At 66.0% G+C, this 57,671-nt stretch carries 51 protein-coding genes (2 of these 51 only partly in view); 22 read left to right on the top strand and 29 right to left on the bottom strand.

Annotated elements, in window-relative coordinates:
• The 3 genes from HQ354_RS12075 to HQ354_RS12065 form a co-directional block, all read left to right on the top strand.
• Positions 1 to 387 carry the 3' portion of a flippase gene (locus HQ354_RS12075; protein WP_240930866.1) on the top strand. Its footprint begins 1,278 nt before the window's first position, so only the last 387 of its 1,665 coding nucleotides appear in the window; its start codon lies beyond the left edge, outside the window; its stop codon occupies positions 385 to 387.
• 98 nt (positions 388 to 485) lie between these two features.
• On the top strand, positions 486 to 2,339 hold the full coding sequence (locus HQ354_RS12070) for a glycosyltransferase (RefSeq protein WP_222634743.1): 1,854 nt from the start codon (positions 486 to 488) through the stop codon (positions 2,337 to 2,339).
• Positions 2,336 to 3,427, top strand: a complete 1,092-nt coding sequence (locus tag HQ354_RS12065) for a glycosyltransferase family 4 protein (protein ID WP_167675191.1) — start codon at positions 2,336 to 2,338, stop codon at positions 3,425 to 3,427. The genes HQ354_RS12070 and HQ354_RS12065 overlap by 4 nt, the downstream gene beginning before the upstream one ends.
• Here the strand turns inward: HQ354_RS12065 and HQ354_RS12060 are convergent.
• Positions 3,344 to 4,438, bottom strand: a complete 1,095-nt coding sequence (locus HQ354_RS12060; protein ID WP_308115188.1) for a glycosyltransferase family 4 protein — start codon at positions 4,436 to 4,438, stop codon at positions 3,344 to 3,346. The genes HQ354_RS12065 and HQ354_RS12060 overlap by 84 nt on opposite strands.
• Before the next feature lie 50 nt (positions 4,439 to 4,488).
• Between HQ354_RS12060 and HQ354_RS12055 the strand changes: the two genes are divergently transcribed.
• Positions 4,489 to 5,028 carry a hypothetical protein gene (locus HQ354_RS12055; protein WP_068425508.1) on the top strand — a complete coding sequence of 180 codons (540 nt, stop codon included), beginning with the start codon at positions 4,489 to 4,491 and terminating at the stop codon, positions 5,026 to 5,028.
• A gap of 8 nt (positions 5,029 to 5,036) precedes the next feature.
• Here HQ354_RS12055 and HQ354_RS12050 read toward each other — a convergent pair whose 3' ends face one another.
• The gene (locus tag HQ354_RS12050; protein WP_254303496.1) at positions 5,037 to 6,674 is read right to left on the bottom strand and encodes a DUF4832 domain-containing protein; all 1,638 of its coding nucleotides are present in this window, start codon (positions 6,672 to 6,674) and stop codon (positions 5,037 to 5,039) included.
• A 187-nt stretch (positions 6,675 to 6,861) separates the two neighbouring features.
• Between HQ354_RS12050 and HQ354_RS12045 the strand changes: the two genes are divergently transcribed.
• Positions 6,862 to 7,398 (top strand): YdcF family protein, encoded by a 537-nt coding sequence (locus HQ354_RS12045; RefSeq protein WP_068425516.1) that lies wholly within the window; start codon positions 6,862 to 6,864, stop codon positions 7,396 to 7,398.
• Between the two features lie 3 nt (positions 7,399 to 7,401).
• Here HQ354_RS12045 and HQ354_RS25900 read toward each other — a convergent pair whose 3' ends face one another.
• Together HQ354_RS25900 and HQ354_RS12035 are read right to left on the bottom strand one after the other, a co-directional pair.
• Positions 7,402 to 8,373: a glycosyltransferase gene (locus HQ354_RS25900; protein ID WP_222634723.1), complete on the bottom strand. Its 972-nt coding sequence runs from the start codon at positions 8,371 to 8,373 to the stop codon at positions 7,402 to 7,404.
• 70 nt (positions 8,374 to 8,443) lie between these two features.
• Positions 8,444 to 9,787: an Hsp70 family protein gene (locus HQ354_RS12035; RefSeq protein WP_068425529.1), complete on the bottom strand. Its 1,344-nt coding sequence runs from the start codon at positions 9,785 to 9,787 to the stop codon at positions 8,444 to 8,446.
• A 155-nt stretch (positions 9,788 to 9,942) separates the two neighbouring features.
• Here HQ354_RS12035 and HQ354_RS12030 point away from each other — a divergent pair, with 155 nt between their 5' ends.
• Together HQ354_RS12030 and HQ354_RS12025 are read left to right on the top strand one after the other, a co-directional pair.
• A complete protein-coding gene (locus HQ354_RS12030; protein ID WP_084423710.1) occupies positions 9,943 to 10,446 on the top strand; it encodes a low molecular weight phosphatase family protein in 504 nt (167 codons plus the stop codon).
• Positions 10,447 to 10,546: 100 nt separating this feature from the next.
• Positions 10,547 to 10,933: a hypothetical protein gene (locus tag HQ354_RS12025; protein WP_254303497.1), complete on the top strand. Its 387-nt coding sequence runs from the start codon at positions 10,547 to 10,549 to the stop codon at positions 10,931 to 10,933.
• A gap of 16 nt (positions 10,934 to 10,949) precedes the next feature.
• On the opposite strand, the gene HQ354_RS12020 is transcribed toward HQ354_RS12025, so the two are convergent.
• From HQ354_RS12020 to HQ354_RS12010, 3 genes are all read right to left on the bottom strand, one after another.
• Positions 10,950 to 11,942 carry a hypothetical protein gene (locus HQ354_RS12020; RefSeq protein ID WP_222634722.1) on the bottom strand — a complete coding sequence of 331 codons (993 nt, stop codon included), beginning with the start codon at positions 11,940 to 11,942 and terminating at the stop codon, positions 10,950 to 10,952.
• A 106-nt stretch (positions 11,943 to 12,048) separates the two neighbouring features.
• Positions 12,049 to 12,528, bottom strand: coding sequence for an ATP-binding protein (locus HQ354_RS12015; protein WP_240930868.1), 480 nt, complete (start codon positions 12,526 to 12,528; stop codon positions 12,049 to 12,051).
• A gap of 21 nt (positions 12,529 to 12,549) precedes the next feature.
• The gene (locus HQ354_RS12010; RefSeq protein WP_068425537.1) at positions 12,550 to 12,930 is read right to left on the bottom strand and encodes an STAS domain-containing protein; all 381 of its coding nucleotides are present in this window, start codon (positions 12,928 to 12,930) and stop codon (positions 12,550 to 12,552) included.
• A gap of 94 nt (positions 12,931 to 13,024) precedes the next feature.
• On the opposite strand from HQ354_RS12010, the gene HQ354_RS12005 reads away from it, so the two are divergent.
• Together HQ354_RS12005 and HQ354_RS12000 are read left to right on the top strand one after the other, a co-directional pair.
• Positions 13,025 to 13,402, top strand: a complete 378-nt coding sequence (locus HQ354_RS12005; RefSeq protein WP_254303498.1) for a CrcB family protein — start codon at positions 13,025 to 13,027, stop codon at positions 13,400 to 13,402.
• Positions 13,399 to 13,761 (top strand): CrcB family protein, encoded by a 363-nt coding sequence (locus HQ354_RS12000; RefSeq protein WP_068425545.1) that lies wholly within the window; start codon positions 13,399 to 13,401, stop codon positions 13,759 to 13,761. Before HQ354_RS12005 ends, HQ354_RS12000 begins: the two co-directional genes overlap by 4 nt.
• Here the strand turns inward: HQ354_RS12000 and HQ354_RS11995 are convergent.
• The 4 genes from HQ354_RS11995 to HQ354_RS11980 form a co-directional block, all read right to left on the bottom strand.
• Entirely contained in the window at positions 13,746 to 14,312 is a 567-nt protein-coding gene (locus HQ354_RS11995) for a YdcF family protein (protein WP_167675313.1), read from the bottom strand. The two genes, HQ354_RS12000 and HQ354_RS11995, sit on opposite strands and share 16 nt — an antisense overlap.
• A gap of 127 nt (positions 14,313 to 14,439) precedes the next feature.
• On the bottom strand, positions 14,440 to 14,640 hold the full coding sequence (locus HQ354_RS11990) for a hypothetical protein (protein WP_068425551.1): 201 nt from the start codon (positions 14,638 to 14,640) through the stop codon (positions 14,440 to 14,442).
• 122 nt (positions 14,641 to 14,762) lie between these two features.
• Positions 14,763 to 16,115 carry an LLM class flavin-dependent oxidoreductase gene (locus HQ354_RS11985; RefSeq protein WP_167675203.1) on the bottom strand — a complete coding sequence of 451 codons (1,353 nt, stop codon included), beginning with the start codon at positions 16,113 to 16,115 and terminating at the stop codon, positions 14,763 to 14,765.
• A gap of 26 nt (positions 16,116 to 16,141) precedes the next feature.
• Positions 16,142 to 17,374, bottom strand: coding sequence for an acyl-CoA dehydrogenase (locus HQ354_RS11980; protein ID WP_167675205.1), 1,233 nt, complete (start codon positions 17,372 to 17,374; stop codon positions 16,142 to 16,144).
• A 265-nt stretch (positions 17,375 to 17,639) separates the two neighbouring features.
• Here HQ354_RS11980 and HQ354_RS11975 point away from each other — a divergent pair, with 265 nt between their 5' ends.
• Positions 17,640 to 19,502 (top strand): DUF4012 domain-containing protein, encoded by a 1,863-nt coding sequence (locus tag HQ354_RS11975; protein ID WP_167675207.1) that lies wholly within the window; start codon positions 17,640 to 17,642, stop codon positions 19,500 to 19,502.
• Here the strand turns inward: HQ354_RS11975 and HQ354_RS11970 are convergent.
• Complete coding sequence (locus HQ354_RS11970; RefSeq protein ID WP_222634721.1) at positions 19,492 to 20,853, bottom strand: MFS transporter; 1,362 nt, start codon at positions 20,851 to 20,853, stop codon at positions 19,492 to 19,494. The two genes, HQ354_RS11975 and HQ354_RS11970, sit on opposite strands and share 11 nt — an antisense overlap.
• A 42-nt stretch (positions 20,854 to 20,895) precedes the next feature.
• On the opposite strand from HQ354_RS11970, the gene HQ354_RS11965 reads away from it, so the two are divergent.
• Positions 20,896 to 21,486: a hypothetical protein gene (locus HQ354_RS11965; protein ID WP_222634720.1), complete on the top strand. Its 591-nt coding sequence runs from the start codon at positions 20,896 to 20,898 to the stop codon at positions 21,484 to 21,486.
• On the opposite strand, the gene HQ354_RS11960 is transcribed toward HQ354_RS11965, so the two are convergent.
• The 3 genes from HQ354_RS11960 to HQ354_RS11950 all read right to left on the bottom strand — a co-directional run bounded on the left by HQ354_RS11960 (position 21,470) and on the right by HQ354_RS11950 (position 32,919).
• Complete coding sequence (locus tag HQ354_RS11960) at positions 21,470 to 21,766, bottom strand: hypothetical protein (protein WP_068425568.1); 297 nt, start codon at positions 21,764 to 21,766, stop codon at positions 21,470 to 21,472. The genes HQ354_RS11965 and HQ354_RS11960 overlap by 17 nt on opposite strands.
• A gap of 54 nt (positions 21,767 to 21,820) precedes the next feature.
• On the bottom strand, positions 21,821 to 23,302 hold the full coding sequence (locus HQ354_RS11955) for a polysaccharide biosynthesis tyrosine autokinase (RefSeq protein WP_084423711.1): 1,482 nt from the start codon (positions 23,300 to 23,302) through the stop codon (positions 21,821 to 21,823).
• Between the two features lie 65 nt (positions 23,303 to 23,367).
• Positions 23,368 to 32,919 carry a non-ribosomal peptide synthetase gene (locus HQ354_RS11950; RefSeq protein WP_222634719.1) on the bottom strand — a complete coding sequence of 3,184 codons (9,552 nt, stop codon included), beginning with the start codon at positions 32,917 to 32,919 and terminating at the stop codon, positions 23,368 to 23,370.
• A gap of 361 nt (positions 32,920 to 33,280) precedes the next feature.
• Between HQ354_RS11950 and HQ354_RS11945 the strand changes: the two genes are divergently transcribed.
• Positions 33,281 to 35,056, top strand: a complete 1,776-nt coding sequence (locus tag HQ354_RS11945) for a DUF4012 domain-containing protein (RefSeq protein WP_222634718.1) — start codon at positions 33,281 to 33,283, stop codon at positions 35,054 to 35,056.
• 121 nt (positions 35,057 to 35,177) lie between these two features.
• The gene (locus HQ354_RS11940) at positions 35,178 to 35,711 is read left to right on the top strand and encodes a hypothetical protein (protein ID WP_068425577.1); all 534 of its coding nucleotides are present in this window, start codon (positions 35,178 to 35,180) and stop codon (positions 35,709 to 35,711) included.
• A 19-nt stretch (positions 35,712 to 35,730) separates the two neighbouring features.
• Here the strand turns inward: HQ354_RS11940 and HQ354_RS11935 are convergent, their stop codons facing one another.
• From HQ354_RS11935 to HQ354_RS11895, 9 genes are all read right to left on the bottom strand, one after another.
• On the bottom strand, positions 35,731 to 36,633 hold the full coding sequence (locus tag HQ354_RS11935; protein WP_222634717.1) for a glycosyltransferase: 903 nt from the start codon (positions 36,631 to 36,633) through the stop codon (positions 35,731 to 35,733).
• Entirely contained in the window at positions 36,630 to 37,937 is a 1,308-nt protein-coding gene (locus HQ354_RS11930) for a hypothetical protein (RefSeq protein ID WP_222634716.1), read from the bottom strand. The genes HQ354_RS11935 and HQ354_RS11930 overlap by 4 nt, the downstream gene beginning before the upstream one ends.
• A complete protein-coding gene (locus HQ354_RS11925) occupies positions 37,934 to 38,539 on the bottom strand; it encodes a CatB-related O-acetyltransferase (protein ID WP_068425587.1) in 606 nt (201 codons plus the stop codon). The genes HQ354_RS11930 and HQ354_RS11925 overlap by 4 nt, the downstream gene beginning before the upstream one ends.
• Entirely contained in the window at positions 38,536 to 39,801 is a 1,266-nt protein-coding gene (locus HQ354_RS11920; protein ID WP_222634715.1) for a hypothetical protein, read from the bottom strand. The genes HQ354_RS11925 and HQ354_RS11920 overlap by 4 nt, the downstream gene beginning before the upstream one ends.
• Positions 39,798 to 40,790 carry a hypothetical protein gene (locus tag HQ354_RS11915; RefSeq protein ID WP_222634714.1) on the bottom strand — a complete coding sequence of 331 codons (993 nt, stop codon included), beginning with the start codon at positions 40,788 to 40,790 and terminating at the stop codon, positions 39,798 to 39,800. Before HQ354_RS11915 ends, HQ354_RS11920 begins: the two co-directional genes overlap by 4 nt.
• Entirely contained in the window at positions 40,787 to 41,848 is a 1,062-nt protein-coding gene (locus HQ354_RS11910; protein WP_222634713.1) for a polysaccharide pyruvyl transferase family protein, read from the bottom strand. The genes HQ354_RS11915 and HQ354_RS11910 overlap by 4 nt, the downstream gene beginning before the upstream one ends.
• Positions 41,845 to 42,858, bottom strand: a complete 1,014-nt coding sequence (locus HQ354_RS11905) for a glycosyltransferase family 1 protein (protein ID WP_222634712.1) — start codon at positions 42,856 to 42,858, stop codon at positions 41,845 to 41,847. The genes HQ354_RS11910 and HQ354_RS11905 overlap by 4 nt, the downstream gene beginning before the upstream one ends.
• A gap of 8 nt (positions 42,859 to 42,866) precedes the next feature.
• Positions 42,867 to 43,961 carry a glycosyltransferase gene (locus HQ354_RS11900; protein ID WP_206030506.1) on the bottom strand — a complete coding sequence of 365 codons (1,095 nt, stop codon included), beginning with the start codon at positions 43,959 to 43,961 and terminating at the stop codon, positions 42,867 to 42,869.
• Positions 43,962 to 44,308: 347 nt separating this feature from the next.
• On the bottom strand, positions 44,309 to 45,196 hold the full coding sequence (locus tag HQ354_RS11895; RefSeq protein ID WP_222634711.1) for a hypothetical protein: 888 nt from the start codon (positions 45,194 to 45,196) through the stop codon (positions 44,309 to 44,311).
• Positions 45,197 to 45,334: 138 nt separating this feature from the next.
• On the opposite strand from HQ354_RS11895, the gene HQ354_RS11890 reads away from it, so the two are divergent.
• Positions 45,335 to 45,982, top strand: coding sequence for a hypothetical protein (locus HQ354_RS11890; protein ID WP_222634710.1), 648 nt, complete (start codon positions 45,335 to 45,337; stop codon positions 45,980 to 45,982).
• A gap of 90 nt (positions 45,983 to 46,072) precedes the next feature.
• Here the strand turns inward: HQ354_RS11890 and HQ354_RS11885 are convergent, their stop codons facing one another.
• Genes HQ354_RS11885 through HQ354_RS11870 form a run of 4 tightly spaced genes read right to left on the bottom strand, consistent with a single transcriptional unit; the run spans position 46,073 to position 49,612 of the window.
• Positions 46,073 to 47,041, bottom strand: a complete 969-nt coding sequence (locus HQ354_RS11885; RefSeq protein ID WP_068425605.1) for a glycine betaine ABC transporter substrate-binding protein — start codon at positions 47,039 to 47,041, stop codon at positions 46,073 to 46,075.
• Positions 47,038 to 47,775 carry an ABC transporter permease gene (locus tag HQ354_RS11880; protein WP_174551410.1) on the bottom strand — a complete coding sequence of 246 codons (738 nt, stop codon included), beginning with the start codon at positions 47,773 to 47,775 and terminating at the stop codon, positions 47,038 to 47,040. The genes HQ354_RS11885 and HQ354_RS11880 overlap by 4 nt, the downstream gene beginning before the upstream one ends.
• A complete protein-coding gene (locus HQ354_RS11875; RefSeq protein ID WP_222634709.1) occupies positions 47,772 to 48,971 on the bottom strand; it encodes an ABC transporter ATP-binding protein in 1,200 nt (399 codons plus the stop codon). Before HQ354_RS11875 ends, HQ354_RS11880 begins: the two co-directional genes overlap by 4 nt.
• The gene (locus tag HQ354_RS11870) at positions 48,968 to 49,612 is read right to left on the bottom strand and encodes an ABC transporter permease (RefSeq protein WP_068425612.1); all 645 of its coding nucleotides are present in this window, start codon (positions 49,610 to 49,612) and stop codon (positions 48,968 to 48,970) included. Before HQ354_RS11870 ends, HQ354_RS11875 begins: the two co-directional genes overlap by 4 nt.
• A 367-nt stretch (positions 49,613 to 49,979) precedes the next feature.
• On the opposite strand from HQ354_RS11870, the gene HQ354_RS11865 reads away from it, so the two are divergent.
• The 7 genes from HQ354_RS11865 to HQ354_RS11835 all read left to right on the top strand — a co-directional run bounded on the left by HQ354_RS11865 (position 49,980) and on the right by HQ354_RS11835 (position 56,318).
• The gene (locus tag HQ354_RS11865; protein ID WP_068425618.1) at positions 49,980 to 50,411 is read left to right on the top strand and encodes a Fur family transcriptional regulator; all 432 of its coding nucleotides are present in this window, start codon (positions 49,980 to 49,982) and stop codon (positions 50,409 to 50,411) included.
• A gap of 39 nt (positions 50,412 to 50,450) precedes the next feature.
• Positions 50,451 to 52,676: a catalase/peroxidase HPI gene (gene katG, locus HQ354_RS11860; RefSeq protein ID WP_068425622.1), complete on the top strand. Its 2,226-nt coding sequence runs from the start codon at positions 50,451 to 50,453 to the stop codon at positions 52,674 to 52,676.
• Positions 52,677 to 52,759: 83 nt separating this feature from the next.
• Positions 52,760 to 53,044 carry a hypothetical protein gene (locus HQ354_RS11855; RefSeq protein WP_222634708.1) on the top strand — a complete coding sequence of 95 codons (285 nt, stop codon included), beginning with the start codon at positions 52,760 to 52,762 and terminating at the stop codon, positions 53,042 to 53,044.
• A 107-nt stretch (positions 53,045 to 53,151) separates the two neighbouring features.
• On the top strand, positions 53,152 to 53,520 hold the full coding sequence (locus HQ354_RS11850; RefSeq protein ID WP_222634707.1) for an STAS domain-containing protein: 369 nt from the start codon (positions 53,152 to 53,154) through the stop codon (positions 53,518 to 53,520).
• 157 nt (positions 53,521 to 53,677) lie between these two features.
• The gene (locus HQ354_RS11845) at positions 53,678 to 54,922 is read left to right on the top strand and encodes an EAL domain-containing protein (RefSeq protein WP_308115189.1); all 1,245 of its coding nucleotides are present in this window, start codon (positions 53,678 to 53,680) and stop codon (positions 54,920 to 54,922) included.
• 285 nt (positions 54,923 to 55,207) lie between these two features.
• A complete protein-coding gene (locus tag HQ354_RS11840) occupies positions 55,208 to 55,624 on the top strand; it encodes an STAS domain-containing protein (protein ID WP_222636256.1) in 417 nt (138 codons plus the stop codon).
• A 127-nt stretch (positions 55,625 to 55,751) separates the two neighbouring features.
• The gene (locus HQ354_RS11835) at positions 55,752 to 56,318 is read left to right on the top strand and encodes a DUF6328 family protein (RefSeq protein ID WP_222634705.1); all 567 of its coding nucleotides are present in this window, start codon (positions 55,752 to 55,754) and stop codon (positions 56,316 to 56,318) included.
• On the opposite strand, the gene HQ354_RS11830 is transcribed toward HQ354_RS11835, so the two are convergent.
• The gene (locus HQ354_RS11830) at positions 56,319 to 56,528 is read right to left on the bottom strand and encodes a hypothetical protein (protein ID WP_157105291.1); all 210 of its coding nucleotides are present in this window, start codon (positions 56,526 to 56,528) and stop codon (positions 56,319 to 56,321) included.
• Between the two features lie 600 nt (positions 56,529 to 57,128).
• Between HQ354_RS11830 and HQ354_RS11825 the strand changes: the two genes are divergently transcribed.
• Positions 57,129 to 57,671 carry the 5' portion of a HemK2/MTQ2 family protein methyltransferase gene (locus tag HQ354_RS11825; protein WP_068425640.1) on the top strand. Its footprint extends 135 nt past the window's final position, so 543 of the gene's 678 nt are visible here — the first part of the coding sequence; its start codon is at positions 57,129 to 57,131; its stop codon lies off the right edge, out of view.

Raw genomic sequence — 57,671 nt, 5'->3', positions numbered from 1 at the left:
CTGGTCGTCAACATCGGTCTGAACATCGCGCTCATTCCGACGTTCGGTGCCATCGGCGCCAGCGCCGCGCTGTTGTTCGCCGAACTCAGCGGCCTCGTCGTCGTGACCTGGCGACTGCATCGCAAGAGCCCGTACCGGACGCCGGTCAAGTACATGGCCAAGGTGCTTCTACCCCTGACCGTCACGGGCGTCGCCGTCTACTTCGTGCAGGACCTTCCGCTCGTGATCTCCGGAGTCGTGGCCGTGGTCGTCTACGCGGCGGCGAACTTGATCTTCGGGCCTGCCAAGATCGGGAATCTGAAGACCCTGCTGGACACCGAAGGTGATCCGGAGGACGAACCCATCGACGTTCCCACAGCGACCGACCGAGGAAGGACCACGCCGTGACCCGGCCCAGCAACGACGAGCGCTCGGTGAGCGTCCTGATCGTCGCCTACCGTAGCCCCGAGCAACTCCGGACGTGCCTCGACTCTCTCGACAAGCACATGCCGTCCGATTCCGTTCTGGTGTGGGACAACTCCGGCCCGGACTACCCGGGCATGGACGACGTCCGACGCAGCCACCCGACGTCGCGTTGGTTCGGCGACGGCACCAACAAGGGCTTCGCGGCAGCGGTCAACGCACTCGCCGCAGAAGCTCCGAACGACCATCTGCTGCTGCTGAATCCGGACGCCGAGGTTCTCGCACCGCTCGACCGCACCCTGGCCGCACTGCACCGCGACGGAGTGGCCGCGGCCGCGCCCATGGTCGTCCCCAACGGGGAGAGGTTCCACTCCGAACGCACCGGCCGTCATCGTAGTTGGGATGTCGCGCACCGCGATTCCGGTGTCGTACGGTCTCTCGTGTCCAAGGCCGGCTACGCCGAAAGGCTCCGGGGCACACCGCTGTCGGACCTGTACGCGTCGGCACCGGGCGACGTGGACGGCTACCTGACGGGTGCGTGCCTCGCCATCGATCGCGACGCGTGGGACTCCGTCGGCGGTTTCGACGAGGAATTCTTCCTGTACGGCGAGGAGTTCGACTGGCAGCAACGCGCTCGGGCCGCGGGGTGGACGATTCGGCTCGTCGACGAGACCGCGATCGCGCACTCGGGCGCAGGCACGGTCGCCGGCGACGAGCAGGGCACGTCACGATCGGCTGAGCTGTTGCGCGCCAACGTCGCTCTCGGCCTCGAGCACCGACGCGGGGTTCACAGCGCGGACATCTATCTCGCCGGCACCTCCCTGCTCGACCGCGTGCAGCGTTCGCGTCGAGCAGCCAGGAAACGTACCCGTGCGCTCACTCGGCCCTCCATCGTGTTCACGATCAATCGGCTCGTCTACGGCGGCGCCGAACGCCATCACGTACTGCTGGCGACCGAGCTGCACCGACGGGGATACGACGTCACGATCGCCGCGATGCAGCGGTTCGGACCCCTCGTGGCCGAGATTCCGCACACGGTGCGGGTGGTGCGCCAACCCTGGTGGGCACCGATGATCGACACGGCGAGCAGGGATGCGATCGTCGTCAGTGGTGACACCAACACCGAGGTCGGGTTCGCGAGCCTGTGGCGCGCGGCGGGCAGACATCGAAAGTGGTTGGCGGCGGCACACATTCCGCCGGAACTGGGTGGCCCCACGTACTCGACTCCGCTGGCACGTGCGATGACGCGCGCCGACGGCTTCGTCGCATTGTCGAGAGGGCACTGGGATCAGGCCACCGCACACCAGGATCTCGGCGACCGCGTGTTCGTCGCACCCAACGGCGTGGTCTCCGATCGGTCTCTTCCCGCCGAGGAACCGCGACGCCCGATCGCCGACGTCCCGCACCTCGTCTTGCTCTCGCGCATTCTCGAACACAAGAATCCTCACCTGCTCGTCGAGGCGCTCGACGGGTTGCGTCATCTGCCGTGGGAACTGTCGATCTACGGCGACGGACCGGATCGCGAGCGGCTCGAAGCACTCACCCCGGCGGATCTGGGCGATCGAATTCGGTGGCGCGGTTGGTCTCCCGGGCCACAGCATGCGCTCGCCGACGCCGATCTTCTGTGTGTCCCCAGTCGGTCGGAGGCGTTTCCGATGGTGATCCTGGAGGCGATGGCGCGTCGCATCCCGGTCGTCGCGTCGTCGGTGTGCGCGGTTCCCGACATGCTCGATCACGGCAAGGCAGGCCGCCTCGTCGAACCGATCACCGTCGACGCGTGGCGTCGGACTCTGGCGGACCTACTCGGCGACACGTCGACGTGGCCTGCACTCGGTCTCGCCGGGTACGACCGTATGAGATCGGAGTACACGATCGAATCGATGGCCGACGCCTACGAGGAAGCGTTCGACGCCGTGCTGTCGGAGGGTTCTCGATGAAGGTACTGTGGCTGTCCCCGTGGATGCGGCCGCTGGCCCGTATACACGTGGAAGCGTTGCGCGCCCAGGGCGACGACGTCATGCTGGTCACCACCGACCAACACCCGGAGTCCGACGCGGCCCGCCCGTACGAGATCGTGCTCGACGCGCGTGTCAAACAGCCGTCGAGTTGGGCGCCGTTCCTGCGTGCCCTGCAGGCCGCGCGCGCATTCGCACCCGACGTCGTCGTCACCGAGCTCGTGCGTGATCCGCGCTGGACGGCGTTCGGCGCTCTCGCCCCTCGCGTGCAGTTGATCCACGACGACCGACCGCACGATGCGTCCGAGAATCGACCGGCCTGGGAGCGTGCGATCTTCGACCGGTGGGGCGGACGCTCCGCTGCGACGATAGCGTTCAGCGACTACGTTGCCGACGCGGTACGCCACGGGCGGGTTCCGGGCGCAGGCACACCGGTCCATGTCATCCCGTTGACGAGCGACGTCGAAGACACACGCGTCTCGACGGTCGTTCCCGCGGATGCGCGTCGGGACGTCGTTCTGCTGGGACGCATCAACTCGTACAAGAACATCGAGGTCGTGCTCGAGGCGTGGCGACGCCATGTCGGTGGACCGGGCTGGCGTGGAGACGATCTCGTCGTCATCGGCAAAGGCGAGACCGGGGTCCCGCTGCCCCCGCACACGATTCACCGCAACGAACCGTTCCGGTACGACGACGAACTCGGCGCGATCTCGCGCGCGAAAGCATCTCTCGTGCACTACCGTCGGGCGTCGCAGAGCGGTGTTCAGGTGTTGTGCATGCAGCTCGGTGTCGCGACGATCGTCAGCGACCAGGGCGCGCTACCCGAGTTCCAGACTCCGGGCGAACCGGTGATAGGAATCGACGACGTGGACGCGCTCGTCGACGAACTCGATCGAGTTGCAGACTCCGACACTGCCTTTCGATCCGGATCCGCTGCGCGGAAGCACTACGACACGCAGTTCTCCTCCGCCGTCGCCGGTACGCGTCTACATGCGCTGCTCGCGGCGACGGCAGGTGTCGCGCCAGATCTCGTCCAGCCGCGCGTACCAGGCGTCGACGTCGAACTCTGACGCGGTGGCCCGCGCCCCGGCGGCGATGCGGCGTCGCGCATCACCGTCCTCGACGACGCGTCGGATCGACTTCGACAGTGCGGGAACGTCTCCTGGGGTCACGACGAGCGCGTCGACGTCGTCCGTGACCACTTCGCCGACGCTACCCGCCGGGGTGCACACCGGAGCCAGGCCGTGCGACATCGCCTCGAGCAGCGCCATCGGCAGGCCTTCGCTGTAGCTCGGCAACGCGAACACGTGCGATCGCGACAGGATGTCGGAGCACTGCTCGGGCGACATCCATCCCGCGACGGTCACCACGTCGCCGATTCCGTGACGACGCACGGCTTCTCGTACCTCGTCGACGTCACCGTCGCCGCACATCGTCACCGACGTGCGTCGTCGAACGTCCTCGGGTAGCGACGCCACCGCGTCGACCAGGTCGAACGATCCCTTGCGCTGCCCGAGCCTTCCCAGCGTCACGATGCGTACGGTGTCCGTATCGGTCTGCGAGGCAACCACTTCCGGTAGCCGAACCGGATTGTGCAGTACCGTCACCGCACGACGGTCCAGCTCGATGCGCTCCGCGTATTCGTCGGCGAGAGCGCTACCGAGTACCAGCCACCGGTCCGCGGTCAACGCGCGTCGAACGAAAGATCGCCCCGCCGAGGGCAATCCGTCGAACCACCCGGCGAAATCGTAGCTGTGTGCATGCACGACGACGGGAACGCCGACGCGTCGAGCCACCGCCATGGGCAAGCATTTACGAAGAACGCTGCCGCCGTGGGCGAGATGGACGTGCACCACGTCGGTACGACGACGCGCGATCGTCCACGACGCGCGCAGCATGCCGGTCACACCGACCCACAGTTTGCGAGCTCGGGTGGAATCGACGTAGGTGGCGATGCTGATCGTCCGGACGTCCGCGGACGGATTGGCCAGCATCAGCGACACGACGGTCGCCATCCCTCCACGGCTGGTCGGTGACGATGCAGCAGGCCCGATGACCAGCACACGAAGCGATTTCTGCACTGTTATAGTCTAACTGGTCTTTTCCTGTCCTCCAGCTCGAGAGTCGGTTCATGCCCCCATCCGCCAAGGGATCCCTCGAGCTCGGGTTCGGCTTGCTCCAGATCGGTGTTCGTCTCGCGAAAACCCGGATCAGGCAGGCCCGTCGCCCGTCCGTGCACTTCGGCGCCGTGGAGGCGGAAGCCGTCACGACGGCAGGCGTGCTCGAGCTGGTGCGGACACCGCCCGAGCGTCAGGCGGCCGGTCGTGGTCACATCGGCCCGCACTACCGATATTCCGTCGAGGTGGACACCGTTCCGGTCGGGTTCGTCATCGCTCTTCTCGATCACGGCACTGCGTCGGCCACCATCGTGTCGACCATCGACACAGACGATTACGACGTCGTGGCACCGGAAGCGGTTGGCTCGCTTGTCGACTCCATTCGGCACTCCGACCCATGGCTGCGACGGGCGTCGATCGCAGTCCACCCGGACGACATCGGCTTGTCGCGCGCACTTCGTCTACGGGGATTCGCCTGCGAGGGAAGCGTTCCCGGTTACGTGGACGACGCCATGGGCACTCGTCGACACCTGTGGACCGCGATGCTCGACTGAACACGCGGTCACGGAATTTCGAACGTCACCAGTCCGTAGCCTCCGTCCATTCCACGTCCGTTCTGGGCCAGGCTCATCGGTTCGTAGTTCACGGTCGACGTCGCACCTGCCTTGTGCTCGTTCCACACCACCGCTGCAGACACCGTGTAGAAACCCGACGACAGTCCCGAGACGTCGAATTCGACGTTCTCCTGCGCGGTGGTCGGAGCCGGAACACCACCGGTGTCGGACGACGATTGCGGTGAGGTCATGGTCCGCAGGTCGATCGCCGACGGAACGGTCTGCACCACAGCTCCGCTCGGGTCGAGCAGCCGGTACTCCACGGTCCAGTTCTCGTGGACTGCTGCGGTGCCCTTGTTGGTCCACCGGACCGTGCCCGACACCGTTCCGTCGCTGTCGGGAGCACCTGCGGTGGCGTCGGCGACGTAGCGGTACCCCGACACGACGTTCGCCCTCGACCACAGCGAATAGAGATCCCGGCTCATGGTGTCGCCGTTGAACTGGTCGGGGAATCCGCTGCTCGCCGTCATGGAGACGTGGTGGTCGATGACGTCGGAGAGCGCACGCTCGTAATACTCGGTCGACGTCATGTCGTCGGGCTTCTGACACCATTCCGTCAGCACGGGCGCCGTCGAATAGCGTTCGAGCAGAACGTCGACGATGGGATCCGAGCGTTCGACGTACTTCGAGTACTGGTTCCCGGCCCAGGTCGGTACCGGCGAGAAGACGCCGAGGCAGTCCGAGCGAAGGCCGACGGGTTTGACGGTGCCCGCGAGCTCCGCACTGTCCCTGAGCAACTGCTTGACGATCTCTGGATTGCCTGTGGCCGTGACCATCTGGGTATTCCTGAACGCGCGAAGATTGGCGTCGACCAACCGGACCACCGTGGCTTTGGTGATGTACTGATCTCGGTACTGACTGTAGTAACCGAGTTCCGCTTCGCTCGATTGCTCGTCGGGCGCGGGCATTCCGAGCTGATCACGCATGAACGCAACGTGATTCTCGCTGAAGTCGCCGTAGCCGGACATCTCGAAGATCGACAGGCGTTCGTCTCGGTCGTACTTACGCCCGAGGGCAGCCAGGAGCGCCTCGAAGTTCCCGACGTAGTTGTTGTCGTTCCAGTTCGGGATGACCTGCTGCACGCCGTCGTACTCGTAGGTGGCCGTCGCACCGGGCACGGTCGTGAGCCAGTCGGGTACGCCGATGTTGACGTTGCCCTCCGGGGACGTCTCGCAGCACGAGTCGTACGACGACACCCGCAGGCCGACGCGCATCCCCTGCGCCGCGTACGTCTCCAACGCCTCGTCTATCGCCGAGAAGTCGTACTTCGCCGATTCCGGCGCATCGGGGGGCAGCGTTCGAGGGTCGACGGGCTGGAGCGAACGCCAATCGACTCGGATGGCAGCATCTTTCGAACCCGGCCAGTCCGGATAGTGTTGCTGGCCGACGTTCGACTGCGGGAACAACCCGGTTCCGATGTTGTCGAATTGGCCGCGCAACGGATTGACGACGTCGGGGCCGTCCATCTCACGGAACACGGGATGGTCGGTCACGGGTTCGTGCGCGACCGTTCCGACCAGGGCAGTCGCCACCGCGAGTATCGGCGCGAGAATCAGCCATCGACCGCGCATTCTTCGGTCAGACAACGGCGGACGTCGCATTCTCGTACGCCCTCCGCAGGACAGCGGGGAGCCGTGCGTCGACGGTCATGAGGCCCTTCTACCGGTACAGAAACAGCGCACCTCGGGGGGAACGGCGCACTCTAAAAACCGATAGTACAAGAAATGCCGGTAAATTAGGGTGCGTGATCGAAACCGATGCTCCTCGGCCGCTGTGAAGGCCACGAGACGGGTCGTCGTCGTGTCCGCGGCCGTCGCCGTGGCCATCGCGTCGGCGGTCGGATATCCCGTCTACGTCGACCCGGTAGCCGATCGGCCTGCGCATGCCGACGCGATCGTCGTCCTCGGCGGATCGGAGGACAATCGCGACGAACTCGGCCTCGAGCTCGCGGAGGACGGGTACGCGCCCGAGCTCGTGTACTCGAATCCGTACGGTTCGGTGGACCGGCTGACCGAGATCTGTCGCGACGGTCGCAGCGATGTCACCGTCGAATGTTTCGTGCCCGAACCGGGGACGACGCGCGGCGAGGCTCGCGAGATCCGCGATCGCGCGGGGCGCGAGGGATGGAAGTCGGTCGTCGTCGTCACGTCGACCCCGCACCTCTCGCGGGCCAGGTACATCATCGGCAAGTGCTGGGACGGCGACGTCACCTACGTGCCCAGCACCACCGACCGTTACGTGTTCGAGTGGGCGTGGGAGTACGTCTATCAAACCGCGGGCTATGCGCGCGCCGTGCTCGAGGACTGCTGAGCGCTACGCGGGATCGAGCAGCTTGCCGATGTCGGCGAGATACATGCTGCGTGTGTTCGCGCTCGCGAGGTCCCGCACCCGGCTGCGCTCCCGCTCACGCGTCACCGGGTCGTTCGTCAAACGGTCGACGGCCGCGCGCAACGCCACGGCGTCGCCGGCAGGCACGACCGCAGCCGCGAGATGCTTGTAGCCCTCGAGTCCGCGAACATCGGTGACGACGACGGGCGTCTCCAGAGTCGCGGCGCTCATGATCCGAACGTGGCCCGCACTGACGGACCGGTCCTGTAGCGGAATGACGTAGACACTCGCCGCGGCGAGCAGGTCGGCGTGCTCCTCTTCCGACACTTCGCTGCGGACGACGATGTCGGTGCCTGCGGCGGACCGAACGACGTCGTCGTGATCGTCCGCCGAGCAGACGATGGTCAGATTCCACGGTCGGTCGCGGGCAGCATCGATCAGGAGATTCCAGTCGCACGAGCTGCGTCCGCTGGCGAAGACACCGACGCGGTCCGCGTCCGGCGTCGGGGTCCGCGACGTCGAATCGTCGTAGAAGTAGAAGGGAACCACCGTCACGGCCACCGGGTCGAGGTTGTACTCGTCGATGTACAGCGACCGTTCCCACTGCGTCATCACCTGAATGGATCGGGCGGCCCGATGGAGTAGTCGCCGGTACAGAAACCTGACGGTCCTACCCATGAGCCCCGACTTCAACCCGGGCAGAAATTCGACGATCACGAGAGAGCGGCGGCGGCGTAGCGCGCAGATCAGCGCGAGGACGACGATGCCTGCAGGCCGAGCCACGCCTTCGGACGTCACGACGATGCCGTTCCTGCCGGCCGCGGACAGCAGGGACAGCGCCGACACGACCGCGCTGACGTAGCCGCCCGACGGCTGGGCCAGGATGTCCGCACCCAACGATTCGCCGTACCAGACATTGCTCACCACACGTCGGTCCTGCCCGCTGCGCTGATCCACGTGAATCCTCCCGAATCGGAGTGCGCAGCACGTCGGACGCACGGCGCAGCTCTAGGACAGGAAGTATGACCTAGAACCTGGGCAGCTCGAACACGGGCGGAGGCGGCAGCTGGATCTGGGGAAGCTGAATCTGCGGCAACCCCGGAATCAGCGGTGCAGGAGCGGGTGCGGGCGCAGGCGCCGGAGCGGGTTCGTCGTACTGCGGAGCCTCGTACGTCTCGACGGGTGCAGCGGGAGCGGGCGCAGCTTCCGTCGTCGCGGGAGGCGGTGCCACGGTCGTGACGGGTGTCGTGGTGGACGCCGCCGAGCTCGACGTCGACGGCACTCCGGTGACGGTGTCGGCCGTTTCCGTCGGCGCGCTGGCCGGTTCTTCCGAACCGCCGTAGCCGAGCGTGAGTCCGAGGGCTGCGACGGCAGCGAGTCCACCCGCGACCAACGCCGCGCCGCGAATCTTCCGTTTGGACGTGGCCGTGCGGTCCACCGGCTCCGGGCTGAGCCAGTCGGGAGCACCGGTCAGGGCCTGTGCGGGAGCTGCCACGGTCGGCTCGGGGTTCTCGACCGGTGTCGCCAGAAGCGCAGCGCCCTTGGCCGCGACGGCTTCCGGATCCCGCGGCGTGACGACGGGCAATCCGGTCCACGACCGAAGAATGGCCTCGACCAACGGAATGCGTGCGCCGCCGCCGATCAGGAAGAGGGCGTCGACGTGCTGCGGCGAACGGCTGATGACGTCGCGCACCAAACGTGCCGAGTACTCGATCGGGACGGTCACCAGTGCCTCGAACGATTCACGCGAGATCAGGATGACGCCACTTTCACCGGGCAGGCACACGGCACCGCTGGTGGACAGCTGTTCCTTCGCGATGCGGCAGCGGCTCGTGAACTCCTGCACACCGAGCGTGTTCTGGGGATCCACACCCTGCTTGGCGAGTTGGTTGTCACAGATCAGCCGATCGAAATCGTCTCCGCTGATGTCGATGGTGCGCTCGGCGAGCAGAACGTTGCCCGACGCCCGATCGACGACACTGACGGTCAATCCGGAGCTGCCGAGGTCGTACAGGGCGATGGTCGAGAAGTCACCGATTTCACCGGAGGCGTCGAGATACGCGAGGGCGGCTCTGGCCTCGGGGACCAACCGATAGTTGTACAACCGCTGACGTGCCATCGCCTGCTGGATGTCGCCGAACTGCTGTTGATCGCGGTACGCGACGCCGGTGGCTTCCACCTGGCTGCCGTCGTTCTGGGAGAGCACGACGCCGATCGACTCCGCTGCCAGTTCTTCGGCGCGGTCCCAGTGCGCGTCGACGGTATCGCTCTGGAAATCCAACTCTCGGTGCCCGGACGTGTGCAGGCGCAGATCGGGCCGTGCCATTCGAACGGCACTGGACCCGACCGATACACCGAGAACCTCAGTCATGACCTGCCTCACTTGGTTAGCAGCGAACGGACTCGCCGACCGGTTTGGTAACGATCCCATCTCGAAGCCGTCGCTCGGGCATCACTGTAGCCTGACCGTTCTTCGAATGCGATTGCCGGATGCAGCGAGTGCAGAGGGGGCACTAGCCTGTCCCAGTGCATGTCCTCTTCGTTTGTACCGGGAACATCTGCCGCTCGCCGACCGCGGAACGCCTCGCGGTGGCCTACGCCGGCGAGGCGGGTGTCCAGCTGACGGCGTCGAGCGCCGGGACCCACGGTCTGACCGGCCACGCCATGGACGAGACCGCCGCGTTGGTGCTGCGTCAGCTCGGCGGTGAACCCGACGGATTCGTCGCACGCCGTATCTCACCGCGCATCGCCGACGACGCCGACCTCATTCTGGCGATGACAGCCCGGCATCGAGACGAGGTGCTCGCGATGGCACCGAGGAAACTGCGTCGGACGTTCACTCTTCTCGAGGCAGCGTCTCTCGCCGAGCAGTCGGGAGCGCAGTCGCTCGACGACCTAGCGGCCGCACGGGCGCGACACTCGGTCGACGAGACCGACATCGCCGATCCGTACACGAGACCTCACGACGTGTACGAGAGCGTGGGGCAGCAGATAGCCGATGCACTGCCCGGAATCGTTCGTCTCCTCTGACGAACTGTCCGGTTGTACGCCGTCGCGAGCTGAGCGCACCACCGACCGCTGAGGTAACGTTCCGATATCGGTGCCGCCGACAAGGGGACGGCAACTTCGCGTGAGGGCTGACAAGACGATGCGTGACAAGGTCATCGCGACATCTGCGGTGGCAATCGCAGGACTCGCAGTAGCCGTCGGACTCGGTATCGGCGCTCTCGGAGGCGCGTTCGACGATTCCGCCGAGCAGGTCGCGCCACCGGCGTTGCGGTCCGACCTCAGTACCGCCGTGACGGCGACGCCGTCGGCCATCACCGTTCCGCCGTCACCCACCTGGCAGGTGGCCGTGCCCACGCAGCCGCGCACGACGACCACGACGCCCCCGACCACCACCGAGGCCGCGCCGACCGGCACGGACGACACGTCGACGACGCGCAGTCCCCGCAGAACCACCGCCGATCGTTCGGAGGACGAGACGACCACCGAGACGACGACGCCCAGGCGCTGAGCCGCCGAGTCGCGCGCTACGTGACGGATCCGGACGCGCCGACCTCACCGATCGAGGATTCGAACCCGTTCTCGGCCGGGGCGAGTTCCGAAATCCATACCAGGACCGAGCGAGTCTCGGTCGCCTGATCGAGGGCGATGTGCGTCGTACCGGGTTTCAACACCCCCGAGCCGAGGACCTGGGTCGCGTCGAATCCCTCGTCCTTCTCCGGCGCGGTCCTGATCTCGACGGCCGTTCCGACGTCGTCGGATGCGATCCAGATCTCGTCGATGTCGACGGTTCGATCGAAGTCGAGGACGAGACCGATGCCCTGCTCGGTACCGCCGAACGCGCTGCGGTAGGTGTCGGTCGACCACCGTGTGGCCGGATTGGAATCGACGGCTCGGCCCGCGTCGTTCGCGTTGTCCGCGTAGCGCACGGCAGACCACGCCTGTGCGCTCGCGGGCCGCAACGGCACGTCGGCCGACGACGGCTCGGGCCCACGAGGAGCCGACAACGACGGGACCGCGACGCTCTGTACGCCGCGGCCGAACACGGTGGTGGAGATCAACCACCCTGCACCGCCGAACAGCAGCAGCACGACCACTGCACCGATCGCCGCCGCCAGTCGCGTTCGCGACGTCATTCGTGGTGCGTCCGGGGGTTCGACGGGAACGTTTTCGATCGGCACCGCAGGCTGATCGGCGATCAACAGAACATAGGGCGGGGTCACCATCACCCGCGGCGGGACGGCGGACGGGGTCGCGAATTTCTCCAGCGCGTCGGATCGCGGACGGTTCGGTCGCACCATGTCCATGTGGACGACCTTGACTCCGAGTTCGCGGCCCGTCGCGAGATCTCGTGCGCGCCAGGACGAGGCGAACGACGGTGACGGGCGTTTCTCGAGCAGCCGATATCGGTCGGCCAGAACACTTCCCGCAGTGACCGTCGCGCTCATCGTCGCCTCCCACCCCAGCGACTCACCTCGCCGTGACGACAGGCCGAGGAGAGTCACTACCGTGCGGGTCATCGCCGGCGCCGTCCCCCGTGGATTCATCCCCCACGCCCGGCACTGCTGACCCTGAGGCGATTGTGCTACTTCACAACTGCGACTGTCCGGGCTTTGCGGTAACTCCTCAAGCGGATTGCGGTGCGCCCCACACCATGCGCACGACGGTGCCGTCGTGATCGGACGTGACGGTCGTCGAGTCCGCCAGCGCGTGCATCAGAGGAACGCCGCGGCCGCGCGTCGCGTCCGGGGCATGCACGGACCAGACGCCGTGGTCGCAGATCGTCACTTCGATCTGACCGGTCTCCGGGGCGTACAACGCGTGCAGGTCCAGAGTCCCTGTCGCGCCGTCCTGTTGGTATGCGTGTTCCACGGCGTTCGCCAGAGCTTCGTACGTCGCCAGAACGACGTCGTACACACGCTCCGGTTCGACCTCGAGACCGGTGAGCCATTCGCCGAGTGCGACTCTGAGCGCGGACGCCCGGTCCGGGGCCGCGGCTTCGCCGTCGAAGTTCAGGTGCATGACGTCCCCTCGACCTGGGCTGAGTAACTGTCCGGTGGCAGCGTCGAGCGGCGTGTCGTCTCCACCGAGTGCTGTGACCTTCATGAGAGCGTCATACCCGAAACTTCAGGACTTACCCGCATCGAGTGCAGTAAGTGCTTCGTCGACGGTCGCGTAGATGCCGAACAGCTGGTCGAGGCCGACGAGAGCAAGCGGTCGACCGGTTGCGGGCCCATCGGCGACGACGGCGAAGCTCGCCTTCTCACCGAGCTGCTGGTGGGTCGAGGCGAGCAGCGACATTCCCGCCGACGCGAGGAACCCGACGTCGGTCAGATCGATGACGAGAGCTGCCGGCGATTTTCCGAGAACCAAGGAGATGGACTCCGACAACTGCGGTGCGGTCACCAAATCCAGCTCACCGGATACGGTCACGACGACGATGTCGTCGCGCCAATCTACTGCTACGTCGAAATGTTGAGGCCCAAGGCCCGACTCGTCCACGGTCACAGAAGAACAAGATACCCGAGGGCTCGCGACCCCTCACATGGTGCTGTTGCGCGCTCACCTGGCGTTGGGTCGGTTTCACACTAGAGTCGAGCGGGTGACGACCGATCGCCTTCCCTCGCTGTCGGCGACGGCCCTCGGTGGAGCTGTGGGCGCCGTGGCCAGATTCCAGATCTGGCAGATACGCGATTCGTCGCGGTGGTTGATGGTCAGCACGTTCGCGGTGAACGTGGTGGGGTGCCTGCTGCTCGGTGCCGCACTCGGATACTTGTCGGGCTCACGCGCTCCGATGCTGCGCGCCGGCGTGCTCGGGCTCGCCTGCGGCTTCACCACGTTCGGCTTCTACGCGCTGCACGGCGTCACGTACGACGCCGCATGGCACTCGGTCCTCTACATCGTCACGACGCCGGTGCTGTCGGTCGTCGCTCTCGCAGTGGGCGCCTTGATCACCCGACCGGTGGCTGCGCGTCGATGATCCCTCTTCTACTCGTCGCCCTCGGCGGCGGCGCCGCAGCTCTGACGCACGTCGCGTTGACCGAGGCCGCCACCGATCGCCGACGCGTTCTCCTTCTCACCGTCTCGACGTGCGGGATACTCGGCGTCGTCATCGCCGCAGCACCGCCGCAGTGGATCGTCGGCGTCGTGTGCTTCGGATTCCTGGGCGGCCTGGCACCGATGTCGTCGGTCGCGTTGTGCACGGTCACGCAGATACGCGACGGCAGAGTGCGCGACGCGGCGCTCTTCCTCGCGGCCAACGTCGTCGGTGGCGTCGCGTGCGTGATGTTCGGAATTCTGTTGTTGAAGTCCGGCGTGACGCTCTACTCCAAGTTCTGACAGTCGCCCTGGACAGCGGCCTTGACGAACCCAGCTACCTGGTACAGGTAGGTGTACTCCCAGAAGACGAGAGAGAAGTTGTAGGTGCGCGGCACGGCCTGCATCGTGACGTCGCCGTCGAAGCACTGATCGAAGATGTAGCGCGCTCGCGGCAGGTGGTAGCGCCAACTGACGACGACGACGTGGTCCCACCCTCGTTCTCGCGCGAGTTCTTGGGTGAAGATCGCTTCGCCACGCGTCGTACTCGGCTCGGGTGGAATGCAGAGCACCGTGTACTTCTCGGTGTCGGCGCCGCAGTATTTCTTCATGACGGGGTCTTTCGGCCCGTACGGGTCGGACAGCACGACGGTGTCGGCGACGCCCTGCTCGGCGAGCGAGACTCCGTATGCCTCACGGCCGTCGTGTTCGCCGCCCAGGACGATGATGGCGTCGGCGCGTGAGACCGGATCGATGCGCGCTTTGGTGAATGTCACATAGCCGCCGATTCCGACCACCGACATCACGATGACCGGGAGCACGATGGCCACCACGATCCATCGGCTTCTCCGCATCACCCGTCCAGCGTAGGCAGCGACGCGCGACGACGCCTCGGCCAGCGATGAAGCTCACGTACCCGAACAGGCATCGATGCGCCGCGGCAACCGGTAGACGGCTGCCACGGCGCATCGATGTCGTCTGCTACTGGCTCGGCTGCGGGAGGTTGCAGTCCGTCACCTTGGGGTTGACCCCTACGTAGTTGAGCGGACCGGCCACGACGGTGAGGGCGATGGTTCCGACGCCCGCGCAGTTCTCCGGCGCGCTGGAGGCGTATCCCCTCTGGAACACTGCGACGGCTCCGATGACGAGCCAGATCAGGACGATCAAACTGACGATTCGCATGACTTCACATCCCCTCCCGTGACCGCCGGTCGGCCACTGCGGACCGGGCGGATACCCGGTCCGAGGTGGGCGAAACCCAGGCGCTGCGCCGCTCGTGCGTGCTTGGTTGGCCCAGGGTCCGACTAAGCGCGCACGGGTGCGGAGCGCACTTCCAAACTCGCGTCGGCGAGGCCGAGGTGATCGCGCAGCGTCGTTCCGGTGTAGTCGGTACGGAACAACCCGCGGCGCTGGAGTTCCGGGACCACGAGGTCGACGAAGTCGTCGAACGTGCCGGGCGCCTGTGCTGCGGACAGGATGTAGCCGTCGGCCTCCCCGCCGTTGAACCCTTCCTCGATCTGGTCTGCGATCTGCGACGCCGTCCCGACGAACTGCGGCAGCAGAACACCCTGTGCGTACAGCTTTCCGATGTCGCGCAGCGTGAGCGAGTCCTTGTCGCTCAAGCGGTGTGCGACGTCGAACAGGCCTTGACTACCGGGGACGGTGACCTCCTCGATGGGTGCGTCGAGGTCGTACTGCGAGAAGTCGTGGTCGGTGTGCACCGACAGCGTGATCAGCCCCGAGATCGGGTCGGCGAGTTCGTTGTGGAACGCCTGCTTCTCCCGCGCGATGGACTCGGTCTCGCCGACGAACGGCACGAACGACGGGAAGATCTTGATGTCATCCGGGTTGCGGCCGAAGTTCGACGCGCGGGACTTGACGTCGTCGTAGTAGGCCCTGCGTCCTTCTTTCGTCGGGTCGATCTCGAAGATCGCGTCGGCCCACCGCGCCGCGAAATCCTTTCCTGTCGAGGACGATCCGGCCTGGAAGATGACCGGACGACTCTGCGGCGAGTGCGGCACGGTGAGCGGGCCACGCGTCTTGAAGAATTCCCCGTCGTGGTCGACGGTGTGCACCTTGTCCGGATCGGCGAACAGTCCGGATTCCTTGTTCTGCACGAGGGCGTCGCGCTCCCAGCTACCCCAGAGCTTGTACGCGACTTCGAGGAATTCCTGTGCACGAGCGTAACGTTCGTCGTGACCGAGATGGTTCTCGATTCCGAAGTTCTGCGCCTCGGCCTGGTTGAGCGACGTCACGACGTTCCAGCCTGCGCGCCCGCGACTGAGGTGATCGAGCGTCGCGAAGATGCGTGCGAGTTCGTACGGGTGGAAGTACGTCGTCGACTTCGTGATCGCGAGGCCGATCTTGTCGGTGACGCCCGCGAGCACGGCGGCGACCAGCGACGGATCGATGGTCGCCGACGCCTGAGTTCCGCTGCTCAACGGAACGCGAATGTCGTTGCCGTAGCGGACCGGCGTGGCCAGCAGGTCGGCGAAGAACAGGAAGTCGAACTTGCCGCGTTCGAGCGTCTTCGCCACGCGCGTGTAGTAGTCGGGCCCGAGATAGTCGGTTTCCGACGCCGGATGCCGCCACGCGGCATGAGAGTGGGTGACGTGCGATGCGATGAGGAAGCCTGCGAGGTGCAGTTCGCGTGACATGTGAATTTCCTTGTGCGTGAGTTCGATCAGAAGTAGCCGTTGAACGGCAGGGGCTCGTCGTTGAGAATTTTGTTGCCGATGGCAGCGGCCTTGTACGCGGCAGGGTTGTGCAACGTGATCGTGCGGATGTTGCGCCAGTGCCGATCCAGGTTCTTCGCGCGCGACGCGGCAGATGCGCCGCCGACCTCGAACAGAACCGTCGCCGCACGTGTGGCGATGTCGTCGATGTGCACCTTCGCCTGCGACGCACGCAGCGACGCGAGGGCCGCGAGGTCGGCGTCGGGTACGGCGTTCACGAGAGACGCGTAGGCGGCGTCGATGGCATCCGCTGCAGCGAGCGTCGTCGACTCGGCGGCGAATGCCGTGCTCGCCAGTTGTCCGACTGCGTTCTGCAGCAACGGGTCTCGCGTCAGCTCTTCGGTCGGTCCATGCGCGAACCCGCGGGTGCGGCTTCCGATCAGGTCGACGGCGTCGGTCACGACGCTGCGCAGAATTCCGCTGACGAGACCGTGCAAGTACAGCTGGAGGAATGCGAACTGATAGGACGGGTCAGGCGCGGCGTCGAGCGGGATGCGCGAGACGATGTCGTCCTCGGTCACCGACACAGACGTGAATCGTGTTGTCCCGGTCCCGGTTCGGCGCTGACCGATCCCGTCCCAGTCGTCGACGATCTCGACGCCGTCGCGATCGGTGGGAACGATGACGGATGCGACGGCGACACCGTCGATGTCGGCCCAGATGCTGACGTAGTCGGAGAACAAGGTGCCGGTGCTGTAGAACTTCTCGCCGTCGAGCAGGAACTTGTCACCGTACGCAGTCAGGTGTGTTCCGTACTTGAAGTTGCCGACGGCCTGGCTGCCGCGCTCGCTGCTGGCGTTGCCGAAAATCTTGCCCTGCAGGATCAGCTGGATCCAGCGGTCGTTCTCGAATCCCGGATAGTCGACGGCGGTCGCCTGACGGAGTCGTTCCTCGACGAACCAGAAATGGGTGCGCAGGATGTGCGCGACGATCGGGTCGGCCTCGGCGATGTCCGCGATGACGCCGAACAGTTCGCGGACGGTGAGCCCGCCACCGCCGATGTCCTTCGGGAGTCGAAGCGCTCCGACGCCCGCCCGCCGGAGTGCGTCGATCTGGTCGAACGGGTTCTGATCCTCCAGGTCACGCCTGCTCGCTCCCTCGGCGATGGTCGCGAGAAGTGCGCGGTATTCGGTCGAGCCGGGAACGAGCACGCCGACGGGCTTGTCTACTGCGGTGGTCATGCGTTCGATCGTCGAACCTTCAGCGCACGTTGTCAGTAGTTCAAATCAGCCTGAACATAAGAATTCCCGGCTTCGGTCGTTGCTCGACGTGGGCGTCGAGGTCACCGGCCCCTCCCCGCGCACCTTTCAGCGGATGCGCACGTTGCAACCCGCGCGTTCGCTGAAACCTGCGCGGCCGAGGCGTGCCTGCACCCGACCCGTTCCCAGTTCGCCTCCCCGTCACCCGCTTTGTACGCTTACGCGAACGAAGGGACCCTTTTCGACGATGAGCAGACGCAGTCTCGACTCCTACGACGCGTACGGCGGGTGGACCGACGATTCCCGTCGGCGTAATCGGTTACGACGACGTCGTCATGCCGATGCTCGTCGCAACCGGCACCGCACGCGTCGACGCGTCCTCCTCGGGTCGGGTGTCGTCGTCCTCGTGCTGTTCGCGCTGTGCGGCTGGCTCGGATACACCGCGTACAGCGCGTATTCGAATCTGTCTGCGGCCAAGGACCACGCGGGTGCTGCCAGGGCTGCCCTGCTGGGGGGCAACAGCGAGCGCGCATCCGCGCAGTCTGCAGACGCGGTCCGCACGTCGAGCGACGCCGCGAGCGCGACGGGTTCGCCGATCTGGCGGGCCGCGTCGGCGATCCCGTTCGTCGGCAGCCCGTTGCGCACGGTCTCGGAGATCACCGAGGTGGTCGACGGGCTCGCGACCGATGTCCTCGCACCGGCGGTCGAGGTGGGAACCGCGCTCGATCCCAAGCGTCTTCGCACTCCCGACGGCCGTATCGACGTCCAGGCGTTGCGCGACGCGGCCCCCGCGCTCACCGAGGCCGCGTCGGCGGCGGTTGCGTTGAACGCACGCGCGGCCGAGATCGCCGAGCCGTCGTACCTCCGCCAGGTCGACGATGCACGGATTCAACTGCAGGATCAGGTGCACGAACTGTCGACGCTTCTGACCAACACCAGCGTCGCGTCGCAGGTGTTGCCGTCGATGATGGGCGCCGACGGGCCGCGTAGTTACTTCATGGCGTTTCAGACCAATGCGGAGTCGCGTGGAACCGGCGGGCTGATGGGCGGTTTCGGCATCGTGACGGCCGTCGACGGCCGTGTGCAGGTCGACGATCTCGCCCGGAACAGTGAACTGAAGGAACGCTACGACCCGATCGACCTCGGTCCCGACTTCTACGCGGCGTACGAGGAGCGCTACCAGGCGACCCAGAACTGGCAGAACAGCAACATCAGTCCACACTTCCCGTACGCGGGGCAGATCTGGCAGTCGATGTGGCAGCAGGAGACCGGTGAGATAGTCGACGGCGCCCTTGCGACGGATCCGGTTGCGCTCAGCTACGTACTGGACGTCGTCGGGCCCGTGACGATGGCCGACGGCGAAGTCATCGACGCCGACAACGTCGTTCGTATCACGCAGTCGGACGCCTACTTCCGCTTCCAGGACGACAATCGTGCCCGCAAGGACTACCTGCAGGAGATCGCGGCCAGGGTCGTGACGAAGATGCAGGGTGACATCGGCTCTCCCGCAGCACTGCTGGAAGCTTTGGGCCGCGCCACGAGCGAAGGTCACATCGCGGTGTGGAGTGCGGACCCCGCGATTCAGAGCATCATCGGTCCCACGAAGATCGGGCACGAGATTCCCGATTCCCCGGCCCCGTACGCGGCCGTCGCGGTCACCAACGGTGCGGGCGGAAAACTCGACTACTACCTGCAGCGCGACGTCACGTACACGGGCGGATCGTGCGAGGGCCCGACGCGTCCCACCAAGGTCGTCGCCGAGATCACCAACAACGCGCCGGCTCAGGACTATCCGGTGTACGTCGCGGGGCGTCAGAACGAGTCCACTCGGTTCGGCGGCCCTCCCGGCACCAACCGCAGCGTCGTGCAGTTGTACGCGACGCAGGGCGCGACACTCGAGAACGTCACGCTCAACGGCAACCCGGTGTTCCTGGTGACGGCGAGCGAGCGCGGGCACCCGTTCTTCTACACGCCGATCGTGACCGAGCCCGGACAGACCAACGTGCTCGAGTTCGACCTGATCGAGCCGACGGCGCCGGGCGAGGCGCAGGCACCGGTGCAACCGCAGGTGCAGCCGTCGACGTCGACGGTGGACGTGCCTACCTGCTGACGGCCTCGCGGTCGTCGACCAGGGTGTCGAGTTCGCGGCCCTTCGTTTCCGGGGCCGCGAACGCCATCCACAGGACGGCGACGAGGACGAGCCCGCCGACGATCGCGAACGTCATGGGCAGGCCGAGCACCGGCCACAGGACCGACCCGAACAGCAGCGGAGCGAATCCCGTCGCGGCACGGCTGACCGACGACGCGTAGCCGAAACCGGAGGCGCGCAACGTCGTCGGATAGAGCTCGGAGACATAGCAGTAGAGCACCGGGATCGCGATCTGCACGACGAAACCGAAGACCGCGAGCCACACCAGTGCACCGGATCCGGCGTCGAGCATCATCGCGAAGACCACGAGCGCAGCGCCCGCCACCGGCCCCGAGATACCGATGACCCACTTACGCCCGACCACCTCGACGAGGTACGCGGACACGATCACGCCGACGATGCCGACCCCGGTCATCAGTGTCGTGCCTGCGAATGCGGCGAAGTCGTCGTAGCCCTGTCTGCGCAGAATCGACGGCATCCAGCTCAGTGCGGCGTAGTACAGCAACATGATCGACACGAAGAGCAGCCACGCGGCGGACGTGATCCGCGAGCTGTAACTCCACACTGCCTGCAGTCCTGCGAGCGCGGACCGCTTCGGCGCGGTCTCGGCGACGATCTCGTACGGCTGCGGCACGGCTCCGGTGCGCACGACCATGTCGTCGATCACCGCCCGCGCCTCCGCTTCTCGGCCGACCTTGGCGAGATAGATCGGCGACTCCGGGATTCCGCGGCGAACCCAGAACAGAAGCAGCGCAGGCAGAACCATGAACAGCAGCATGACGCGCCAGCGGGTGTCGCCGTCGATCGGCACGAGCATCGTGGCGACGACGCCACACACGGTCGCGCCGATCGGCCACCATCCGTCCATGGCGGACAGCACTTTTCCGCGTATCCGACGCGGCGAGAACTCGCTGACGAGGGCGTAGTCGACGGGAATGCAGCCGCCGAGGCCGAATCCGGCACAGAATCGGAGCAACACGAAGATCTCGAAGTTCGGCGAGAACGCACCGAGCACCGAGAAGAGCGCGAAGATCAGCAGCGTCAGCGAGAACGCGCGTTTGCGTCCGACGCGGTCGGCGATCGTGCCCCACACGACGGCGCCGACGGCCATGCCGATCAGGTTGCCCGTGGCGACGAGCCCGCGTTCGGCCTGCGAAAGGTCCCAATAGGTTCCGAGCAGAGGCGTCAGAAACCCGTTGAGTGCGACGTCCCAGGCGTCGAACATGTAGCCGAGTCCGCCGATGACGAAGATTCGTCCCTGCACTGCCCATTTCCAGGGGAGCTCCTGCACCACCTGTTCACCGGTCTTCACCGCCGTATCTTCTCATCGCACGGCTCGGTATACAGTCGTGCCATGCGAACGGCGGCAGCGCTCGTGGCTGCAGCGCTGCTCGTGGCGGGGTGCAGCGGCGACCAGAACACGAGTACCGAGGCAGAGACCGAACCCTCGACGACGCATCAGGTCTACTACGCATCCGGATCGATGACGGTCGGATATCCCACGCCCGCTCCCCCGCCGACGGGTTCGCCGTCGGTCGTTCCGGGCTTCGTGGATCAGCCGCCCGACAGCACGTTCACCATCGCGGACGTCCGAATCGCCGACGGCACGGCCGTGTTCACGTTCGACGGCGACGGCGTCGTCAACTACGTGGCGCGCTATGTCGACGAGGCAGCCGTCTACGGCAGCGACCAGACGGTGGACGTGCCGGGGCGGTCGATTCTGCAGCTCGACCTGATCACCGATCCGTCCGCGGACACCACGCAGATGGTCCGGTCGACGGTGACGGCTCCCGAGGCCGAGGGGCCGGTCTTCGTGCACACGGCCCAGGCGTCGGAAGGGGTGTTCCAGGCGTTCATCGGGACGTCCGTCGACAGATCCGACATCGTCGTCGTGCCGCAGCAGAATCCGCCGACGCTGACGGTGTCGGTCACCGGAGCGGCTTGAGCACTCGGCTCGGCACCCAGTGCGTCACGGTCTCGCTGCGATCCTTTGACATCAACTGATAGGTGACGCGGCCGATCCAGTCGCCGTCGACCGTCATCGACCACTCCGTCAGATCAGCCGGTACGACGGTGCGGACCTCGAACCCATCCGCGGTGTAACGGCCGGTGTGGTGCGGTGGCTGCGGGTAGAGCACCGCGAGATCCACCAGCACCTTGACCGGTGGGGTGAGCACCTTGAACGGCTGCCGCCGCGGGTGCGCACCACCATCCCATCCGTCCACCGATCGATCATATGTTCGAAAGCATGATCGACTCAAACGAGACGACCGGTGAAGTTACTTGTAGCGCGACGCCTCGCTGACGCCGTTGCGAGCCGGACCGCCGTCGTAGGGCTGGGCAGCGGGCTGGGCAGTCGAGTGGACGCTGGGCTGCGCCGGGCTCAACACCTGCTTGGGCACCGACTTGTCCGTCTCGTAGTAGTACGCGTAGCCGTCTCCGCCACGACGGCCGGAGGTGGGCGTCATCGTGAAGACCGCGCCGAGGATGTGCGCACCGATGGTGGTCAGATTGCCCGTCGCGCGCTCGAGTTCGGCTTCGGACGTGTGGCCGTGGCGTGCGATGACGAGCGCGCCGTCGCTGTGCGTCGTCAGCAGCGCGGAGTCCGTCACCGGCAGCAGCGGTGCGCCGTCGACGATGACGTAGTCGAACCGGCCACGCAGGTCTTCGATGACGCGGCGCGACGCCTCCGAGCCGAGCAGTTCGCTCGGGTTCGGCGGCAACGGCCCCGACGCCAACACGTCGAGTCCGACGAACTTGCTGGGCTGCAGGACGTCGTCGAGACCCGCCTGTCCCGCGAGGACCGTCGACAGTCCGACGGACCCGATGAGACCCAGGTACTTCGACACGCGCGGCCGACGCAGGTCGCCTTCGACGAGGACGACGTGATGGCCGGCTTCGGCGAGCGCGAGCGACAGGTTGATCGCCACCGTCGTCTTGCCCTCCGACGGGACGGCACTGGTGACGACGATGACGCGCGGCGGATTGTCGACCTCGAGGAACTGCAGGTTGGTGCGCAGCTCGCGGAACGCCTCGGCGCTCGACGAATGTCCGGCACCGAACGACACGATCGACGAATCCTTGAGGCTCTTGTCGAACGGGATGTTGCCGACGAGCGCCGAATTCGCGGACTTCTCCAGCGTCTTGCGGTCCTTGATGGTGTTGTCGAGACGGTCGCGCAGGACGGCGAGTGCGATACCGAGAAGCAGACCGACGGCAGCACCGAGCGCGAGGTTGCGCTTCGTCTTCGGGCTGACGGGCGTCGACGGTGTCTGCGCCTGTTCGACGAGGCGGACGCCTGCCGTCGGAGAGCCGCCGTCCTCCGGGGTTTCGAGTTCACGGACGAGCGTGGTGAGCTGGGTCGCCATCGAGTTCGCGACGTCGCGGACCGTCGCCGCGTCCGTTCCGGTGTGGCAGATGTCGAGCAGGACGGTGTCGGGCGTCGACTTGGCCGTGGTGTCGCGCGCGACCTCGGCCGGGGTAGCCGTCAATCCCAGTTCGTCGATGACGCGTGCGGCCAGGGTTTCCCCCGTCACGAGTTCGGAGTACGACGCGACGCGCTGCTGCGAGAACAGGTTGCCCTGGTACGTCTCGCTGACCGACGAGCCGCCGGACGTCGACACGAACACCCGGCTGCATGCCTGGTACGTCGGTGTGGTGAGAAGCGAGACGGCGAGCGAGCCCAGAATCGCGACGGCGACAGTGACGACGATGATCATCCATCTGGTCTTCAATATCTTGAGATAGTCCTGGATTTCCACGTCGTGCTCCTAAACTCGAAAAATTCGTGTCGATAATTTCATAGCGTCGTACGGACTGCCTTTCCTCATGAATGCACGTCGCCTCCGACACCCGGCCCTTCGGCCGCCTGCGAAATCGACACCGCGCGCAGTTCTTCCCCGATCACACTCGCCCCCACCGGCCCCAACATCTCGTCGTGTTCGACGTCCAGACCGCGCACCCGAACCGGCCTGTCCACGAACGGGTGCCACTGGGATGCACCGTCGGAGTTCCGCGCCGAGAGGTAAATAGTATCGCCCGAGAACTTCTCGGGCGCATTCGCAGCGACCAGCGCGGGTGCAGCGACGACCGGTTCGTACATGCGGCGCAGATGTTCGCTGGTAACGGTGGCGGCGCCGGGATACGTCGCCGCCAAATTCCTCGAAATTGCTTCGAACGAATGACCCTCCGCCCCGAGATGACGACCGAGGTCCTGGGCCGTGAACTGCTCGGCGTTCTCGGGTTCGGTCAGATGCGCATCGACGAGAACAAGCGTCACCTCCCCTCCCCCTTTCTGGAGTCTCGTTCCAACGGCGTGCGCGATGACGCCGCCGAGGGACCAACCGAGCACGACGTACGGCCCGTGCGGACACACCGCGCGGATCTCGTCGGCGTAGCGATCCGCGTACTCGTCGATGGACGTCGGGGCGATCTCGTCTCCTGCCATGCCTGGTCGTTGCAGCCCGTAGATCGGCGCGTCGACGTGGGCGGCCAACGCTGCGTAACTCCACGCGATCCCGACGGCAGGGTGAATGCAGAACACCGGGATTCCGTCACGGCCGGGCGTCAGCGGGAGGAGCACGTCGAACATGTTCTGGGCCTGCATGTTCGACGACCGTTCGAGCCTGTCGGCCATCGCCGACACGGTGCGGTCGACGAACATCCATGCCACCGGGACTTCGCGGCCGAGAAGCCCGGAAAGCGCATCGGAAACCTGCACGGCCCCAAGGGAATGCCCGCCCAGATCGAAGAAATCGGCGTCGACGTCGACATTGTCGGGATGTATCCCGAGTACGTCGGCGAAAGCGGTGCACACGATTGTTTCCAATTCGGTGGAGGGTGTGCGAGTGGACGACGACGCGAGCACCGGGGCAGGCAGCCGACTGACGTCGATCTTGCCCGCAAGTGTCGTCGGTAGCGCGTCGACCGTCGTCACCGTGCTCGGAACCAGGTACGGCGGCAGCGTCCTTGTCAGAAACGTACGCAGACCGGCGTGCGTACCGTCCCCGGTGACGTACGCGTCGAGAACCGTGCCGGTGTCGCTTTGTCGACCTGTCACGAACGCCTGGTCGACGGCCGGATGCTGCAGCAGTGCGGCTTCCACCTCCGCGGGTTCGACGCGGTGCCCGCGAATCTTCACCTGGGTGTCCGCGCGGCCGAGGAATTCGAGGTACGGCCCGCCCGAACCGGCACGCCAGCGCACCACATCGCCCGTGCGGTACATGCGTGCTCCCGGCTTGCCCAGAAGGTCTGGTACGAACCGTGACGCCGTCAGCCCTGGCCGCGCGACATAGCCGTCGGCCAGCGCAGGTCCCGCCAGATACAGCTCGCCCACGACGCCCGTCGGGACCTGCCGCAGAACCGGGTCGAGAACCAACGCGTCGAAACCCCGCGTCGGCCAGCCGATTCCCGAGTCGACGCCGGCAGCGAGATCGTCGCTGCACGTACCCATGATCGTGGCCTCGGTGGGACCGTACGCGTCGAACACCGATCGGCCGGACGCCCAACGTCGGATCAGTTCGGAGCCGGCGACGTCCCCGGCCATGATCACGGTCGTGACGGTCGGCGCTGCAGCCGGATCCGTGGCGGCAAGGACAGCGGGCGTGAGGCAGACATGTGTCACGCCGGCCGTGGTCATGAAGTCCGCGAGTTCGCGTCCTGCACGCACGGCAGGCGCGACGAACAGGGACGCACCCGAACCTGCCGCGAGCAGCATCTCGAACACCGACGCGTCGAAGCCCGGGGACGCGAACTGCAGCACCGCCGACCGATCATCGACGCCGAACGTCTCGCGTTGTGACGCCACCAGATTCGCGATTCCACGTCCGGCCACGCGCACACCTTTGGGCGTCCCCGTCGACCCGGAGGTGTAGATGACGTAGGCCGGGTCGTCCGGCGTGGGCCGTACCGCAGCCGACGGCGAGGACGTCGAATCCGGAGGCAGCCAGTGGGTTCCGTCGCAGATCGGCTCGTTCGACACACCCACGACCGGCGCGGCTTCGCTCACGATGTCGGCGATGCGGGACGTCGGATGCGCCGGATCCACCGGAAGGAATGCAGCGCCGGTCCTGGCGACGGCCCACACCGCGACGACGTGATCGATCGATCGTGGCAGTGCCAGTACGACGACCGTTCCCGGGCCAGCTCCGCGCTGCAGCAACGCGTAGCTCAATCCCGTTGCACGCGCGTCGAGTTCGCGATAGGTGAGGTGATCCGACCCGTCGACCACGGCGGTCGCGTCGGGCCACCGGCTGACGGCGTGGTCGAAGACGTCTGTGAGCGTGCAGAATTCGGAGACGCCGACCGTGTGTGCAGGAAGCTGACCGTACGTACCGAGGACGTCGATGCGCCTCAGCTCGGTCGTGGGCTCGCGCACGACGGCCCGTAGCAACGCCGTCAGGCGCGACGCGACCATGCGCACCGTGTCCACGTCGAACCGCCCAGGCGAGAACGCAATACTGCCGGTCATGGACGCGTCGTCGAGCACGATCTCGAGATCGAACTGGGTGTCGCCGGTGGGGAGCGGGCGAACGACGAGGTCGTCGACGACCGGCTGCGACGAGACCGACAGCAGGACTTGGAAGAACGGGTGGCTCTCGCCCCGACGCGGCGGCGCCAGATGCTCCACGACGTCGTCGAACGGCACGTCGGCGTGCGCGAATGCATCGAGGTCGCGACCGCGCACATCCGCGACGAACTGCTCGAACGTGAGCGCGCGATCGATCGGAGTCCGGAGAACGACTGTGCCGACGAACATTCCGACGAGATCGTCGAGCAACGGACTGGTGCGACCCGACACCGGGGTTCCGACGGCGACGTCGTCCGTGGACGCGAGATCGGCGAGCAGCAGGGCGACGGCTGCATGGACGACGACGAAGGTCGTCGCGCCGAGGCGACGTGCCAACGCCCGCAGTTCGACGGCGGTGGCGTCGTCGATCGTGAAGTCGGCCGGCGTCGCCGGGCCTTCTGCCGTGGGAGCGCCGCTCGGAAGTTCGAGGTAGTCGGGGAGTCCTTGCAACGCCTGCTCCCAGAATGCGAGCTGTGTCGGCGCGACGATGTCGAGGATTTCACGGTGCCAACGACGGTAGTCCGCGTAATCGACTGCGACGTAGGGTAACTCGGGCGATCGACCGTCGAACCGGGCGTCGAGCGCGACGCGCACGTCCCGCACCAGTGGTGCCACGGATGCACCGTCGACCGCGATGTGATGAGCGACGACGACGAGGTCGACGTGCTCGCGTCCCGAGTCCACGAGTGCGACTCGAACCGGTGCGTCGACGGTGAGGTCGAATCCGGCATTCGCGATCCGATCGATGTCGTCGACCCGCAGTGCGAGATCGGGAACCACGTCGTCCGCGGCGCGCACCGACACGACAGGCCCCGGCGCATACACCGTCCGTAGCGGCTCGTGTCGGTCGAGCACGTCCACGATCGCTCGACGCAGGGCACGGGTGTCGACGTCGCGCGGCAGCGCTAGCGCGAACGCCAGGTTGTACGCGCTGGATGCACGGTCGAGTCTGTTGTGCAACCAGATTCGCCGTTCGGCGGCCGACAGATCGGTGCTGCCGTCCGGGCTGTGCCGCAACACCGGCAGCGCCACGCGACGGCCCGACGACGTATCGAGCACAGCGGCAAGCGTTCTCGCCGTCGGCGCGTCGAACAACGTACGGAGCGAGACCTCGACCGCGAAGGTGGATCCGATGCGTCCTACTGCCCGCAGCGCCGTCAACGAATCACCGCCGTGCGCGAAGAAGTCCGCGTCGACGGTCAGGTCGTCGACACCCAGCACGTCGGACAGAATTCCCAGCACGATGCTCTCGCGCAGGGTGCGCGGCGACCCTTGTTGTGTAGCAACGACATCCGGGGCCATCAGCGCGGCTCGGTCGACCTTGCCGTTCGCGGTAACGGGGATGTCGTCGACGAACTCGATCATGGCAGGAACCATCGACGCAGGCAGCCTGCTCGACGCCCACGCTCGCGCATCGACCGCCGCGTCGCCGACGACCCATGCGACCAGCCGTTCGTCTCGCACATCGGCGACCGCACGCGTCAGCGACGGATGAGACGTGAGGGCGGCTTCGACGTCGCCCAATTCGACGCGGACGCCACGCAGCTGCACCTGCGCATCGGCTCGCCCGACGAAGTCGAGGGCACCATCGGGCCGTCGACGGACCAGGTCGCCGGTGCGATACAGCCGTCGTCCACCGGCACCGGCGACGAACGACGCGGCAGTCGCCGCCGCGTCGCCGTAGCCCCTCGCCACGCCGTCACCACCGAGGTAGAGCTCGCCGATCGCGCCGAGCGGAACCGGATGCAACCGGCCGTCGAGCACGAGCGCGTCCACCGAGTCGAGGGGTGCACCGATGGTGGCCGTCGTCGTGAGCGGTTCGGTCAACGTTGCGACGACGGTCGACTCCGTGGGCCCGTAGGCATTCAACATCGTTCGTCCGGTCGACCATTGCCCAACCACATTGTCCGGCAGCACGTCCCCGCCGACCGCGACGGTGGTGACGGTGTCGACGGGCGGCACCGTGGCCAGCAGAGCGGGAGTCGACAGAAAGTGTGTGACGCCGTGTGCGCGCAGGTACTCCGCGGTCTCGACGCCCCCGGCGAGCGTCGGCGGTGCGACCACCAACGTCGCGCCCGAACCGAATGCCAACAGAATTTCCAGCACAGCAGCGTCGAAGTTGAGTGAATACCCCTGCAACACTCGTGATTTCGACGTGACGCGGTATCGCGGAACCGCCTGGCGCGCAAGCGCATGCACCGCCCGGTGGGTGACGGTCACCCGCTTCGGCGTGCCGGTCGACCCGGAGGTGTGTACGACGTAGGCGGCATTGTCCGGTCTCAGCGGCCCCCGCCTGTCGGCATCTGTGACCGCCGCGTCCCGGCATGCACCCGCATCCGCCTCGGACACCCACGTGACGTCGGATTCGGATCCACCGATTCCCAGCGACGTCCCGCGGAGCATCTGAGCGCGCCGCGCCGCCGGGTACTGCGGATCGACCGGCATGAACGCCGCACCGGACTTCACGACGGCCCACATCGCGACGATGTAGTCGGCGGAACGTTCGAGGGAGATCGCGACCGTGGTTTCCGGACCGGCGCCGTGACCGATCAGACTGCGCGCCAGTCGATTCGATCGCCGTTCCACCTCGTCGGCTGTCACGGCCACGGTGCCGTCGAGGTCGACCGATCGGAAGACGTCGAGCAGCGTGCCCTCCCCCGCACGTGCATGGCTCGGGGCTGTATCCCCGACGACCCATTCGATGTCGCCGACCACGACGGTCGGGTCCGCGGCCACGGTCCCGAGAGTGCGTTGGAACGCCGCGACGAACGCGTCGACGGTCTCACGTCGATACATGTCCGACGCGTACTCGAGCCACCCGTCGATGCTGTTCTCGGATTCGGTCAGCACGAGTCCCAGATCGAACTCGGACACGTTCTTGGATCCGGTGACGACGTCGGACGGCAGATCGACCTGGTTCTCGTACGACAGCATGATCCTCGGCGCAGCGTGCCGAATGTCCGACAGCGCAGCGAGATCCGACCGTCCGACCTGATCGAGCAGTTCGACGAAGGTCGCCTCCCGGTCGACCTGCACCACGAGTGGGACCGTCAGGGCGAACATGCCGACCATGTCGACGGTGTCCGGGTGCGTGCGCCCCGACGTAGGTGTGCCGATCACCGTTCGGCCCAGTCCGCTGAATCTGGCCAGGGTCATCGCGAAGATGCTGTGCACGACCATGAACGGTGTGACACGCGCGTTCTGCGCGAGCATTCTCACATCGTTCACGGCAATGTCGACGGGCCGTCGAGAGATGTGCAGGCTCCCGCGCGTCCCGTCCGCGGGCAGGTACGCCGTCGGTGCGTCGTCCAGCGGAGCGACGTCGACGTGGGCGTGGTTCGATGACGCGAAGTGCGCGTACTGCACGGCGAGCGGTTCCCAGTCCGGCGGCCGGCCGACGCCGCGGGCCTGAAACGCGCGTGCGAAATCCCGGAGCACCACCTCGACCGATCGACCGTCGACGGCGATGTGGTGCGCGACGATCGCCAGGGCGTCGCCGTCAGGAGTGCGCAGTACGGTGGCCCGGAGAGGGACCTCGGCGGTCAGGTCGAACGGCGTTGCCGCACAGAGGTTCAGGCCGGCCTCGATGGACTCGCCGTCGAGCTCGGGTAGGTCGATCAGCGCCTGGGACACATCGACGACAACCTGATGCGGTCCGTCCTCGTCCGCCGGAAAGTACGTGCGCAGGACGTCGTGGCGCCCCAGAACATCGCGGAGTGCCGCGATCGCGTTCTGCGCCTGTCCATCCGGAAGACGAACGGCCACCGGCAACGCGTACACGGTATACTCGTTCGTTTGCTCGGCCATCCAGATGCGGAACTGCGCCGCCGACAACGGAACCCGATCCGGTACGACGACGGACGCCAGAGGCGTCATGGGCACTGCGTGTCTCTCGTCCAGCAGCGCCGCGAGAGAGGCGACCGTCGGGTGCCGGAACAACTCGGCGAGCGTCACCGACGTGCCCAGCCTGGCCAGCACGGTCGACGCGGTCAGCGAATCGCCGCCTGCATCGAGCAGGTTGTGGTGGCGGCCGACCCGGTCGATGCCGAGGGCGGTCGAGAACATCTCGGCCACAGCAGTTTCCGTCGGCGACATCGGTGCTTCGTACTGTGCGTCGTCGTCCGGGTTCGACAACGCCCCGCGGTCCGGTTTGCCGCTGGGGGCAAGAGGAATCTCGTCGACGGCGGTGATCGTGGACGGCACCATCCAGTGTGGCAGTGCGGATCTGACATGTGCATCGAGATTGGCGACATGATCGTCTTCGTCGACCACGACGAACGCCACCAGCGACGTACCGCGAACGACGACGACGGCATCGCGCACCGAACGATGACGCACGAGGCACGCCTCGATTTCTCCGAGCTCGATGCGTCGACCGTTGACCTGCACCTGAGTGTCGGTGCGGCCGAGAAACTCGAGTACGTCTCCGGCCGCCGAGGTCCGCACCCGATCACCCGTGCGGTACAACCGCTGCCCGATCGTGAAGGGATCGGCAACGAATGTTGCTGCCGTAGAACCGAATCGCCGATCGTAGCCGCGTGCGATTCCGTCGCCACCGAGATACAGCTCGCCGACGCCTCCCGCGGCCACGGGGCGCAGCGCTCGATCGAGAACCACTGCCCGCACCCCGGGAATCGGACGGCCGATCGCCACCGGTTCGTCCACGCGCATCGGCGCGGACACCGTCGCCACCACGGTTGCCTCGGTCGGACCGTACGCGTCGAGCATGGTGTGTCCCGGCGCGAACCGGTCACGGAGCGCGGGTGGGCAGACGTCGCCCCCGACGTCGAACACGGCGACGCCGTCGAGATCCTCCGGTGCCAGCGTTGCGAGTACCGCCGGCGCGGTGATCAGGTGGGTGATGCGTTCTGCCGCAATCAGATCGGCGAGTCGTCGGCCGGACGTGACGTCGCGCGGCGCCACGACGAGGGTGGCGCCCGCCGCGAAGGCCATCAGCATTTCCTGGATCGACGCGTCGAACACCGGAGATGCGAGGTGAAGCACCCGCGACGTGCGGTCGACGCGGTACTGCTCGACGACCGCATCCGCGAGTGCGGCGAGGCCGCGGTGAGTGACACTGACGCCCTTGGGAATTCCGGTGGTTCCCGACGTGTGCACGACGTACGCCTCGTTGTCGACCGACGCCGACGCCACCACCGGGGCCGCGTCGGCGCCGGGGCCGATCCACCGGATGTCGTCGCACACGGGCTGCACGTCCGTGAGTCCGAGTCGTATGTCGGCGGCGTGCATCATGTCGATGGACCGTGGGTCGGTCGGGTCGACCGGCACGAACGGCGCCCCTGCCCGTGCGACGGCCCAGCACGCGATGACAGACCGGTGCGATCTGGCCATCGCGACCGCGACACGCACCTCCGGACGCGCACCGGCGGCCGCCAGTTGTTCTGCCAGACGATCGATTTCGCCGAGCAGCCGATCGTAGGTGTACGACGTCTCACCGTACCGAAGCGCAACATCGCCCGGCCGCCCGCGGAGCAGTTCGGGCAGTGTGCGCGGCGGGACCGGTGCGGGAACACAACCGAGATCGGTGGGCGGGAGTGCGATCGCCGACACCTCATCACCGTCGTCGGCGGCGACGAACGCGTCGAGCACCGACAGAAAGCGGTCCCGGTGCGTCGTCAGTGCGGCGACGTCGTACAGCAGTGGGTTCCCCAGCAGGTCCACCCTGGTGCTGGCGCCCGGGAGGCCCGGATAGACGTTGACCATGATGTCGTCGACAGGGCCGCTGGACAGGACGTGGTAGTCACCGACCGTGTCGCCGAGACGTATCTCGTTGCCGAAGGTCATGATGTTGACGGTCGGGCCGAAACTGTGTCCGGCGTCGTAGCGTTGATGCCGCAGAGCTCCCGAGAGTGCCAGTTCGACGCGGCGGCGCACCTCGCCCACGGTCGTCGTCGACGGGACGGCAACCCGAAGGGGCACGACGTTCGCGAGCATGCCGATCGACGCTCGTAGCCGCGCGGTCGTACGACCCGAGACGGGAAGGCTCAGCACGACGTCGTGCGTGTCGGTCATGCGCGCGAGGTACAGCGCGAACGCCGCGAGGACGTCCGGAACACGCACCGCAGCAGTGTCTTTCAGTGTGGCACCGACCGAGATCGCCGCGCCCCCGACAGGGGCGGACCGGCCCGCGAGCCACACCCGTTCGGGACGGTTCGCGAGCACCGCCTCCCAGTAGGTCCGGTCCGACTCGAATCGCGTCGAGTTCTCGTACGCCAGTTCGTGGTCTCGGATGGCCCGTAGGGAGAGCCCACGCGTCGGCGGAATCTCGGCGCCGTCGATCATCGCCGCGTACACGGCGGCCGTGCGTTCCCACAGGGCGATCGCGCCGAGCCCGTCCATGACGACGTGGTGCACCCGACTGAACCAGAACCATCTCCTCGGACCGACCTGCAGCAATTCCGAGATCATCAGTCGATCGTGGAGCATGTCCACCGGTTGTCGGCAACGAGACTCCATGTACGCCAACGCAGTTCCGATGGGATCCGCCTCGCCGGTCAGATCCCGATACTCCAGGCCGTACGTCGCGTGTCGATCCACCTGCTGGTACACGACGCCGTCGCGCTCGAAGAGACTCACGATCGGCGATTCGAGCTCCCGCGTCGTGATGTACGAGGCGCGGGTCAGCGTCGGTACGTCGATGCCCCCGACGACATCGACGTACTGAGCAATGGTGAACGGGACGTGCGGATCCACGGTCTGCGCGAGGTAGATGTCGGCCTGCGCGGGAGACAGCGGGAAGGCGCTGGGGGCAGGCGAGGGCGCCGCGACACGAGTCGATTTCGACGCCACACGATCCCCTCCCGACAAGGGCCGAACGAATGCGAGCTGAATAATCCCGCTCGTACAAGTTAGTTCTTTTCCATGAATTGTTCTACTCGGTGAATGAGCCCGAATTCCGTATATGAATCGATATTTCGGGAGATTTCGACGCCGTCGCTTCGGCGAAGCCCCTCGAATCGTCCTATCGCCCGTTTCGCAGGTGAGTGGCCGTGCAGATGCCAGTTCGCATCCGAATTGAACGACGTCGTGCCACCCGTTCCACGACGTCCGGGATGGACAAAAATCGTCATCACGCTACGATCACGGAGAATTCACACTCATTCTCGAGTACCACGCGGTCCGGTTTTCTCCCGTCAGGAGCATTTCTGTCATGTCCGATAATGCGCACAGTGGAACGCCCGCGTCGGGAAGAAGACGTCCTTTACTGATCGGACTCGCCGTCGCAGTCCTGATCGTCGTCAGCTTCGGGGTCTGGCTCGGCTACTGCACGTATTCGGCACGGACGAATCTCGAGACGACTCGCGACGCCGCGACACGAGCCAAGGATGCGTTGCTGACCGGAGACGTGCCTGCCGCCCGCATTGCTGCCGCGGAAGCCGCGGACGCTGCCGACGCGGCGCGCACGAACACGTCGGCATTGCCGATGAAGGTCGCAGCAGCCGTTCCGTGGCTCGGCAGTCCTGTCGACACCGTCGTGCAGATCACCGACGTCGTGCACGGTCTCGCAGTCGACGTGCTGGAGCCTGCGACGGAAGCAGGCGCCACCATCTCGCCCGACAGCGTCGTCGAGGGCGGGGGCCGGGTGAATCTGCAGGCTCTGTCCGACGCGGAACCCGTTCTCGCGCAGACTTCTGCGGCTGCGGACGAGTTGTATCGGCGTGCGCAGTCCATCGACGACCCGGCGTTCCTGTCCGTGGTCGGCGAAGCTCGCGAACAATTGCAGAACCAGACACACGATCTCGCGAGCCTGCTCGGAAACACCTACACCGCAACCCGTCTGCTGCCGAAGATGATGGGCGCCGACGGTCCGCGTTCGTACTTCCTCGCATTCCAGACGCCTGCGGAGGCACGCGGAACCGGCGGGCTCATCGGTGGGTACGGAATTCTGCGCGCCGAGAACGGTACGGCGGAGATCGACAAGCTCGGGACGACACGGGAATTGAAGTTCGCCGAGCGTCCGATCGACCTCGGTCCCGAATACAACGCGCTGTGGGGACCGCGGAACACGACCGTCGACTTCCGAAACTCCAACGCGAGCGCCAACTTTCCGTACGCGGGGCAGATCTGGACGTCGATGTGGACGGAGCAGACCGGGGAGTCGCTCGACGGCGCCATCGCGACGGACCCGATCGCACTGAGCTATCTACTCGGTGCCACGGGCCCGGTCCGGCTGGCCGACGGCGAGGAGATCACCGCGGACAACGTCGTCGAGGTGACGCTGTCCAGTTCCTACGCCCGCTTCGGCGACGACCAACTCGCGCGCAAGATGTATCTGCAGGAGATCGCAGCGGCCGTCGTGACGAAGATGACGAGCGGTGTCGCACCCACCCGAGCGCTGATCGACGCTCTCGGCCGCGCCGGAAGCGAGGGACGCATCGCCGTGTGGAGCGCGGACGCGTCGGCGCAGGAGATTCTCGCCGGCTCCGCCATCGGACACGCGCTTCCCGACGACCCGGCGCCGTATGCCGGAGTCGTCGTCAACAATGCCGGCGGCAACAAGCTGGACTACTACCTGACACGCGACATCACGTACACGGCCGAGGCCTGCACCGGGCCGACACGGAAGTCGACGGTGACGGCCACGCTCACCAACAACGTCCAGGCCGACGGACTGACCACGTACGTCGCCAGCACGTTCCTGCAGGGCGTGCCGTACGGGACCAACGAGTCGATTGCCTACCTGTACGGCACCCAGGGCGCGAAGATCACGTCGATGTCGATCGACGGCGCACCCGCGTTCTCGGTGCAGAGCGGCACCGAACTCGGACGTCCGGTCAAAGCGGCGTACCTGTCCATCGCACCGGGCGAATCGTCGACCGTCACGTGGGAGCTCGAGGAGCCTTCGGTGCCGGGACAGGCGAGCGTCCCGGTCCAGCCGCTGGTCGACACCCCTGCCGTCACCGTCGACGTCCCCGAATGCCGGTAACCGTTCCTGAAATTTTCCAGTGATATTTCCCAACCTTCGGGTGCTGGCTCGACATCGAGACCCCTGAACTGTGAATGTGGAGGCGATACGCGTCCACGAACAGTTACGGAGATGTACCCGCATGTTGCCGAAGTCCCGACCGGTCTGGTCCGTCGCTGCTGCCCTCGCTGTGGGGACGGTCGGCCTGGTCGGCTGCAGCTCCGACAGCGGCTCCGACGAAGCAGCTGCCGACACCACGACGAGCGCCGCGGCGTCGCAGGCCGCGGGCGGCAGTGACCCGTCGAACGAAGTCTGCGCCAAGCTGCAGGACATCTCGGATTACGAGATGCAGTCGATGCAGGCCCTGGCCGGCGCCGATCCGGCGGATTGGCCTGCACTGCAGTCCGCGCTGACGGCGTACTCGTCCGGTCTGGCCGAGCACTACGACCCGGCCATCGACGTCGCCGACGAGCAGACCGCATCGGACCTGACCAAGCTGCGCGACGCCAGCGCCGCCGCCACCGCGAGCGCGGCCGACGCGCCGTCGTACGAGGTGTTCAACGAGCAGTCGACCACGTCGATCGACGTCGACACCGCTCAGGCAGCCATCGATGCGAGCACCCGCGTCGATCAGTACGCGCAGAGCACGTGTGGTTTCTCGATCAACCAGCAGTAGTGCGGCTTCGCCACCCGCATCACGGAGTGAACGGTGGGGCATCTCGCTTGAGGCCCCACCGCCACACCTGCCCGAGCCGCGCCATCCGCGCGCGTCGCGACGCCGACGACGCCCCGCCGGCAACCACACCGGCGAGCGTGACCAGAGCGAGTTCGACACGCTGGACGTAGCTCGTCAGTCTGCTGCAGTGATACGACGTGAGGCGGATCGCGGCGTCGGCGCGTGCTCGTTCGACGAGGGTGCCGTGACTCTTCTGCGACGACGCGGCGATGTGCTGAATCTCCGCTCGCCGTGCGACGAGGAGATCGATTCCCAGCGATGACGCCCGACGCGACAGGTCCGCATCCTCGCCGTACAGGAAGAATCGTGCATCGAACGGTCCGAGCTCCGCGAGCAGCTCGCGGTCGGCGAACAACGCACCGCCACAGACTTTTTCGACCACCACGACATCCGCGTCGACCTCGGCGAGCGCGGCGGCGAACCGGTCGCGCTTCCGCTTGCGCGAGATCGAGAAGTTCCACTGCATGTACGCGTCGGATTGCACCCGGCCGTCACGGTGAAGCCATCCTCCCACCAGCGATCGTGGGTGGTGGTCGGCCGCGTCGAGGAACCGGGCGAGCCCGTCGGGCGCGAGGGCCGCGTCCGGATTGAGCATCAGAACCGAATCCGCGGTCGACGCGGCGACGCCGTGGTTGACGGCGCGACCGAACCCGACGTTGCGGTCCATCCGCAACACCCGCATGGTCGACGCGTCGATCGTGTCCTCGACGGGCGTCGAACTTGCGTTGTCCACCAACAGGATCGATCCGTCGACGCCGCATGCTCGATACGACGCCTGCACCGAGTCGGTGCACGCACGGAGCAGGTCGGGGTCGGATTCGAAGCAGACCACGACGACGTCCACGGTCGTACTGCGTGTCATGAGGTCACGTCCTTCTTGTCGTATCCCAGCAGGCCGATTCCGAAGCCGCACAACAGAAGTACCGGTCGGATGTAGAGCGCGTCGTAGAAGAAGCCCGACAGCACGATCGCCAGGATCAGGACGGCTCCGGCGCGGACCCTCGTCGAATCGGACCGCAGCAGAGCATGAATCGCGATGAGTGCGAGGGCGACGATGCCGAGCACGGTGACGACGCCGAAATCCCACAGCAGACTGAGGAACAGATTGTCGACGGTCGTGAACCCCTGGATGCCGAGTCCGCTGCCGAGTGCGTCGAGCAAACTGCGTGCACCGGAACCGAACACGACGCACGCGCCGCTGCAGGTGTCCGACCATTCGTCGAACACGATCGCGGCGTAGTTCCGATTGTCGAGCGACGCGGACCCGGTGAGGCCGCCGAAATCGAAAACACGTTGGCCGGCCAGCGCCGACCAGTACAGCACCACCACAGTGACGGCAGCTGCCAGCAGCAGCGGCCCGAGCCACGCCGTCCGGTACCCGACGGCCAGCTGCCCCTGCCGACGTCGATACGCAGTCGTCGCGACCGTCAGCACGGCGACGGCTGCAGCGCACAGAACGGCCGAACGGGTGCCCGAGGTCGAGACCGACACCGCCGTGGACACCACGACGACCCATCGCACCGCGGAGCGCCTCGACGCCATCGTCGACGACAGCACCAGAGCAGCGGCACCGACACCGACCGCCACCATTCCGGCCGGTACCGCCTGGCCGATCAGCCCGCGGGACCGGAACGTGTCCCGCGAGTACGCGGTGTAGTGCGGGTCGCCGAACAGCTCGCCGAAGACGTGCTGCTGCACCAGATATTCGACGCCCATCGTCACGGCCAGCGCGACGGACAGGACGACGAGGACGACCAGCGGCTGCCGAAGCGCCACGGCCAGTCCGGCGCCGACGACGATGGGCGCGAGCAGCGTCACGTATCCGACCGGGTTGAAGTTCATCACCTGGTTGAACGTCAGAACGAGGAAGCCGAACAGCAACGCGGGCACCACGATCGTCGTCTCGGCGCGACGGATCGCCCACACCGCGGCCGCCGACCCGACGAGCAGACCGACCAGTCCGAGGTAGCGCCAGAACGACCCGACCGTGACGAAGTCGACCGGTACCGCGACGACGATCGCCGCGGCAGGCAGCAGCAGCAGCAGCAGCGCCGCGCTCCGCTTCCCGCGCCGCTCCGTCTGCACGGTTTCCGCAGGTGCAGATGTACGTACGCGAGTGCTGCGTCTCACCTGCGCCGGTATCACCGGCCTCGCCGGGAGCGTCATCGAGCGGCACCTTTCTCGAGCCGCGCCAACGCTTCCAGCGGGTCCTCCCCCGCGAGATCGGCGACGCCGTCCGCCACTCGGTCGTCGTCCCAGTCCCACCAGCGCAACGCCCGCAGACGCGCGATGACGTCGTCGTCGAATCGTTTGCGTACCAATGTTGCCGGATTGCCGGCAACGATCGAGTACGGTTCGACGCTGCGCACCACGATGCTTCCCGCCGCGACGATCGCGCCGTCGCCGATGTGAACCCCCGAGACGATGGTGGCACCGAATCCGATCCACACGTCGTTGCCAATGACGACATCGCCCTTGCTGCAGGGGTATCCATCGGTTCCGGCTCCCGGCAGACCCAACTTGTGACGGATCGGGAACGTCGTCAGCCGATCGGTCGGATGGTTGCCGCCGAGCAGAATGTTCACTCCCGCAGCGATCGAGCAGTATCGACCGATACGCAGCCGCGTCGGATCGTTGTCGTACAAGCGCACTTCGGGGATTCCGTAACTGTGCGCGCCCATCTCGACGCGTCCCGACGCGATCAGGTTCCGCAGAACGCGTCGGCGATACCGGTTCGGGTCGACGACCCTCAGCACATGATCGATCATGCGAACACCTCCCGTACGTAGCGGCCGGAGACCGCCCAGAACCACAGCGAGAACGCCACCATGGCGGCAGCCCAGACGGTGATCAGCGTCATCCCCGCGCCCGTCGCGATGCCGATGCCGTAACCGAGTACGACGACGGCCGCCAGTGGCACGAGGTAGCGCAGCTCGAAGTCCGGCCTGCCTGCGCCGGTCAGGATGTTCACCGGCGCGATGGTGGCGCAGTTCGCGCCGTGCGCCAGCGCGACGAGCAGCACGACGGTCACCGACGGCGTCAGATCGAGCGCGACGCGCTGGGCCACGAACGCCACGACGCCCGCCCCGATCATCAACGGAACCATCACGAGCAGAACGAGTTTCCGGACTCGGACGAGCAGAGCGGTGCCCTGCTCGGACGTCGTCAAGCGGGACGAGTCGGCGACAAGTCCGGCGGCAAGCGCGATCAGCACGATCTTCGGGATCATGACGAACCGCGTCACGATGTCGTAGCGGGCGAGCAGTTCCGCGTCTCCGACGAGACCGAGTGCCCACCTGTCGAGTTGGGTGATCAACAGTCCGAGCATCGCGACGACGACGCGAGTCTTCATGAACAGTACGATCGTCTGCCGCACCGATGCCGACGTATCGGCAGCCAGCGCAGCATCGTTTCGGCGCCTGCCCCCTTCGAGCGCGAATCCGAGAACCGCCTGCACGCCGCCTGCCACGACGGTTCCGATGCCGAGCGAGACGATGCCTGCCCCGGACTCCAGCGCAGCGAGAGTCGCGACCAATTGCACGGATCCGCCGAAGAACAGCACCGCGGTCCGGCGATAGAAATGGCTGCGTCCCAACGCCGCAGCGCCGTAGACGACGCCGATGCTGCGCAGCACACCGCCGAGCGAGACGAGCGCGATCAGCGTGTAGGCCGATCCACGATCGGCGGTCAGGCCGGCCGTAGTCGAATACGCGGGCCAGATTCCGATGGCCAACGCTCCCAACACGATCGGAGGCAGAGCCGACAACCCGCACAACGTCGTCGACGTGCGAAAGTCGAGGTGGCCACCGCCCGAGAGCTTGGTCGCGAGTGTCGGTGTGCCGAAGTCGAACACGATGAAGATCGTCGACAACGTCGCTGCCAGAGCCCACACGGCGTAGTCGTCGACACTCAGATAAGCGGATCCGAGGATCGGCACGAACGCCACGAAGGCACTCGCGGCTATGGCAGGCAACCCGCCCTTGAGCAACCGAACCGCAAGACTGCGCACACCCGCTTCGGTCGAGGTCACTGCCGCCGGCCCAGCACTCGTCGGCAGCGTTCGACCGACTCGGTCATCGTGGCGCGGCATTCCTCCAACAGATCGGCGTCGATCGTCGGAAACCGTTCGGCGGCACCGCCTTCCCACCGGCCGACCCACGGCATGCCGACGGCGTCGAACACCGGCCCGACCGTGTCGGACGACGACTCGACCCATCCGAACGGCACGGCACCTTCCGTTGCGCCTGCGACGAGGGCGTGGACCCGGTCGCTGACGACGAGCGCACTGCGCGCGTAGACGTCGCGCACCGTCTGTTCCTGGTCGGCGTGATTCTCGACGAACCAGGCACGGTACTGCCCGCCGAGCGCCCGCGACAGATGCTGCGACGTCAGATAGTCGGCCGAGGAGTGCACGAGCACCGCAGGCTCGAGCCCCAGTGCCGACGTCGTCGCGGTGAACCACTCCATCCAGGTATCCGACGGCCTCGGGCGATCACCGCGCAGCACCACTGCCGCGAACGGCCGATCGGTCTCCCATCGGTCGACGGGCGTGCCGAGCCGAAAAGCCCAGTCGGGCAGCGGACGGGGATGCCGCCTGCGGCAGAGAGCGGCCACGAGACGATACGGCAACAGCACCAACGGATTCGCCGACGACGCGTCGACGCCACGGCCGCGCCAGATCCCGCGCCCGCCGCGCGGGAACGCGACGATCATCAACATCGCCAGCATCCACATGTGCATCGAGTGGCGTGCGCTGACCTCGACGCGTCCGGTGTCGACGGCGATGCGCGTCGGCCCGCGCAGTGCACTGACGAATGCCCGCCCGAGCCACACCCGAAAGCTGCCCGTCCGAACGTCGTTCGCGTCCAGACCGAGACCGGCGACGTAGTCGGGCGACGACGTGCCCGTCCACACGACGAGGTGCCCGCGCTCACGCAGGTAGTCGAGATAGCCGCGCCGCGCGATGGACGACGCGATGTTCCCGGTGCGTCCCGGCGCGCATACGTACACGGTGCTCACGGCGTGGCCTCCACGTGGGGAACGAGACTGCGCAGGTTCTGCACCAACTCGTCCCGTGCGGGTACCGCGCGGCGCACCCCTTCGTCCACATCCGCGACGTAGCGCCGACGCTCCGACTCGTCGTCCAGCAGGGCACGCACCTGCTGCAGCACCCGCGCGGGCTCGAACTTGTTGACGTTGTGCACGTACCGATCGAGACCGAGATCGGCGAACGCACCGAAACCCTTGCGCTCGTACGCAAGATGAATCACGTAGTGGCCGGCCTTCAGTGCCATCAACGCGGCGTGCAAACGCACCGCGACGACGACTCTCGGCGTCTGCGGGGCCAGAAAGTCACCGCGCGGCAGGATCTTTCGCGCACCGACCGAAGCCATGGCGTCGACGTCGTCGTTGCCCGCGGTCGCGCTCTGGACGTACCCGTCGAACGTTCCCACCTGGTGTGCGAGATCCACCACCAGCGGGCCGACCTTCCCGCGTACGGCCCGCACCGTCAGGACGGGCACCGGATCCACATCGAGCCCCCTGCGCTCGATGTGGCCCGCGCCGAGAATGGCCAGATCGCTGAGCCGCCGCACACCGGCGTCGGCGAACTGCGCCAGACTGCGATCGTCCCGCACGTAGAACGCGTCGATCCTCCGCATACGGCCCGTCAACAACCTGGTCACCGCGGAGTTCGCCGGGCCGACGCTCTGGGGAAGGTACACCGTCGGTGTGGAGGTTCGGCTCGCCGCCCACAGCTGCGGACCGTGCACGAGTGCGGTTTTCAGCGTTTCGACGGCGTAGCCGGCGCGCAGGTAGCCGCCGCCCACCGCGACGACGAGGTCAGCGTCGTCGAGCTCGCGGAGCAGTCGACGATACGGCCCGGCGTAACCGGTGAGCGATGGACTCGAATCGACCACGCGTGCATCGATTCCCGCGAAGGTCTCGGGATGCGACGCGGCGATCGTGACGTCGACGCCGTCGCCGAACGCGGCACGCACCAACGCGAGCGTCTCGTCGACGAGCAGTCCGTCACCGGCGTTGTCGGCGCTGTATCCGTGCAGCACGACGACCTTCATGATGCCGCCGCCTTCTCGTACACCCGAAGATGGGCATCCACACTCACATCCCACGTGAACGACGACGCCCACAGACGTCCGCGAGCGGGCACACCGGCGCGCCACTCCGAATCCTCGGCCGCGCGGACGATCCCGTCTGCGATCGCGTCGGCGTCGATGTCACCGAGAACCCCAGCCGGACCGGCGATGTCACGCAACGCGCCCCGGTTCGACGTGAGAACCGGCGCCCCCGCGGCCATCGCCTCGAGCACCGGGAAGCCGAATCCTTCGTAGAGACTCGGGAACACGAACAGCGACGTCCGCTGCATCAGCGCACGACGGTCGTCGTCCGAGACGAATCCGAGGTGAATCACGTCGGGGCTCTTCGCGATTGCGTCCATGGACGCCTCGAAGTTCCACGCCGGCTTCCCGGCGATCACGAGCGGCAAGCCGAGCGCCCGCACGTCGGGACGGCTAATCGCCTCGACGAGTGCGACGAGGTTCTTGCGCGGTTCGATGTTGCCGACGTACAGCAGATACTCGTCGGGAATCCGCCCACGCACGTCGTCGGACAACGACATCGGTTCGGCGAACGCGTCGGCGTCGATTCCGTGCGGCACCACGTGGATGGTCGCGAGGTCGACACCGAACACCTCGGCGATGTCCTCGGCACTCGACGCCGACACCGTGACGACGGCGTCGGTACTCGCCACCGCACGTGCGACGCGTGTGCGCCAGATCTTCTCCTGGGCACCGCTTCGGACGCCGTCGATCCATCGGCTGGCGATGCCGTGCACCGTGACGACGGACGGCGTTCTCGTCCGCAGCAGAGGGCCCGTGTCGGCGACGTAGTGCAGCACTGCGTCCGTACGCCTGAGGCCCTGCACGGTTTCGGAGAGCATGGTCATCGGTGCCGAACCGTGGAACCGCATCGACTCGACGGCCGTACCCCTCGCGCGTAGGCCGTCCGCCAGTTCCCGTGCGTAGGTCGTGTTGCCTCCCACGTGCCGCTCCAGGATGCGTCCCGGCATCAGCACCCTCACCCTGCCCTCCGATACAGAGTGTCGAGTGCGAGCGACTGGACCGCGGGCGAATGAACGGCCACCGATTCCCTCGTCTCCCTCTGCGCGCGGTGCCGGTAGGCCCCGTCGGAGAAGAATCGGTCGACGGCGTCGGCAGCGGCACGAGGGCAGTTTCGCGTCAGCGGGAATCCGAGCCCTTCGAGGGCGTCGATGCCGCGCGCCAGAATCGGTGTCCCGACGGCCGCAGCTTCGAGCAGGGTGATCGGCGCACCCTCCCACTCGGCGGAATGCAGGTACAGATCGGCGGCCGCGATGTGCTTCTTGACCAGGTCGGACGGCACCCACCCGGTGATGACGACGCCTGCCTGTTCGAGCACCTCACGCATGTCGGCGTCACCGTCGCCGACCCACGTCCAGCGCACGTTGCTGTGCGACGCACGGGCTACTTCGGCGAAGAACAGCGGATCCTTCTGCGCCGAGATCCGCCCTGCCATGACGACCTCGGGCCTGCCGTCGGGACCGTGGTCGGACGGCGGCACGAGTGCGGCGTCGGGTACGACGTTGGGCAGGTAGGTGACCTCGGTGGACGGGCCTGCCATGCGCGCTGCGGACGCGGCCTCGAACGGGCTGATCGCTGCGATCGTCTGCGCTCGTCTGCTCAGCACCGTCTCGATCGCGCGGTAGGCCGACCGTGCGGCGCCGGAGCTGTCACGACGCAGAAATGCGTACGCGTGCGGGGTGTAGACGACCTTGATGTCCGGTCCGAAATCGAACAGACGCAACAATCCGGCGAAACTGGAATGCAGATGAATTGCATTCGGTTTCGTGCGGAGGATATGCGCTCGTGCCGCCCGGATGAAACCGGCCAAAGACCCGTTGTAACTGATTGATTCGGCACCGCACGGCTCTGCGATGTCGTGTTCGGACCGCGTTCGGACCAGAACCTGGTGAACGAGCGACGGAGAATTCTCGATGTAGCGAGAAATGGCGGATTGAACCCCGCCTCCGTATGCCTCCGAAATATGAAGGACGTCTGCTCGGCACACATGTGTGCCCGTAATTCGTTGTGTCACTGCAACTCCCCGACGAAGTGCGCTTTGTGTTACCTGCATGCACAGATGAGCGAGCTGCCCACACGGCGCTGATACGGCCGGACGGCTCGACCTCTGATTCGAACGACTCGACACGGCATTTCGACGCCGATTCTGTCATCCAAGGGAATGACACACTGTCGTTCGATCGTTGTCAAACCGAGATGGAATTCGAGCCGCGTCGGTATCGACAATCATCGATGAATCGATTTATTTCATCGAATGAATGCCTTTCGGCGAACGCCGCGATACCGATTCGACGAATTCTTGCACCACACGACCGGTCCGACGCGACATTCCGCGGGCCGTCACGCTCGAAACGATCCGTAAACCGTTCGAATCCCCGAAAAACGCGCACTTGGCTCGCGTCAGATCAGTTCCTGATGCCCGGACGGGCGACAGACGGTGTTCCACAGCTCCGCGGTCTGGATAGCCCAGAACGCGGCGAATTCCAGTATCAGCGCAGCTTCGGCGACGAGCACGAACAACGTCCACTCCACCGTCGCCGACAACACGAGAACGGCGATCAACGTGGCCAACATGACGATTCCGACGATCCGATACGCGAGGACGTACCGATCCGATTCGGAGAGAACGGCATTCGCCCAGATCGCGAGAATGACGAACGCGAACATCGCCACCGCAGCCAGGCTGTGGCCGTGCCGCTCGAACCAGTGCGGCGTGAACACGAACGTGTACGCCAGCACCGCCGTGACGACCCCGCCGACGATCCGCGCGAGCGTGCCGACCGGCGTCCACGACGCCCCGAACGAGCCGGACGCGAACGACACCGACGCCACGAGAACGAGGAGAGCACCGACGACGACGCTCGATACGTTGTTGCCGATCGCATGACCTGCGTTGTAGTCGAGCGGCAAACCCGGCCCACCGCACAGGCCTCGCATCCGGCCGCCGCCGTCGGGACCGAGGTTGGTCGGCCAACCAGTCGGAACGGTGGCGACGACGAACGCCCACAAGCCGGCGAAGTCGTACAGGACGTCTTCGGTATCCGAACTGCCCTTGTAGACGAGCAGCAACGTGCCGAGGGCACACAGCACAGCGATGAAGACGATGTGCACGTCGGTGAAAAAGTAGGCGCTGATGGATGATTGGAGACACCATCCGGCGGACGCGACCTGGATGAAGACCGAGACGAAGAGCATCAGCACCAGAATCACGACGCCGATCCGGAGGCTGCGATACGTACCGAGAACGGCGGCGACCGGGAAGCCGTCGCCATCCCCGTTTCCAGTCACGCAGGCTCCCATGTCGACAGGTACCGAACACTTCATTGAACATCGGACCGGCGACGTGCGGGTCGAAATGGATCGAGTTCGACGCGCCGCCCGCAGCAGCGAACCGATGGTTTTGTAATGAACTAAGGTCACAATCAGATGAACTACTCGACCATCGACGACGACACACGGCACCTCGGGTGCTCCGGAGGACTCATGCCGTATCGAACCGGACGCGTACCGCTCGCGCGTCGCCGGCTCCGGTCGTCGGCCATGATTCTGCTGGCAGGCGCGTCGCTGTACGGCATCACGGCGTGTACGGCCGGCGCACGTGACGTCGCCGAACCGACGCCGGTCGTGGAGACCACATCACCCACGACGGTCGCGTCGTCCACGCCGACCCCTGCGCCGACGACGCCGTCGACGCCTCCCCCGCTGATCCCGCCCAGCGTCGTCGCGACGGCAGAGCCAATTCCGTCCGTCGACTACGACGTTCCGGCGCTCCCGCCTTTTGCGACGACGGAGTACGTTCCTGCACCGCCCGTCGACAACGGCATCACGACGCCGTCCCCTGCACCGCCCGAACCGTCGATGCCCCCGCCGAATCCCGTCGATTCGCGCGGGTTTCCGCTCGGCACCACGTGCGGTGCGGTGTCGTGCACGTCGCCGGACGGAGTCACGTTCGTCAACCCCGATGCCGTGCCGAATTTCGGGACCCAGCCGTTCGATCAGCTGTGTGAGCAGACCATCTGCTCGCCAAGTTTCCCGCTGACCCCCGGGCTGCCGTCCACCGGAAGCGCCGGCTAGCCGTCGGCACCGCTTGAGTGGTTCATCCATACGAACAGATGGCTTGAACGGTTCATTCAAGCCATCTGTCCGCGCCCACCCTCGGCTGAATCAGTTCACGAGGCCTTCGCTCCGCAGCCAGTCGTAGGCGACGTCTGCGGGATCTTCACCGTCGATGTCGACGCGCCCGTTGAGTTCCTGCATCAGGTCGTCGTTCAGGCGCTCGGAGACGACGGCCATCAGGTCGGCGATCTCGGGATGCTGTTCGAGTACCGCACCCCGCACGACGGCCGTTCCGCTGTAGGGCAGGAAGAACTTTCGGTCGTCGTCGAGCACAGTGAGGTTCAGATTCTTCACACGCCCGTCGGTCGTGTAGACCATGCCGAAGTTGCACGGTGCGCTCTGCGCGGTCGAGGTGTAGACGACGCCTGCATCCATGCGCGTCACCTGGTCCGACGGCACCCCGTCGGGCGCGTTGAGCGGTATCCCGTACGTCTCCAGCATCGGCACGAATCCGTCTGCGCGGCTGAAGAATTCGTCGTCGACGCAGAACGTCCGGTCTCCGATCGGGAGCTGTGCGACGTCGGACAGCGACGTGACACCGAGCCTTTCGGCGGTACCGGCCGACGCGGCGAACGCATACGTGTCGTTGAAGTTGGCGGGCGGCAGCCATTCGAGGTCGTAGTCCTGCTTCTCGATGTCGTGGACGCGCTGCCACAGCTCGTCGGGGTCGGTGATCGTCTCGGTTTCGCCGTGGTAGTTAACCCAGCCCGTTCCGGTGTACTCCCAGAGGATGTCCGCGTCACCGTTCAACTGCGCCTGGCGCGACGACGCGGACCCCGGCGCTCCGGTGAGGTCGGTGACGTTCGCACCCGCCGCGGCCAGGTAGGTCGCGGTGATCTTGCCGAGAAGCACGCCCTCGGTGAAGCTCTTGGACGTCACCACCAACGATGCGCCGTCGAGCGGGGCCGCGTCGTCGGTGAGCGTCGTGCTCTCGAACGTGCCGGACGAGCTCACGAGCCCACATCCCGACGCGAGTGCCGCGATCAATGCGGCTCCGAGTGCTGCTCTGCCTCTCATGCCACTCCTCGCGGGGTTGCGACGAGCTCGACGAGTCGCCCGAGCCAGTCGATGATCAAGGCCAGCAGTGCGACCAGAACGGCGCCGGAGATCAGGAGTTTCGGAAGGAACAGCGTAACTCCGGTCGTGATGAGCGTGCCGAGGCTCGTGGCGCCGATGAACGTACTGAGCGTCGCGGTGCCGACGAGAATCACCAGTGCGGTGCGAACTCCGTTGAGGATCACCGGAACTGCGAGCGGCAGCTCGACCTGTGCGAGTGTCCGGACGCCGGAGAATCCGATGCCGCGGGCCGCTTCGATGGTTCGTTTGTCGACCTGGTCGATGCCGGTGATGGTGTTCTGGAGAATCGGCAGGATCGCGTAGACGACGAGACCGACCACGGCAGTGCGGAATCCGGTGCCGAGCCACATCGTCAGCAGCACGATCAAACCGACCGCGGGCGCGGCCTGGCCGACGTTCGCGAAGTTGACGACGAACGGCTTGAACGGCTTCGCCCTGTCCCGCGTCAGCAGGATGCCGAGCGGGATGGCGATCGCGATGACGATGACCGTGGCCGTCAGCGTCAGCTTGATGTGGTCGAAGATGGTGTTCTGCAAGTTCGTCCACCCGAGCGACGCCTCTTCCGTCGGCGTCAGCGTCGTCGTCGCGTACCAGGAGAAGTAGCCGACGCCGAGAATCACGATGAGCAACGGTTCGAACCACACGTCCATCGGTGTTCGCCGCAGCCGGTTCATGCGGAAGGGCTCTCGCCGTGCGCGGTGTAGGAGACGTGGCCGTCGCCCTCGCGAGCATCGGACAGCTGACTGCGGATGACGGCCATGACCGTGGCGATCGTGAGAGACCCGGTCACCGCACCGCGGCCGTCGGTGACGAGGACGCCGCCCTGACTGGCCGCCAACATGGTGTCGAGCGCGTCGTTCAGTGTCGACGACGGCGCCACCGTCGGGAGACGGTTGTCGACGTAATCCGAAATTCGGTCCTTCGTCGCCACCTCGTCGAGCGACGGCCACGACCGGGGGCGGCCGTCGGCGTCGACGACGACGATCCACGTGACACCTGCGGCTTTCGCACGGGCGATGACCTCGTGCGAGTCGTCGCCGACGCGTGCCGTCACGACCGGTTCGTGGTCGACGTCCTTGACCCTCGAGAGCGTGAGGTGCGCGAGCGTGGCGCCCGAGCCGATGAACTCCTCGACGAACGGAGTGGCGGGACGCGCGAGAATCTCCTCGGGCGACGCGTACTGCTCGATCTTGCCGCCTTCGGACAGGATGAGCACCTTGTCGCCCAGCTTGGTCGCTTCCTCGAAGTCGTGGGTGACGATCACGATGGTCTTGGCGACCTCGTGCTGGATCGCGATGAGGCTGTCCTGCAATCGAACTCGCGTGATCGGGTCGACGGCGCTGAACGGCTCGTCCATGAGCAGAACCGGCGGGTCCGCGGCGAGAGCACGTGCGACGCCGACGCGTTGCTGCTGGCCGCCGGACATGTCCTTCGGCAGCCGGTCACGGAAGGTGTCCGCGTCGAGCCCGACGAGGTCGAGCAAATATTCCGTGCGTTCGGCGATCCGCTTCTTGTCCCACCCGAGAACTCGCGGTATCGCGCCGATGTTCTTGGACACCGACCAGTGCGGAAACAACCCGCCGGCCTGGATGACGTAGCCGATCGACTGACGAAGCTTGTCGGGGTCTTCTCCCGTGACGTCGCGGTCGCCGATGAACAGCCGACCCTCGGTCGGTTCGATCAGACGGTTGATCATCTTCAACGTCGTCGTCTTGCCGCAACCGGACGGTCCGACGAACGCGACGATGTGACCTGCCTCGATCTCGAGGTCGATCTTCTGCACGGCGGGCTTGGCCTGGCCACGGTACTGCTTGACGACGCCGTCGAGCCGAATCGAGGCACCGGTGACGGTCCGTTCGGTGTCGGTCATGACAATCCCTTCGAGATGGTGAGGCGCCCGAGGAGGACGAGCAGCGCGTCGAACACCAGGGCGATGACGACGATGAGAACCGTTCCGGTGAAAGCCATCTCGACGGAATTGGTTCCGCCGAGCCGGGACAGACCGTTGAAGATCAGCGAGCCGAGGCCGGGGCCGAGGACGTACGCGACGATCGCGGCGACACCGACCACCATCTGCGTCGACACCCTGATTCCGGTGAGTATGACCGGCCACGCCATCGGCAGCGACACCGAGAAGAGGATGCGGACACGCGAGAGTCCGATTCCCTGGGCGGACTCGATCACCGTGTCGGGCACACCGCGGAGTCCGACGATCGCGTTGCCGATCACCGGCATGGCCGCGAAGAACGCCAGCATGATGAACGACGGCACCACGCCGAGCCCGAACGGCACGATGAGCAGCGCCAGGAGGGCAAGGGACGGGATCGTCAACGCGACGCGGCTGCTGGTCAGGGTCAGCGAGGAGAACAACGGAAGCCGATGCACCGCAACGGCTGTCGCGATGGCGACGAGGGTACCGACGAGCACCGTCTGGAAAGCGAGCGATGCATGTTGGTACGTCAGAAACGCGAGAAACTCGCCTCGCCCCTGAAGGTAATTCCAGAGGTTCACGAAACTCCTTCGGGCAGCGGGCTTTCAAGAGGACACAGTGAAACCGTCGACACCCCCGTGTGTCGTCGGCGACGATACCGGCCGTTTCGCATTCACGCCCGATTTCAGGGAAATGGTCGACTGGTCGAACTCCACGCCCAGCCGAGCCGTGTGCTCGCGTACCAGCGGAAACGGGCGAGGCCGCGACGGCGCGCCCTCCCAGCGCCGAATTCGAATCAGCTTGAGCAGAACTCTGGCGGCTCCGCCGCACGTGCACGGGAATACGTAGCCCACTATGTATTTCCGTGCACATGCGGCGCAGCCGCCTGTTTGGATCAAATCCAGAAAACCCTCGCGCGATCCGCCGATCCCTCCTAGTGTTGGGGGCATGGCTTCGGCATCCGACACTGCGGCCCGGCTCCGCGCCGCGGGACTTCGCGTCACGCAGCCGCGCATCGCCGTCATGGATGCCGTCCGCGCCAACCCGCACGCCGACACCGAGACCATCGCGAGCGTCGTGCCGAACACCTCGCGTCAAGCCGTCTACGACGTGCTCGACGCGTTGTCGACGGCCGGTCTGCTGCGTCGGATCCAGCCTGCAGGACACCGTGCACGGTACGAGTCGCGCATCGGCGACAATCATCACCACATCGTGTGTCGCACTTGCGGTCTCATCGCCGACGCGGAGTGCGCGACGGGCGAGACCCCGTGTCTGACGGCGTCGGACGACCACGGTTTCGCGCTCGACGAAGCCGAGGTCATCTTCTGGGGAACGTGCCCGAAGTGCGCCGCACCCACCGAAACTCGATCACACCCGTGATCGTTCCAGATCGACCAGCCCACCGTCGAAAGGAATGCAGTGACCTCCGATAGCCGCCCGCCGAACCCGGACACGGGAACGCAGAGCACCAGTGAAAGCGAAAATCCGGTCATCGAGTCGCCCAAGCCGAAGGGCGACAGGCCGCTGACCAACAAGGACTGGTGGCCGGAGCAGATCGACCTGTCGATCCTTCATGCACACACCTCCAAGTCCACCCCTCTCGGCGAATCCTTCGACTACAAGGCCGAATTCGCGAAGCTCGACGTCGACGAGCTGAAGGCCGACGTCACCGCGGTACTCACCGACTCCAAGGACTGGTGGCCCGCGGACTACGGCAACTACGGCGGCCTGTTCATCCGCATGAGCTGGCACGCCGCAGGCACCTACCGCATCTACGACGGCCGTGGCGGCGGGGGGCAGGGCGCACAGCGCTTCGCACCGCTGAACAGCTGGCCGGACAATGCGAACCTCGACAAGGCGCGCCGCCTCCTGTGGCCGGTCAAGCAGAAGCACGGCAACAAGATCTCGTGGGCCGACCTGCTGGTCTTCGCCGGCAACGTCGCTCTGGATGCCATGGGATTCCAGACGTTCGGTTTCGCCTTCGGCCGCGAGGACATCTGGGAGCCGGAGGAAGTCTTCTACGGACCCGAGGACACGTGGCTCGGCACCGACAAGCGGTACTCGGGTGAGCGTGAACTCGCCAAGCCCCTCGGTGCGACGACGATGGGCCTGATCTACGTCAATCCCGAAGGGCCGGAGGGCGAACCGGATCCGGTCGCCGCGGCGCACGACATTCGTGAGACGTTCGGCCGTATGGCGATGAACGACGAGGAAACCGCCGCGCTCATCGTCGGTGGTCACAGCTTCGGCAAGACGCACGGTGCGCGTCCTGCGGACAAGATCGGCCCCGAGCCCGAGGGTGCGCCCGTCGAGCAGCAGGGCCTCGGCTGGAAGAACGGCTACGGTACCGGCAAGGGCGAGGATCAGGTCACCAGTGGCCTCGAGGTCGTCTGGACCAAGACGCCGACGCAGTGGGGCAACGGCTTCCTCGAGAATCTCTACGGCTACGAGTGGGAGCTGCAGAAGAGCCCCGCGGGCGCGTGGCAGTTCGTCGCCAAGGACGGCGCGGGCGCAGGCGAGATCCCCGATCCGTTCGGCGGACCGGGACGCGCACCGACGATGCTCGTCACCGACGTCGCATTGCGCGAGGATCCGATCTACGCCGAGATCACCCGGCGCTGGCTCGATCACCCCGAAGAGCTGTCCGAGGCGTTCGCAAAGGCCTGGTACAAGCTGCTGCACCGCGACATGGGACCGATCGAGCGTTACCTGGGCCCGTGGGTTCCCGAACCGCAGCTGTGGCAGGACCCGGTTCCGGCTCGGCCGTCGACGCTGATCGACGACGCCGATATCGCGTCGCTCAAGGCGAAGATTCTCGAAACCGGCCTGTCCGTACAACAGCTCGTCGGCGTCGCGTGGTCTTCGGCCGCGAGCTTCCGCAAGACGGACTTCCGCGGCGGCGCCAACGGTGCACGCATCCGTCTCGAGCCGCAGAAGAACTGGGAGGCCAACGAACCCGCGGTCCTGGCCGAAGTTCTGAGCGCACTCGAGCAGGTGCAGAAGAATTTCAACGGCAGCGGCGACGGCAGTACGCAGGTGTCACTTGCCGACATCATCGTCCTGGCGGGTGCTGCGGCCATCGAGAAGGCTGCACGCGACGCGGGCCACGAGGTGACCGTTCCGTTCACCCCGGGGCGCACCGACGCGTCGCAGGAGAACACCGACGTCGATTCCTTCGCGGTGTTGGAGCCTCGCGCCGACGGCTTCCGCAACTTCTTCAAGGAAGGCGAGGAGACGCCTGCTCAGGTGCTGTTCCTCGATCGCGCGTACATGCTCGATCTGACCGCGCCTCAGGCGGCCGTGCTCGTCGGCGGTCTGCGTGCCCTGGGCGCGAACCATGGAGGCACGAAGCACGGTGTGTTCACCGACCGTCCGGGCGTGCTGACGAACGACTTCTTCGTCAACCTGCTCGACTCGGACACCGAGTGGACCAAGACCGGCGACGACGAGTACGTCGGCAAGACTCGGGCGACGGGTGAGCAGCGCTGGACGGCCACCGGGCTCGACCTGATCTTCGGTTCGCACTCGCAGCTGCGTGCGATCTCGGAGGTGTACGCGCAGGCCGACAACGGTCGTAAGTTCGTCGACGACTTCGTCGCGGCATGGGTCGAGGTAGCGAACAACGATCGGTTCGATCTGAAGTAGCCGAGTCTCGACCAGGATTGACCCAGAAGCCCCCGGGGTATGACGCAGCGGATCATGTCCGCGTCGACCCGGGGGCTTTTGTTTTGACGACCAGCGCCACGCCACCTCTCGCGACTCAGCAGGAGTCGACCGCTCCTGCGGTCGTAGAGCAGCCGATTCTGCTGGACCTCGCGTCCGTGCGGCTGCTTCTCGACGCGCTCGGAGCGATCGCGTTGTTCGTCACGGCGACGGTGGCGCTGTCCATCCACGAAGCGGTCGCCGTGACTGCTGCCGTCGGAATTCTCGTGCTCGGCGCCCGCGGATTCAGGCGGCTCGCCCGACGGTCGTTACCTTCCCGTGATGTTTGTGATCAATCCGTGACCTTCTGACAACCCTTCCCGCAACCTGAGGCTGAGAAGGTATTCACAGACGTAGAAGCACTGAAGAAGCCGGTGCGCCCCGATATTCCATTTGTGAAGACTAAGGGGAATGCAACATGACCGTTACAGAACCCGTGGCCGACTTCATTGCGCACATCGCAGACCAGGAACCGCCGGCTCACACAACTCGCTACTCGCTCGACTCGGAGTCCTACTCCGCCGACTACGTGGTCCTCCGCGCCTCCGGTGAGCTCGACATGTCCGCTCGTGTCGAGTTCGTCGAGACCCTCGATCGGATGGCAAACGAGCACGCGCACGTTCGCGTCGATCTGTCCGAGGTGTCGTTCATGTACTCCGGCGTAGCCAACGCGATCATCGACAACGCCCGCATCAACGATGGCACGGTGAGCGTGTTCGCGCCGACTCGCCCGGTGCGCATGATCCTCGACGTCCTCGGCGGCGGAGACTTGGTAGTCGACGAATAGGAAAGACCAGTAGGATCGAGTCCGCGTCGAGCAGCCGGCGCTGACAATCGCCGCATACGCGCCGACGACCTGCTTGCAGATTCATGCCGGATGAGCCTCCAATCGGTCGTCCGTCGCCCGCGTGCGACGACACTCCGACGCTGGAGGCTCATTCTGCATGACTTCTGCTTCTGAACACGCTGCTGTGCACACCAGTCCCGAATCGCCCACGTTGCTCGGGCTGGAGGTATCCATGCAGTTCGCGCCGGTGCGGCGGCTCGACGATGCCGCGTTGGCTGCTGTCGAACTGCAGCTCAGCGGTCCGCGTGGGTCTGCTCTCGAATCTGCCGATGCCCTGCGCCGGGCAGCGCAGATGATGGACCAAAGGGCCGAGTACGACGACCGCAAGTTCGAGTTCTCCCGCAGCGAGGTCGCGGCGTCGATCGCCGGGACTCTCCCCCTACTCGTGACGGTCGACTCTCAGTCTCGGGTCGCGCTGGAGGCTCCCGCGTCGGACAGCCCCGAACGACTGATCGTGACCGTGAACGTCGCGGACATCATGAACAACCCCCACGAAGCCCTCGGGCGGGTGCAGACCGCCCGGTCGCACGGTCGTCTGATCGCTCTCGACGGCGTAGGCGCCGAACTGCACGCCGCGACGCTGCTGTCGCTCATCGAGCCGGACATCGTCATCACGGCGCGAGAATTCATCACACGGACCATCGACTTCGAGATCGGATCCCTGGCGCACGCGTTGGCCGCCTACGTCGAGCGTACGAACGCGGTCGTCATCGCCGAGGGCATCGACAGCGAGGCCGCCCGTCTGTCGGCACAGACCATCGGGGCGACCTACGGCCTCGGCGCTCTCTATCCGCCACTCGCGAATCCGGACACGTTGCTGCGAGAGAACGTCGTCCCCATTCCGAACTCTCCGGTGTGGAGCACCCCTGCATCAGATGTGGACACGCCGTACGGCATCGTCAGCACGCACGCGGAGTCACGCCGCGGAACCAAGCGCCTCCTCGTGCAGATGAGCAAAACTCTCGAGTCCCAGGCCGTCGCGATGGGGTCGTCGATGCTGGTCCTCGGAACCTTCCAGCGGGCCAAGCACTTCACGCCGACGACCGCGGTGCGGTGGCGTCACATGTCCGAGTCCATCGGTTTCGCCGGCGTCTACGGTGTCGGACTGTCGCACATGCTCGACGGACGCATCCAACACGCCCCCCTCGACGAGGACGACGACCTCGTCAACGAGTGGACCGTCGTCGTCCTTGGACCACATCACTCTGCTCTGCTGTCCGCCCGGGACCGTCACGACAACGGACCCGACCTCGAGCGCACGTTCGACTTCGTGCAAACGTACGACCGTACGTCGGTCGTGCAGGCTGCACACTCGATCATGCGGCGATTCGTCACGGCCTAGGACGGTTGCACAGCGGCGCCCTCCGTTCCTTAGCCACCCGAAATTACCGACGAGTTCTCCGACATCCGTCGGGCATCGGCCGTCATATCTGGTCAACGTGGTTGAGGAGTAGCCCGTAGTCGAACGAACCGGACTGCGGTGTGCTGCGAATTTCCGTTCTGCATGCCGCCGTCCGACTAGGCACGGAGGGTATCGATGACGCTACTCGACTCGGTGCATACTGCACCTGCGTCCATACGAATGTCGTTCTGCACACCGATCGTCTTGGACGCGAACGTGTTTGCGATGTCGGTGGACGAGCCGGCGGGCGGGCCCGTCGTCGTCCGCGTGTGCGGCGGGTTCGATCCGGCGTCGACGCGCGAGTTCGAACACTGCGTCGACGACGCACTCACCTCCGGCCGCTCGATCGTGATCGATCTGATGGACGTCGAACACGTCACGCCGCGAGCTGCATCCGCTCTGGCCAAGGCGTCGGTTCGGTTGAGCCACAGTCGATCCTGCGTCACCGTCGCCTGTCGGGCCTCGGTGCGGCACACCATCGTCAGCCTCGTGGGCACCATCGACTGTCACGACACGTTGGCACAGGCCATCACGGCGGCACTGCCGTCGCTAACCGAGCCCGCCGGTCATCGCCCGCTGCCCACGACCACCGTGCCGACGAAGAACGACGCCGTCGACGCATTGCACGGAACCTACTTCTGAGCCTTTCCGCTGGCGATGCCCAGATATGGGTGTAACTCGGTCCTGAGCGGGTAATCCATGCGCCTCTGGGCGCAGCGACTGCTCGGCAAAATACCGCTGCCGACGCATTGGAGGAACAATGTTCGGAATGTCCAGCACGCGGCAAGAAGATACCGGACCATCGGAATTCCACGGTGCCTACAACCGCGAGCATCGTGGCGAAACACCAGTTCAGACCCTCGATCGTAACTGGATATCGCTGTTGCAAGAACTGCGCGTCGTACAGACCGGTGTGCAGTTGTTGACCGGTTTTCTGTTGATCCTTCCGTTCCAGGAAAGATTTCATCGACTTCCCGATTACGGCAAAACGGTGTTCATGTTGACGGTGGTGTCGGCCGTCGCGGCGACCATTTTGTTGGTCGCGCCGGTGGCGATGCATCGATTGCTGTTTCGCCGACGCGCCGTCGCACAATTGGTCGCCGCAGCACACCGATCCGCGGTCGCCGGTCTCGTTTTCCTCGGACTCGCGATGACCGGCGTCGTCGTGCTCGTCTCCGAAGTCGTCATGGGAGGCGCGGCTGCGGCCGTCGGCGGGGGCGTCGCAGTCGTGGCCTTCGTGTCGATGTGGGTGGTCGTCCCGCTACGCATGCGCCCACGCGCGGGGACGCAGAATACCGACGAGTCGTACGCGGACGCGTCGAAAATCAAGTCCTAGTCAGCTTTTCGCGGAATACAGCTGTGCGAGTTCTTCGAGAACCGCTTCCGCCCGATCCGCCCCGTCCTGATGCCCCGCCCGGCGGAGAACATCGCGATGCGCTGCAAGTTGCGCGCACAGCGCCGGAATCGCCTCGGCGGGAATGGCGTTGACCGGACGTTCCGTGCGGAAGACCTCTTCGACGGCCTCGATCAGATTTCTGTCAGGCATGACGCGGCGGCTTTCTGCGGGTGCGGTGAGTCGCGTTCGCTGAAAAGACGCCTCGAGCAGGGAATTCGGCGAACGGAGTGAGTCGATGTCGACTCCGACCGGCACGTGCTCGACCAGGTTTTGTGGACCTTACCACGCGTCCGACACCTCGCGAGCGACGCGTCACTGCTTTTCGGGCGCCCTTTCGAAATCACGGGTAGTGTTGGTAGCACCGCCGCGTCTCGAGAGCAACGGCGGCCGACCACGTCACCTCGAGCCCGCGGGCAGACGTCGAAGTGTGTCGCGCTCGCGCACTGCGACACGATCCAATCCCGATCCGGCGCTTGATCGCCCGGTCGACCGGAGGTGCCTCATGGCGTCCGAATTTTTGCCCAACGTGATCTGGACCGAATCACGGAAGCGTCAATGCTGGTGGGACAAAGTTGTTTTCGGAGAGCACCCCTCCACGTCGAAGAGCGTGACACCCCCGCCTACCCCGACCCACCGAGCTGAGTCCACGCGGAGAATGCGTTCTGCTTAGCGGACCGAAACCTACGCGCCGGAGCAGGGTTAGAAACAATCGGACAGGGGCAACCTCGGGTACCGACTACGGAGGTACCTGTGACCGCAGCCCGAGAACGTACTTATCCCACCATCAGCGTCGACGACGGCGTCTACGCACCTCAGGAGGATTCTTACCTCCTGTGTTCGGAAATTACATCGCTCGGGATTCTTCCCGGTGCCCGCGTCCTCGATCTGTGTACCGGTAGCGGTATCGCCGCCATCGAGGCCGCGCGCAGTGGAGCACGCGAGGTGTTCGCATACGACATCTCCGAGCAGGCGGTGTCGTGCGCGTCGGCCAACGCCGTCGCCAACGGCACGAACGTGAACGTTTGCCTCGGAACACTCACCGACGCGCAGCGCCACGGTCCGTTCGACGTCGTCGTGTCCAATCCCCCCTACGTTCCCTCCCCGAACGAGCCGGAAGGCATGGGTCTGCACCGGGCCTGGGACGCCGGCGATCGCGGCAGAACCGTCCTGGACCTGCTGTGCTCCAGCCTGTCCGATCTGCTCGTACCGGGCGGTGTGGCCGTGTTCGTCCAGTCCGAGTTCGCCGACGTCGACGAATCCGTGCGGCAGCTCCGTCTATCCGGTCTCGACGCC

Origin of the sequence: Rhodococcus sp. BP-261 (assembly GCF_019835205.1) — a bacterium.
GTDB classification, from domain to species: Bacteria; Actinomycetota; Actinomycetes; order Mycobacteriales; family Mycobacteriaceae; genus Rhodococcoides; species Rhodococcoides kyotonensis_B.
The sequence above is the reverse complement of the archived record's forward strand: the minus strand, read 5'-3'. Positions and strand labels throughout refer to the sequence as shown.

Bases quoted from the DNA above. Each gene is read 5' to 3' on its own strand.
- HQ354_RS12070 (WP_222634743.1), top strand. From the start codon at position 486: ATGCCGTCCGATTCCGTTCTGGTGTGGGACAACTCCGGCCCGGACTAC.
- HQ354_RS12065 (WP_167675191.1), top strand. From the start codon at position 2,336: ATGAAGGTACTGTGGCTGTCCCCGTGGATGCGGCCGCTGGCCCGTATA.
- HQ354_RS12055 (WP_068425508.1), top strand. From the start codon at position 4,489: ATGCCCCCATCCGCCAAGGGATCCCTCGAGCTCGGGTTCGGCTTGCTC.
- HQ354_RS12035 (WP_068425529.1), bottom strand. From the start codon at position 9,787: ATGACTGAGGTTCTCGGTGTATCGGTCGGGTCCAGTGCCGTTCGAATG.
- HQ354_RS12020 (WP_222634722.1), bottom strand. From the start codon at position 11,942: ATGACCCGCACGGTAGTGACTCTCCTCGGCCTGTCGTCACGGCGAGGT.
- HQ354_RS12015 (WP_240930868.1), bottom strand. From the start codon at position 12,528: ATGAAGGTCACAGCACTCGGTGGAGACGACACGCCGCTCGACGCTGCC.
- HQ354_RS12000 (WP_068425545.1), top strand. From the start codon at position 13,399: ATGATCCCTCTTCTACTCGTCGCCCTCGGCGGCGGCGCCGCAGCTCTG.
- HQ354_RS11995 (WP_167675313.1), bottom strand. From the start codon at position 14,312: ATGCGGAGAAGCCGATGGATCGTGGTGGCCATCGTGCTCCCGGTCATC.
- HQ354_RS11990 (WP_068425551.1), bottom strand. From the start codon at position 14,640: ATGCGAATCGTCAGTTTGATCGTCCTGATCTGGCTCGTCATCGGAGCC.
- HQ354_RS11985 (WP_167675203.1), bottom strand. From the start codon at position 16,115: ATGTCACGCGAACTGCACCTCGCAGGCTTCCTCATCGCATCGCACGTC.
- HQ354_RS11980 (WP_167675205.1), bottom strand. From the start codon at position 17,374: ATGACCACCGCAGTAGACAAGCCCGTCGGCGTGCTCGTTCCCGGCTCG.
- HQ354_RS11975 (WP_167675207.1), top strand. From the start codon at position 17,640: ATGAGCAGACGCAGTCTCGACTCCTACGACGCGTACGGCGGGTGGACC.
- HQ354_RS11965 (WP_222634720.1), top strand. From the start codon at position 20,896: ATGCGAACGGCGGCAGCGCTCGTGGCTGCAGCGCTGCTCGTGGCGGGG.
- HQ354_RS11945 (WP_222634718.1), top strand. From the start codon at position 33,281: ATGTCCGATAATGCGCACAGTGGAACGCCCGCGTCGGGAAGAAGACGT.
- HQ354_RS11940 (WP_068425577.1), top strand. From the start codon at position 35,178: ATGTTGCCGAAGTCCCGACCGGTCTGGTCCGTCGCTGCTGCCCTCGCT.
- HQ354_RS11935 (WP_222634717.1), bottom strand. From the start codon at position 36,633: ATGACACGCAGTACGACCGTGGACGTCGTCGTGGTCTGCTTCGAATCC.
- HQ354_RS11930 (WP_222634716.1), bottom strand. From the start codon at position 37,937: ATGACGCTCCCGGCGAGGCCGGTGATACCGGCGCAGGTGAGACGCAGC.
- HQ354_RS11925 (WP_068425587.1), bottom strand. From the start codon at position 38,539: ATGATCGATCATGTGCTGAGGGTCGTCGACCCGAACCGGTATCGCCGA.
- HQ354_RS11910 (WP_222634713.1), bottom strand. From the start codon at position 41,848: ATGAAGGTCGTCGTGCTGCACGGATACAGCGCCGACAACGCCGGTGAC.
- HQ354_RS11905 (WP_222634712.1), bottom strand. From the start codon at position 42,858: ATGCCGGGACGCATCCTGGAGCGGCACGTGGGAGGCAACACGACCTAC.
- HQ354_RS11900 (WP_206030506.1), bottom strand. From the start codon at position 43,961: ATGCAGGTAACACAAAGCGCACTTCGTCGGGGAGTTGCAGTGACACAA.
- HQ354_RS11890 (WP_222634710.1), top strand. From the start codon at position 45,335: ATGAACTACTCGACCATCGACGACGACACACGGCACCTCGGGTGCTCC.
- HQ354_RS11885 (WP_068425605.1), bottom strand. From the start codon at position 47,041: ATGAGAGGCAGAGCAGCACTCGGAGCCGCATTGATCGCGGCACTCGCG.
- HQ354_RS11880 (WP_174551410.1), bottom strand. From the start codon at position 47,775: ATGAACCGGCTGCGGCGAACACCGATGGACGTGTGGTTCGAACCGTTG.
- HQ354_RS11875 (WP_222634709.1), bottom strand. From the start codon at position 48,971: ATGACCGACACCGAACGGACCGTCACCGGTGCCTCGATTCGGCTCGAC.
- HQ354_RS11865 (WP_068425618.1), top strand. From the start codon at position 49,980: ATGGCTTCGGCATCCGACACTGCGGCCCGGCTCCGCGCCGCGGGACTT.
- HQ354_RS11850 (WP_222634707.1), top strand. From the start codon at position 53,152: ATGACCGTTACAGAACCCGTGGCCGACTTCATTGCGCACATCGCAGAC.
- HQ354_RS11845 (WP_308115189.1), top strand. From the start codon at position 53,678: ATGACTTCTGCTTCTGAACACGCTGCTGTGCACACCAGTCCCGAATCG.
- HQ354_RS11840 (WP_222636256.1), top strand. From the start codon at position 55,208: ATGTCGGTGGACGAGCCGGCGGGCGGGCCCGTCGTCGTCCGCGTGTGC.
- HQ354_RS11835 (WP_222634705.1), top strand. From the start codon at position 55,752: ATGTCCAGCACGCGGCAAGAAGATACCGGACCATCGGAATTCCACGGT.
- HQ354_RS11830 (WP_157105291.1), bottom strand. From the start codon at position 56,528: ATGCCTGACAGAAATCTGATCGAGGCCGTCGAAGAGGTCTTCCGCACG.